Source organism: Gordonia jinhuaensis, from assembly GCF_014639795.1.
In the GTDB taxonomy this organism is placed as follows: domain Bacteria; phylum Actinomycetota; class Actinomycetes; order Mycobacteriales; family Mycobacteriaceae; genus Gordonia_B; species Gordonia_B jinhuaensis.
Genome location: NZ_BMGC01000027.1, coordinates 1 through 53,591, shown reverse-complemented (window position 1 = coordinate 53,591; position 53,591 = coordinate 1). Strand labels below are relative to the sequence as shown.

Annotated in this window: 53 protein-coding genes and 1 pseudogene; 31 read left to right on the top strand and 23 right to left on the bottom strand. The window is 65.9% G+C overall.

Features of this window, described 5'->3' with window-relative positions:
* Nucleotides 1–362: 362 nt before the first annotated feature.
* The 5 genes from IEW22_RS15300 to IEW22_RS15280 form a co-directional block, all read right to left on the bottom strand.
* Complete coding sequence (locus IEW22_RS15300) at nucleotides 363–1,046, bottom strand: GntR family transcriptional regulator (protein ID WP_188587483.1); 684 nt, start codon at nucleotides 1,044–1,046, stop codon at nucleotides 363–365.
* 70 nt (nucleotides 1,047–1,116) lie between these two features.
* Nucleotides 1,117–3,117 (bottom strand): alpha/beta hydrolase family protein, encoded by a 2,001-nt coding sequence (locus IEW22_RS15295; protein ID WP_373284207.1) that lies wholly within the window; start codon nucleotides 3,115–3,117, stop codon nucleotides 1,117–1,119.
* On the bottom strand, nucleotides 3,084–4,874 hold the full coding sequence (locus tag IEW22_RS15290; protein ID WP_188587482.1) for an N-acetylglutaminylglutamine amidotransferase: 1,791 nt from the start codon (nucleotides 4,872–4,874) through the stop codon (nucleotides 3,084–3,086). Before IEW22_RS15290 ends, IEW22_RS15295 begins: the two co-directional genes overlap by 34 nt.
* 47 nt (nucleotides 4,875–4,921) lie before the next feature.
* Nucleotides 4,922–7,546, bottom strand: a complete 2,625-nt coding sequence (locus tag IEW22_RS15285) for a carboxylate--amine ligase/circularly permuted type 2 ATP-grasp protein (protein WP_188587481.1) — start codon at nucleotides 7,544–7,546, stop codon at nucleotides 4,922–4,924.
* Between the two features lie 179 nt (nucleotides 7,547–7,725).
* On the bottom strand, nucleotides 7,726–8,235 hold the full coding sequence (locus IEW22_RS15280) for a hotdog fold domain-containing protein (RefSeq protein ID WP_188587480.1): 510 nt from the start codon (nucleotides 8,233–8,235) through the stop codon (nucleotides 7,726–7,728).
* 611 nt (nucleotides 8,236–8,846) lie between these two features.
* Between IEW22_RS15280 and rpsJ the strand changes: the two genes are divergently transcribed.
* From rpsJ to rpsQ, 11 genes are read left to right on the top strand one after another with little or no spacing between them, the layout of a single operon-like run.
* Nucleotides 8,847–9,152, top strand: a complete 306-nt coding sequence (rpsJ, locus tag IEW22_RS15275) for a 30S ribosomal protein S10 (RefSeq protein WP_003938093.1) — start codon at nucleotides 8,847–8,849, stop codon at nucleotides 9,150–9,152.
* A gap of 21 nt (nucleotides 9,153–9,173) precedes the next feature.
* A complete protein-coding gene (gene rplC / locus IEW22_RS15270) occupies nucleotides 9,174–9,827 on the top strand; it encodes a 50S ribosomal protein L3 (protein ID WP_188587479.1) in 654 nt (217 codons plus the stop codon).
* Nucleotides 9,827–10,495, top strand: coding sequence for a 50S ribosomal protein L4 (gene rplD, locus IEW22_RS15265; RefSeq protein ID WP_188587478.1), 669 nt, complete (start codon nucleotides 9,827–9,829; stop codon nucleotides 10,493–10,495). The genes rplC and rplD overlap by 1 nt, the downstream gene beginning before the upstream one ends.
* A 2-nt stretch (nucleotides 10,496–10,497) precedes the next feature.
* Entirely contained in the window at nucleotides 10,498–10,803 is a 306-nt protein-coding gene (gene rplW, locus IEW22_RS15260; protein ID WP_188587477.1) for a 50S ribosomal protein L23, read from the top strand.
* Between the two features lie 43 nt (nucleotides 10,804–10,846).
* A complete protein-coding gene (rplB, locus tag IEW22_RS15255) occupies nucleotides 10,847–11,683 on the top strand; it encodes a 50S ribosomal protein L2 (RefSeq protein ID WP_188587476.1) in 837 nt (278 codons plus the stop codon).
* A gap of 18 nt (nucleotides 11,684–11,701) precedes the next feature.
* Nucleotides 11,702–11,983 (top strand): 30S ribosomal protein S19, encoded by a 282-nt coding sequence (gene rpsS / locus IEW22_RS15250; protein ID WP_188587475.1) that lies wholly within the window; start codon nucleotides 11,702–11,704, stop codon nucleotides 11,981–11,983.
* A gap of 2 nt (nucleotides 11,984–11,985) precedes the next feature.
* A complete protein-coding gene (rplV, locus tag IEW22_RS15245) occupies nucleotides 11,986–12,387 on the top strand; it encodes a 50S ribosomal protein L22 (protein WP_188587474.1) in 402 nt (133 codons plus the stop codon).
* Nucleotides 12,387–13,199 carry a 30S ribosomal protein S3 gene (gene rpsC, locus IEW22_RS15240; protein WP_188587473.1) on the top strand — a complete coding sequence of 271 codons (813 nt, stop codon included), beginning with the start codon at nucleotides 12,387–12,389 and terminating at the stop codon, nucleotides 13,197–13,199. Before rplV ends, rpsC begins: the two co-directional genes overlap by 1 nt.
* A gap of 3 nt (nucleotides 13,200–13,202) precedes the next feature.
* Nucleotides 13,203–13,619 carry a 50S ribosomal protein L16 gene (rplP, locus tag IEW22_RS15235; protein ID WP_188587472.1) on the top strand — a complete coding sequence of 139 codons (417 nt, stop codon included), beginning with the start codon at nucleotides 13,203–13,205 and terminating at the stop codon, nucleotides 13,617–13,619.
* A complete protein-coding gene (gene rpmC, locus IEW22_RS15230) occupies nucleotides 13,619–13,852 on the top strand; it encodes a 50S ribosomal protein L29 (protein ID WP_188587471.1) in 234 nt (77 codons plus the stop codon). The genes rplP and rpmC overlap by 1 nt, the downstream gene beginning before the upstream one ends.
* The gene (gene rpsQ / locus IEW22_RS15225) at nucleotides 13,849–14,130 is read left to right on the top strand and encodes a 30S ribosomal protein S17 (RefSeq protein WP_188587470.1); all 282 of its coding nucleotides are present in this window, start codon (nucleotides 13,849–13,851) and stop codon (nucleotides 14,128–14,130) included. The genes rpmC and rpsQ overlap by 4 nt, the downstream gene beginning before the upstream one ends.
* A 156-nt stretch (nucleotides 14,131–14,286) precedes the next feature.
* Here rpsQ and IEW22_RS15220 read toward each other — a convergent pair whose 3' ends face one another.
* The 7 genes from IEW22_RS15220 to IEW22_RS15190 all read right to left on the bottom strand — a co-directional run bounded on the left by IEW22_RS15220 (nucleotide 14,287) and on the right by IEW22_RS15190 (nucleotide 21,702).
* The gene (locus IEW22_RS15220) at nucleotides 14,287–14,781 is read right to left on the bottom strand and encodes a hypothetical protein (protein WP_188587469.1); all 495 of its coding nucleotides are present in this window, start codon (nucleotides 14,779–14,781) and stop codon (nucleotides 14,287–14,289) included.
* Nucleotides 14,782–14,850: 69 nt separating this feature from the next.
* Nucleotides 14,851–16,218 carry a hypothetical protein gene (locus IEW22_RS15215; protein ID WP_188587468.1) on the bottom strand — a complete coding sequence of 456 codons (1,368 nt, stop codon included), beginning with the start codon at nucleotides 16,216–16,218 and terminating at the stop codon, nucleotides 14,851–14,853.
* Between the two features lie 242 nt (nucleotides 16,219–16,460).
* On the bottom strand, nucleotides 16,461–17,474 hold the full coding sequence (locus IEW22_RS15210; RefSeq protein WP_188587467.1) for a hypothetical protein: 1,014 nt from the start codon (nucleotides 17,472–17,474) through the stop codon (nucleotides 16,461–16,463).
* Nucleotides 17,475–17,741: 267 nt separating this feature from the next.
* The gene (locus IEW22_RS20520) at nucleotides 17,742–19,301 is read right to left on the bottom strand and encodes an ABC transporter permease (protein ID WP_188587466.1); all 1,560 of its coding nucleotides are present in this window, start codon (nucleotides 19,299–19,301) and stop codon (nucleotides 17,742–17,744) included.
* 46 nt (nucleotides 19,302–19,347) lie between these two features.
* Nucleotides 19,348–20,139 carry an ABC transporter ATP-binding protein gene (locus tag IEW22_RS15200; protein ID WP_229742750.1) on the bottom strand — a complete coding sequence of 264 codons (792 nt, stop codon included), beginning with the start codon at nucleotides 20,137–20,139 and terminating at the stop codon, nucleotides 19,348–19,350.
* A gap of 103 nt (nucleotides 20,140–20,242) precedes the next feature.
* Nucleotides 20,243–21,307: an ABC transporter substrate-binding protein gene (locus IEW22_RS15195; RefSeq protein WP_188587464.1), complete on the bottom strand. Its 1,065-nt coding sequence runs from the start codon at nucleotides 21,305–21,307 to the stop codon at nucleotides 20,243–20,245.
* An 8-nt stretch (nucleotides 21,308–21,315) separates the two neighbouring features.
* Nucleotides 21,316–21,702, bottom strand: coding sequence for a hypothetical protein (locus tag IEW22_RS15190; protein ID WP_188587463.1), 387 nt, complete (start codon nucleotides 21,700–21,702; stop codon nucleotides 21,316–21,318).
* A gap of 49 nt (nucleotides 21,703–21,751) precedes the next feature.
* On the opposite strand from IEW22_RS15190, the gene IEW22_RS15185 reads away from it, so the two are divergent.
* The gene (locus tag IEW22_RS15185) at nucleotides 21,752–22,708 is read left to right on the top strand and encodes a LacI family DNA-binding transcriptional regulator (RefSeq protein WP_188587462.1); all 957 of its coding nucleotides are present in this window, start codon (nucleotides 21,752–21,754) and stop codon (nucleotides 22,706–22,708) included.
* 37 nt (nucleotides 22,709–22,745) lie between these two features.
* Here the strand turns inward: IEW22_RS15185 and IEW22_RS15180 are convergent, their stop codons facing one another.
* Both IEW22_RS15180 and IEW22_RS15175 read right to left on the bottom strand, forming a co-directional pair.
* Nucleotides 22,746–24,842, bottom strand: coding sequence for a neutral/alkaline non-lysosomal ceramidase N-terminal domain-containing protein (locus IEW22_RS15180; RefSeq protein ID WP_188587461.1), 2,097 nt, complete (start codon nucleotides 24,840–24,842; stop codon nucleotides 22,746–22,748).
* A gap of 173 nt (nucleotides 24,843–25,015) precedes the next feature.
* Nucleotides 25,016–26,539, bottom strand: a complete 1,524-nt coding sequence (locus IEW22_RS15175; protein WP_188587460.1) for a sulfatase-like hydrolase/transferase — start codon at nucleotides 26,537–26,539, stop codon at nucleotides 25,016–25,018.
* Between the two features lie 167 nt (nucleotides 26,540–26,706).
* Here IEW22_RS15175 and IEW22_RS15170 point away from each other — a divergent pair, with 167 nt between their 5' ends.
* The 3 genes from IEW22_RS15170 (at nucleotide 26,707) to IEW22_RS15160 (ending at nucleotide 29,953) form a co-directional block, all read left to right on the top strand.
* A complete protein-coding gene (locus IEW22_RS15170) occupies nucleotides 26,707–27,993 on the top strand; it encodes a hypothetical protein (RefSeq protein WP_229742749.1) in 1,287 nt (428 codons plus the stop codon).
* Between the two features lie 183 nt (nucleotides 27,994–28,176).
* Complete coding sequence (locus IEW22_RS15165) at nucleotides 28,177–29,364, top strand: LLM class flavin-dependent oxidoreductase (protein ID WP_188587458.1); 1,188 nt, start codon at nucleotides 28,177–28,179, stop codon at nucleotides 29,362–29,364.
* Nucleotides 29,300–29,953 (top strand): FMN reductase, encoded by a 654-nt coding sequence (locus IEW22_RS15160; RefSeq protein WP_188587457.1) that lies wholly within the window; start codon nucleotides 29,300–29,302, stop codon nucleotides 29,951–29,953. Before IEW22_RS15165 ends, IEW22_RS15160 begins: the two co-directional genes overlap by 65 nt.
* Nucleotides 29,954–30,070: 117 nt before the next feature.
* Here the strand turns inward: IEW22_RS15160 and IEW22_RS15155 are convergent, their stop codons facing one another.
* Both IEW22_RS15155 and IEW22_RS15150 read right to left on the bottom strand, forming a co-directional pair.
* Nucleotides 30,071–30,412, bottom strand: coding sequence for a GNAT family N-acetyltransferase (locus IEW22_RS15155; protein WP_188587456.1), 342 nt, complete (start codon nucleotides 30,410–30,412; stop codon nucleotides 30,071–30,073).
* A 104-nt stretch (nucleotides 30,413–30,516) separates the two neighbouring features.
* Nucleotides 30,517–31,520 (bottom strand): annotated as a pseudogene (locus IEW22_RS15150) (pirin family protein).
* 275 nt (nucleotides 31,521–31,795) lie between these two features.
* On the opposite strand from IEW22_RS15150, the gene IEW22_RS20410 reads away from it, so the two are divergent.
* Both IEW22_RS20410 and IEW22_RS20405 read left to right on the top strand, forming a co-directional pair.
* On the top strand, nucleotides 31,796–31,930 hold the full coding sequence (locus tag IEW22_RS20410) for a hypothetical protein (protein WP_268235488.1): 135 nt from the start codon (nucleotides 31,796–31,798) through the stop codon (nucleotides 31,928–31,930).
* A 39-nt stretch (nucleotides 31,931–31,969) separates the two neighbouring features.
* A complete protein-coding gene (locus tag IEW22_RS20405) occupies nucleotides 31,970–32,095 on the top strand; it encodes a hypothetical protein (RefSeq protein WP_268235487.1) in 126 nt (41 codons plus the stop codon).
* A 253-nt stretch (nucleotides 32,096–32,348) separates the two neighbouring features.
* Here IEW22_RS20405 and IEW22_RS15145 read toward each other — a convergent pair whose 3' ends face one another.
* From IEW22_RS15145 to IEW22_RS15125, 5 genes are all read right to left on the bottom strand, one after another.
* Nucleotides 32,349–33,140, bottom strand: coding sequence for a heme ABC transporter ATP-binding protein (locus IEW22_RS15145; RefSeq protein ID WP_229742748.1), 792 nt, complete (start codon nucleotides 33,138–33,140; stop codon nucleotides 32,349–32,351).
* Nucleotides 33,131–34,171, bottom strand: coding sequence for a FecCD family ABC transporter permease (locus IEW22_RS15140; RefSeq protein WP_188587488.1), 1,041 nt, complete (start codon nucleotides 34,169–34,171; stop codon nucleotides 33,131–33,133). Before IEW22_RS15140 ends, IEW22_RS15145 begins: the two co-directional genes overlap by 10 nt.
* A 29-nt stretch (nucleotides 34,172–34,200) precedes the next feature.
* Entirely contained in the window at nucleotides 34,201–35,322 is a 1,122-nt protein-coding gene (locus IEW22_RS15135; protein WP_188587455.1) for a heme/hemin ABC transporter substrate-binding protein, read from the bottom strand.
* A gap of 5 nt (nucleotides 35,323–35,327) precedes the next feature.
* A complete protein-coding gene (locus IEW22_RS15130) occupies nucleotides 35,328–35,963 on the bottom strand; it encodes a biliverdin-producing heme oxygenase (protein WP_188587454.1) in 636 nt (211 codons plus the stop codon).
* Between the two features lie 93 nt (nucleotides 35,964–36,056).
* Entirely contained in the window at nucleotides 36,057–36,596 is a 540-nt protein-coding gene (locus IEW22_RS15125) for a DUF4878 domain-containing protein (protein WP_188587453.1), read from the bottom strand.
* A gap of 153 nt (nucleotides 36,597–36,749) precedes the next feature.
* On the opposite strand from IEW22_RS15125, the gene IEW22_RS15120 reads away from it, so the two are divergent.
* From IEW22_RS15120 to IEW22_RS15080, 9 genes are all read left to right on the top strand, one after another.
* Nucleotides 36,750–37,421, top strand: coding sequence for a DNA-binding response regulator (locus tag IEW22_RS15120; RefSeq protein ID WP_188587452.1), 672 nt, complete (start codon nucleotides 36,750–36,752; stop codon nucleotides 37,419–37,421).
* Entirely contained in the window at nucleotides 37,376–38,656 is a 1,281-nt protein-coding gene (locus IEW22_RS15115; protein WP_188587451.1) for a sensor histidine kinase, read from the top strand. Before IEW22_RS15120 ends, IEW22_RS15115 begins: the two co-directional genes overlap by 46 nt.
* Complete coding sequence (locus IEW22_RS15110) at nucleotides 38,653–39,684, top strand: hypothetical protein (protein WP_188587450.1); 1,032 nt, start codon at nucleotides 38,653–38,655, stop codon at nucleotides 39,682–39,684. Before IEW22_RS15115 ends, IEW22_RS15110 begins: the two co-directional genes overlap by 4 nt.
* A gap of 311 nt (nucleotides 39,685–39,995) precedes the next feature.
* Nucleotides 39,996–40,577 carry a helix-turn-helix transcriptional regulator gene (locus IEW22_RS20515; protein ID WP_308421406.1) on the top strand — a complete coding sequence of 194 codons (582 nt, stop codon included), beginning with the start codon at nucleotides 39,996–39,998 and terminating at the stop codon, nucleotides 40,575–40,577.
* Between the two features lie 241 nt (nucleotides 40,578–40,818).
* A complete protein-coding gene (rplN, locus tag IEW22_RS15100) occupies nucleotides 40,819–41,187 on the top strand; it encodes a 50S ribosomal protein L14 (RefSeq protein WP_188587449.1) in 369 nt (122 codons plus the stop codon).
* 1 nt (nucleotide 41,188) lies between these two features.
* A complete protein-coding gene (gene rplX, locus IEW22_RS15095) occupies nucleotides 41,189–41,506 on the top strand; it encodes a 50S ribosomal protein L24 (protein ID WP_188587448.1) in 318 nt (105 codons plus the stop codon).
* Between the two features lie 2 nt (nucleotides 41,507–41,508).
* The gene (rplE, locus tag IEW22_RS15090; RefSeq protein WP_188587447.1) at nucleotides 41,509–42,090 is read left to right on the top strand and encodes a 50S ribosomal protein L5; all 582 of its coding nucleotides are present in this window, start codon (nucleotides 41,509–41,511) and stop codon (nucleotides 42,088–42,090) included.
* 1 nt (nucleotide 42,091) lies between these two features.
* Nucleotides 42,092–42,277: a type Z 30S ribosomal protein S14 gene (locus tag IEW22_RS15085; protein ID WP_188587446.1), complete on the top strand. Its 186-nt coding sequence runs from the start codon at nucleotides 42,092–42,094 to the stop codon at nucleotides 42,275–42,277.
* A 256-nt stretch (nucleotides 42,278–42,533) separates the two neighbouring features.
* A complete protein-coding gene (locus IEW22_RS15080) occupies nucleotides 42,534–44,291 on the top strand; it encodes an alpha-keto acid decarboxylase family protein (protein WP_188587445.1) in 1,758 nt (585 codons plus the stop codon).
* Nucleotides 44,292–44,464: 173 nt separating this feature from the next.
* On the opposite strand, the gene IEW22_RS15075 is transcribed toward IEW22_RS15080, so the two are convergent.
* Together IEW22_RS15075 and IEW22_RS15070 are read right to left on the bottom strand one after the other, a co-directional pair.
* Entirely contained in the window at nucleotides 44,465–44,767 is a 303-nt protein-coding gene (locus IEW22_RS15075) for an amidohydrolase family protein (protein ID WP_229742746.1), read from the bottom strand.
* Nucleotides 44,768–44,786: 19 nt separating this feature from the next.
* Entirely contained in the window at nucleotides 44,787–45,419 is a 633-nt protein-coding gene (locus IEW22_RS15070; RefSeq protein WP_188587444.1) for a DUF4262 domain-containing protein, read from the bottom strand.
* A gap of 190 nt (nucleotides 45,420–45,609) precedes the next feature.
* On the opposite strand from IEW22_RS15070, the gene IEW22_RS15065 reads away from it, so the two are divergent.
* From IEW22_RS15065 to IEW22_RS15045, 5 genes are all read left to right on the top strand, one after another.
* A complete protein-coding gene (locus IEW22_RS15065; RefSeq protein ID WP_188587443.1) occupies nucleotides 45,610–47,601 on the top strand; it encodes a hypothetical protein in 1,992 nt (663 codons plus the stop codon).
* Nucleotides 47,598–49,073, top strand: coding sequence for an ATP-binding protein (locus IEW22_RS15060; protein WP_188587442.1), 1,476 nt, complete (start codon nucleotides 47,598–47,600; stop codon nucleotides 49,071–49,073). Before IEW22_RS15065 ends, IEW22_RS15060 begins: the two co-directional genes overlap by 4 nt.
* Nucleotides 49,066–51,999 carry a Z1 domain-containing protein gene (locus IEW22_RS15055; protein WP_188587485.1) on the top strand — a complete coding sequence of 978 codons (2,934 nt, stop codon included), beginning with the start codon at nucleotides 49,066–49,068 and terminating at the stop codon, nucleotides 51,997–51,999. Before IEW22_RS15060 ends, IEW22_RS15055 begins: the two co-directional genes overlap by 8 nt.
* 14 nt (nucleotides 52,000–52,013) lie before the next feature.
* On the top strand, nucleotides 52,014–52,862 hold the full coding sequence (locus IEW22_RS15050) for a ParA family protein (RefSeq protein ID WP_188587441.1): 849 nt from the start codon (nucleotides 52,014–52,016) through the stop codon (nucleotides 52,860–52,862).
* A 78-nt stretch (nucleotides 52,863–52,940) separates the two neighbouring features.
* Entirely contained in the window at nucleotides 52,941–53,444 is a 504-nt protein-coding gene (locus tag IEW22_RS15045) for a hypothetical protein (RefSeq protein ID WP_188587484.1), read from the top strand.
* Nucleotides 53,445–53,591 lie beyond the last annotated feature (147 nt).

The window sequence follows — 53,591 nt, the reverse complement described above, 5'->3', positions numbered from 1 at the left end:
TCGCGGAACTCCTGGGGATAGGGCTTGGGCACAGCTGGCATCCTTCCAGGCCGCCCGGCAGGGCAAGCCAGATCAGATGTCACCTACTCGTGCACCAGCCCCTTGTTCTTGTCTGTGGGTATTTCCTGCTGATCGCTGACTGCCTCGGTCATGGCGTTCCTCACTGTTGCCTTATCTGCCAGCGTGACCGGCGACGGTGCCTGCGCATGCTGCGGATTCCAACTGAGAACAGCGTAGGAAGCGGGTATTACCCGACAATTACGTGAACGCTATATTCCACGCGAGTGAACGGGGTGGCCGTCCGCGTGACCCGCGACCGTGGTGTGCGCGCGTGTGGTGCGCGTGAACTGGTGCGGGAACTGCTATCCGCCGGTGGCCAGGATCGCCGATTCGAGCCGGCCGTGGTGTACGCGTGCGAGTTCGACCAGTGCGTCGGCGTCGCGGGCCTGCGCGGCGGAGATCATCCGCTCGTGGTCGGCGTGCATCGTCAACTGGAAGTTCGCGTCGACGGTGCGCATGATCTGGAACGGTTCGGTCATGTTCCAGGTGGTCTCGAACATGGTGAGCAGTCGCGGCATGCCGCACGGGTCCACCAGCGCCTGATGGAATCGCCGCGAATGCCGGTGATAGCCGCGGCGGTCGTCGCTGATGGTCGACTCCTGCAGTGCCTGATGTTCGGCGCGGGCCAGCGCGAGGTCGTCGTCGGTCATCTTCTCCACCGCCTGGGCGAGTGCGGCGCGTTCGAGAACGCCACGGACGAAATAGATCTCGCGCAGTTCATCGCTGGTGAGGCGGGCGACGAAGTATCCGCTGTTGGTGCGGTGATCCACCAGGCCCTCGCCGATGAGCGTCTTGAGCGCCTCGCGCACGGGGATGGGGGACACACCGAACACCTTGGCGACCTCGTTGACCGGGATCGGCGTACCAGGTGCGACCCCGCCGGCCAGGATGGCCCGCCGAAGCTCGGCGAGGACACCGGTCTGGGCGCTGCCGGATTCGATGGGACTCAGCTGTGCGATCAGGCCGACCGCGGACGAACGTGACACTGCCACTGGTCCACCTCCGGGGTCTGCTGGTCCTGACGGTCTGGTTCGTGTGCGTGACGATCTGGTCGAATTATCCCGCCTGTGATCGGGCGGCGCAGGATCCCCCTCCGATCCGGGATTCCAGCCATCCGACGATATGGGAGTTCATCTTCTGCTGGTTGACGTCCTTGACGATCTCATGGCCCTCGTCGGCGAAGAGCAGTAGTTCGGCGTCGCCGCCGCGGTCGGCGACGCTCGCCACGATCTGTTCGGATTCGCTGACCGGCACGTTGGTGTCGTGGGCGCCGTGGATCACCAGCAGCGGCGCGCGCAGCTCGTCGATCCGGTTGATCGGCGACAGGTCGGCGAGCAGCTCGCGATCGGAGTCCGGGTGGCCGTATTTGGTGTAGGCGGCCGCGGCGATCCACGGCTCGGTGTTGCGGTAGAACGATTCGAGGTCGCTCATCCCGCAGATCGCCACTCCGCCGGCGAAGCGGTCGGGGTGAAAGGTCAGGCAGGCCAGGGTGAGGTAGCCGCCGTAGGAGCGGCCCGAACACACCACCCGGTCGGGGTCGGCGATGAGTTCGTCGACGAGGAAGTCCACGCAGTCGGCCGCGTCGTTGATCCCCGCGTAGCGGCCGTAGCGGTCGTCGGCATGGGAGAACAATCGCCCGTAACCGGTCGATCCGCGCACATTCGGCGCGAACACCGTGTAGCCCGCGCCGACGAGCGCCGGGAACAGGAAGCTGTAGTCGGGACGTGACTGCGCCTCGGGTCCACCGTGGAAGTACACGACGGTGGGTGAGGGTCCGGACACACCCGGTGGGCGGTAGAGCCACCCCGACAGCGGCATGCCGTCACGGGCGGAGAACCGCAGCAGTTCCGGTGTCACCGCACCGTGCGGACAACCACCCGGAAGGGGATCGACCTCGATCACGCTTCGCCGATGGGTGTCGACGAGCATCACTCGCGGCGGCATCCTCGGCGCCTGCACGGTCACCGTCACCAGCCGTCCGGCGGCGCTGATCGACAGCTGTGAGGCCACCTCACCGGGCAACCGGATCGGTGGCAGCGTGCTCTGGTCGGGCAGCGACATGATCTCCAGCTCGCTGTATCCGTCCACATTCCAGAGCATGGCCACCGTGCTCTGGTCGTTGGACACCACGAACTCGTCGAGTCCGGCGCCGGCGCGCTCGGCGAGCACCTGGAATCGCACGCCGTAACGCGAGGCCTCCACACCGAGCAGGCGCGGGAACTTCGCATCGAAATCGCTGCGGAGGAGGGCCTGCACACTGTCGCGGTCGATGTCGGGACGCATGTGGGGAGGTGCGGTGAACACCCGCGACGGGTGCACGAAACCCTGGTCGAGGATGACGCCGTGTTCGGTGGTCGCGCCGGGGTCGTTGGGCAGCAGCGCGGTGATGTCGCCGCCGCGCAACAGCAGCATGTCGCGATAGCCACGGGGCCCGACGCGCAGCAGCGCCGCACCCTTCCAGGCGTCCACCAGGTGTCCGCCCACCCGCGCATCGAGGTCGGTGGCGTGCCCGGTCGCCGGATGCACCTGCAGCGCATGTGCGGTCCCGTCGTGTTCGGTCGCGGTGATCAGCACGTGCTCGGCATTCCAGCCCACCAGCTCGACCGTCGCATAGGCCGACCCGTCGGGGAGTTTCGCGGCGATCCGGAAGGATGTCGCATCCTCGGGATCGGTGGTCACCGCCCACACCTGCGATCGCTCGCCGCCGCCCGGGGCGATCTCCACGGCCAGCCATTCGCCGTCGGCGGAGTGTTCGATCTTGTGCGCCGGACCCGAGGCGGGCAGTCGCACCCAGCGCAGCTCACCCACCCCTGACGACGCCGACAACGTCCGCTGGGCCGCCCGCGGATAGCCGGTGCCGTCGTCGACGATGTAGGCGAAGGCCGAGCCGCTGGGCGCCAGGGACGAGCCGTAGGCACGCCAGTGCCGGACGTCGGGACCGGTCGAGGATTCGGCGGTGTCGTGGACAGCCGCGACCCCGGCGGCATCGGACGCCGTAGTCGAGTCGTCGTCCGATGTCGCCGTCACCGTGAGATCGACTCCATCGTTTGTAGCCACATCTCCAGCATGGCAACTTGCCAGAGCGCATTCGAGCCGAGGGTCGTGCGGATGCCGTTGGGGTCACCGAACAGCCTCGCGAGCGCGTCGGGGCGGTACAGTCCGCGATCGAGGGCGGCCTGGGACCTGAGCGTGTCGGTCACCAGGTCGAGCACCCCGCCCTCGAGGTGGCGGATGCCGGGCACCGGGAAGTACCCCTTGGTGCGGTCGATGACCGCGGCGGGCAGCATCGAGCGGGCCGCCTCCTTCATGACGCCCTTGCCGCCGTGGGCCAGCTTCAGCTCGGGCGGGCAGGTGGCGGCGAGCTCCACGAACTCGTGGTCGAGGAAGGGCACCCGCGCCTCCAGGCCCCAGGCCATCGTCATGTTGTCGACGCGTTTGACCGGGTCGTCGACGAGCATCACGGTGGTGTCGAGGCGCAGTGCGGCGTCCACGGCCGAACCTGCCCCGGGCGCCGACTGATGGGCGAGGGCGAAATCCCAGCTCGGATCGTGTTCGAGGGTGTACTCCGGTGACAGCAGCATGTCGATGTCGTGGTGACTGCGATCGAAGAAGACCGACGCATAGGCCTTGGTGGTGTCCTCGCGCGGGGTGTCGGCCAGCGGCGGGTACCAGTCGTAGCCGCCAAGGATCTCGTCGGCGCCCTGGCCGGACTGCACCACCTTGATCGACTTGCTCACCTCCTGCGACAGGAGATAGAAGGCCACGCAATCGTGGCTGACCATCGGTTCGGCCATCGCGGCGATCGTGTCGGGGACCGCGGGCAGCAGCCGGTCGGTGCCGATGTGGATCTTGTGATGATCGGTGCCGAACTCGTCGGCGATCAGATCGGAGTAGGCGTATTCGTCGCCGGATTCACCTGCCGCGGAATCGAATCCGATGCTGAAGGTGGCCAGGTCGTGTTGTCCCTGTTCGGCGAGCATCGCCACCACCAGTGACGAGTCGACGCCGCCGGACAGCAGCACGCCCACCGGAACGTCGGCGACCATGCGCCGGCGCACCGCGGTGCGCAACGAGTCGAGGATCTCGTGTTGCCAGCGCTTCTCATCCCAGTCCGCACGCGCGGCCTCGGGAGCGAATCGCGGTTCCCAGTACCGGTGTTCGGTGCTCGAGCCGTCGGGTGCGATCACCTTCACCGTCGCCGGGGGCAGCTTGCGTACACCGTTGTAGATCGTATGCGGCGCCGGCACCACCGAATGGAAGCTCATGTAGTGATGCAGCGCGATGAGATCGATCGAGGTGTCCACGCCGCCGCCGGCGAGCAGCGCCTGGATGGAGGAGGCGAACCGCAGCCGGGACGGGGTCTGCGACAGGTAGAGCGGTTTGATACCCAGCCGGTCGCGAGCCATCGTCACCTCACCGGTGTCGGTGTTGAGGATGACGAAGGCGAACATTCCCATCAGGTGGTCGACACAGGAGGTGCCCCAGGCGTGGTACGCCTTGAGGATCACCTCGCTGTCGGCATGGGAGAAGAATCGATACCCCTTGCCTTCCAGCTCTTCTCGGAGCTCTTTGTAGTTGTAGATGCAGCCGTTGAACACCATCGCCAGCCCCAGCGCCGCATCGACCATCGGCTGCGAACCGCGTTCGGAGAGGTCGATGATCTTGAGCCGCCGGTGACCCAGCGCCACCGCTGCGTGCACGTACACACCCGAGCCGTCCGGACCGCGCCGGGCCATCCCGGCGTTCATCGCGGCCACCGCCCCCACCTCCGGTTGTGCCGAATCGAACCGGATCTCGCCGCAGATGCCACACATGGTGTCCGTTCACTCCCTCGTTGGGTGGTCGCTTGTCCTCGGGTCCATCAGTTCTCGGATACGTCGGTGGCCAGGATCCAGGTGTCCTTGCCGCCCCCCCCGCGTGAGGAGTTGACGATCAGGCTCCCGCTCGGAGCGACCCGCGTCAGTGCCGCCGGTGCCACCACCGCGTCGATGTCGTCGCCGTCGGCGCGCAGATGCACGAACGCGCGCAGATCCACGTGATGGGGCCAGAAGCCGTTGCCGTCGAAGGTGGGATGGGTCGACAACGACACCACCTCCTGGGCGACGAAGCGTTCGGGCTGGGTTTTCAGTTCGAGTTCACGCTCGGCCAGCTGACGATCGGTGCATTCGGGGCCGATGGTGATGCCGCTGCCGCCGAGTCCGTCGATGGGTTTGACCACCAGTTCCGAGAGTCGTGACAGCACGTAGTCGCGCTGGTCGCGTTCGGAACACAGCCAGGTGGGCACCTGGTCGATCAGCGGTTGTGCGCCCAGGTAATAGCGGATCATCTGCGGCACATAGGCGTAGATGGCCTTGTCGTCGGCCACGCCGTTCCCCAGTGCGTTGGCGATCGCGAGGGTCCCCGACCGCATCGCCTCGATGAGACCGGCACGCAGCGCGACGTCGTCGACCCCGGTCGACGACAGCAGCATGTCCTCGTCCATACGCAGATAGATGGTGTTGACCACGTCGATGTCGCGGCCGTGATGCAGGTGCACCCGACCGTTGCGGACGGAGAGATCCTCGGGTGTGGCCACCGGGATACCGGCACCCTCGGCGATGAGCCGGTGTTCGAACCAGGCCGAATCGGTCCACCCGGAGCTGAGCACGATGTCGATGCCGTCGTCGTGTGCCCGCGGCGGGCGGGCCGCCGCGATCGTCTGCGCGATCATCTCCGGCACCGCGTCGACGTCGAGGATCTCGGCCGGTGGGGTGATCTCGGGGAGGAACTGCTGCATCAGTCGGCGGTTGGTCAGGGCGAAGGCGACACCCGAGGGGACCCGGAGATTGTCTTCGAGGACCACGAAATGGCCGGGGCCGTCGGAGATCAGATCGGTGCCGCAGATATGTGTGCGAACGTGTTGCCATGACGGCAGCCGACCCGACCGGCGATACCCGGGGGCGCGGTCGAGCGCCTCGGCGGGGATGATGCCGTCGGCGACGATCGCCTGGTCGCCGTAGATGTCGCAGAGGAAGGCGTTGAGCGCGAGTGCACGCTGTTCGATGCCGTCGCTCACCCGCTGCCAGTCGGCCGCGCCGACGATGCGGGGGATCACGTCGAGGGGGAAGATCTGGGCACGATCCTGACCGCTGACCTTGAAGGTCACGTCGTCGACGCTCTGCTCGCGCTCGATCTGGTATTCCCGGTTGCGTAGCGATACGTTGCCCAGTTGTGTTGCCGCGGCGATGATCTCGGCATATCCGGGTCGCATCGACAGGTCGGCGGCGATAGCCTCGTCGAAGGGGTCCGGCGGGATCGTGGGGTCCTCGCAGTCGGCGGGCTGATAGCCGTAGAGCAGGTTGCCGTCGCGGCGCGCGGCGGGTGCGGGCGCCGGAGCGGTGCCGGCCGTCTCGGCCGCCAGACGATCCACCACGTCGGTGAGCCGTCCCCGCCGTCGCAGCACGCGTCGCTGCCGCGAGGCCGAGCTGCCGCGTTCGATGGCGCGGGTGGTGAGTTCGTCGACGATCTCCCAGTCGCCGATGGCGGTGAGTTCGTCGCGCAAGGAATCCGTCAGCGCCCGGACCACCTCACCGGCCGGCCGAGGCGTGGCGGTCGAGACGTCGATGAGATCGCCTTCCAGACCGGAACGCGCGGCCTGCCAGATCGCCGCACGGTAGAGCGTGGGTGCGGTGGGGGCGATGTCGGCGTGCAGGCGGGCCGCCTCCCTGTCGACCAGTGCACGGGTCAGGCCGGCGATCAGCGTGATGGTGTCCACCGACGGGCAGCTGTCACAGACGCGCAGTTCGAGGGTCTTGACCCCGGCGGAGGGACGTACGTCGAAATAGACCATTCCCGGATCGCTGATGACCCCGCTGGCCACCAGCATCGCGATCTCGGCGTCGTAGTGTGCGGCGTTGTCGACCACCGGGAACGGGCCGCTGGTCGGCCAGCGCTGCCAGATCAGGGTGCGCGCCGAGGCGTAGCCGGTGTCGCTGCCGTCACTCCAGAAGGGTGAACTGGCCGACAGCGCCAGCAGCGTCGGAATGTAGGGGGCCAGGCGCGCCGCGATCGCCACCGCCTCGTCGCGGTCGACGACGTCGACATGGACCTGAGTTCCGCAGATGAGTTGTTCTCGGGCGAGCAATTGATAATCGGCGAGCATCCGTCGATAACGCGGCGTCTCGGTGACGCGGAGTTCGGTGGGCACAGACAGGGGAACCGATCCCGCCGCGACCACACCCATTCCCAGGGAACTCGCCGCCTGCACGAGGCGTTCGCGGCTGGTCTGCAGATCCTTGCGCAGTGAGTCGAGATCGCTGAAGACCGCGGAATTGGACTCGACCACACATCGCTGCAGCTCGGCGACGTAACCGTCGTCGGGCAGCGCCTCGAGGAGCTCAGGGGCGCGGGCGGTGAGTCGGCGGGTGCGCAGGTCGATCAGGTGGAACTCTTCTTCCACCCCGAGTCTGCGTGGCTTTGCCGTGAACGTCGAATCCGGCCCCGTCATCGTCCGAGCGTATCGGCGCGCAAGAGTACCGGCACGCCGAAACACGCGGATGGATAAATCAGATGGTGAAAATCGTCCCCCTGGTGAGCGCCGAGGGAACTATGCCCTCGGCGCCGTTCACGGGGACGATTTTCGCCATGGGGGTGCCGCCTACTATGCCCAGCCCAGCTCTGCTCTGCTCAGCGCGGTGTCACCCAGCAGGTGATGTCGCAGTGCACCACCTCGACCCCGGCGTGATCGGTGATGGCGATCGGGACCACGAGGTCGCGTCCGGTGGCGAAGTGGGCCGGGTCGAAGGGCTGCGGCAGTGTCGCCACCGCGCGCAGACCGGTGGTCGCCGGCTTGAGGTAGGCACTGGTCATCCCCTTCGGGATCCAGCGGTGACTGGTCGGGATGGTGGCCTCCATCAACATCCCCATCGCCGTCTCGGCGAGATTGCAGGCGGCGATCGCGTGGAAGGTGCCCAGATGGTTGCGGATGCCGTACCACTTGGGTGCGTACACCTCGCAATACCCGGGCTCCATCGTCTTCACATAGGGGAGAATCGTCCCGAAGTAGGGCACCCGGGCGACCATGCCGATCGAGAAGAGCGCGGCACCCAATGCGTTGTGTGGGAGCTTGCGGCGAAGGGCATAGGTGGCACTGGATCGGGCCGCACTGGGTCGGGTCGAGCTGGGATCACCGGACATGGGTGGAGTCTAGAAAGGTGTCCGGGACCGGTCGTCGTCGGGCGGTGACATCGCCGTCATCTCCGGGCCGGTGTGATCGCGGTCATCGGCGAATCGGGCGCATCGGGTGCGGCCTGGTGGTTCGTGGGGGCGGGATTTGAATCTCGGGCCCGCGATCGTGCATACTGGTCGGGTTGCCTTGAGAGGGTGCGCGGTTTTCTGCGGCCACGATCAGGAGCGAATCGCCACGGCGGGTCAAGCGGAGACGAACTGGCCCGATCACCGTAAGGCGAGGACGAAGCAGCATGGCTGGACCAGGGTATCGCCACCGATACCCCGGGGTGAGCGTGTGACGAGCGCATTCGTATGAGTGCGAAGCCGACACGCCCGACCGCGGGTGCCGGAGCAGCGGGCCCATGGACAGCAGTGACCGTGCGGGTAACCGCGCGAGTCAGCGCACAACGACAGATGAACAGCGTCGACGCCCTGGGTAGGGGTCTGAGAATGTGGCCGGATACGGCTGCACGTGTTCGTCCGGCCACATGGAGCCGGCGGTGTTCATCTGCGAACCGAGTCAAGTGGATTCGGGCGACGGGCAATTCGTCGTCCGACCAGACGGAAGAGGACACAGCGTGGCGGGACAGAAGATCCGCATCAGGCTCAAGGCCTACGACCACGAGGCGATCGACGCTTCGGCGCGCAAGATCGTGGAGACCGTGACCCGCACCGGGGCACGTGTCGTCGGCCCGGTGCCGTTGCCCACCGAAAAGAACGTGTACTGCGTCATCCGCTCGCCGCACAAGTACAAGGACAGCCGCGAGCACTTCGAGATGCGTACACACAAGCGACTCATCGACATCCTCGACCCGACGCCGAAGACCGTCGACGCGCTCATGCGCATCGACCTTCCGGCCAGCGTCGACGTCAACATCCAGTAGGCGAGTCGGAGTAGATAAGAGATGACACAGAGCAACGTGAAGGGAATCCTGGGCACCAAGCTCGGGATGACCCAGGTCTTCGACGAGAACAACCGGGTTGTCCCGGTGACCGTGGTGAAGGCCGCACCCAACGTGATCACCCAGATCCGCACCGCCGAGCGTGACGGTTACACCGCACTGCAGCTCGCCGCGGGTGCGATCGATCCCCGCAAGGTGACCAAGCCGGTCGCCGGGCAGTTCGCCAAGGCCGGAGTGACCCCGCGTCGCCACGTCACCGAGATCCGTCTCGACGACGTCGCCGAGTACGAGGTCGGCCAGGAACTGTCGGTGGAGATCTTCGCCGACGGCGCGCTGGTCGACGTGACCGGTACGTCCAAGGGCAAGGGCTACGCCGGCGTCATGAAGCGTCACGGCTTCGCCGGCCTGGGCGCCTCCCACGGCGCGCACCGCGTGCACCGCGCACCGGGCTCGATCGGTGGCTGCGCCACCCCGGGCCGCGTGTTCAAGGGCATGCGCATGTCGGGCCGCATGGGCAACGACCGGGTGACCACCCAGAACCTGACCGTGCACAAGGTCGATGCAGAGAACGGCCTGCTGCTGATCAAGGGAGCGATCCCGGGTCGTAAGGGCGGCGTCGTGATCGTGCGCGAGGCCGTGAAAGGTGGTGCGAAGTAATGACTGACACCGCAACCAATCTGACGCTCGACGTCACCAACCCGGACGGCTCCAAGGCCGGCACCGTGGATCTGCCCGCCGAGCTGTTCGACGCGACCGCCAACATCGCACTGATGCACCAGGTCGTCGTCGCACAGCAGGCCGCTGCCCGTCAGGGCACGCATTCGGCCAAGACGCGTGGCGAGGTTCGTGGCGGCGGCGCCAAGCCGTACCGCCAGAAGGGAACCGGCCGTGCCCGTCAGGGTTCGACCCGCGCTCCGCAGTTCAACGGCGGTGGAACCGTTCACGGTCCGCAGCCGCGTGACTACAGCCAGCGCGTCCCCAAGAAGATGAAGGCCGCTGCCCTGCGCGGCGCCCTGTCCGACCGCGCTCGTAACGAGCGGATCCGCGTGATCAGTGAGCTCGTCTCCGGTCAGACCCCGTCGACGAAGTCGGCGCGCACCTTCCTGGAGACCCTGAGCGACAAGCGCAAGCTCCTGCTGGTGATCGGCCGTGAGGACGTCACCGCGCGCAAGAGCGTGGCGAACCTGCAGAACGTGCGGACCCTGTCCGCCGATCAGCTCAACACCTATGACGTGCTCGATTCCGACGTGGTGGTGTTCAGCCTCGAGTCGCTGAACTCCTACATCGAGCGGGCGAGCAACGACACGACCGCGAAGGAGGCGTGATCATGGCGACGATCGCAGATCCGCGCGACATCATCCTCGCCCCGGTGATCTCGGAGAAGTCCTACGGACTGATCGAGGACAACGTGTACACGTTCTACGTGCACCCGGACTCCAACAAGACCCAGATCAAGATCGCGGTCGAGGAGATCTTCGACGTGAAGGTCGCCGGTGTGAACACGATCAACCGCCAGGGCAAGCGCAAGCGCACGCGTTTCGGCTATGGCAAGCGCAAGGACACCAAGCGCGCCATCGTCACCCTGACGCCGGACAGCAAGCCCATCGAGATCTTCGGAGGCCCGGTCGGCTGAGGCCGGCTGGACTAACCGAGATAAGTAGAGGACCGAAAGACTCATGGCTATTCGTAGATACAAGCCGACGACCCCGGGTCGTCGCGGCGCCTCGGGCGCCGACTTCGCCGAGGTCACCCGTGACTTCCCGGAGAAGTCGCTGGTTCGTCCGCTGCACGGCAAGGGTGGACGAAATGCGCACGGTCGTATCACCACTCGTCACAAGGGTGGCGGCCACAAGCGTGCCTACCGCGTCATCGACTTCCGTCGCAACGACAAGGACGGCATCAACGCCAAGGTCGCTCACATCGAGTACGACCCGAACCGCACCGCGCGTATCGCGCTGCTCCACTACGTGGACGGCGAGAAGCGTTACATCATCGCGCCGAAGGGGCTGAACCAGGGCGACATCGTCGAGTCGGGATCGACCGCCGATATCAAGCCGGGTAACAACCTCCCGCTGCGCAACATCCCCACCGGTACCCAGATCCACAACGTGGAGCTGCGTCCGGGTGGTGGCGCCAAGATGGCCCGCTCGGCCGGCGCCTCGATCCAGCTCCTGGGCAAGGAGAGCGGCCACGCCACTCTGCGTATGCCCTCGGGTGAGATCCGCCGTGTCGACGTGCGCTGCCGCGCCACCGTCGGCGAGGTGGGCAACGCCGAGCAGTCCAACATCAACTGGGGCAAGGCCGGCCGTATGCGCTGGAAGGGCAAGCGCCCGACCGTCCGCGGCGTCGTGATGAACCCGGTCGACCACCCGCATGGTGGCGGCGAGGGCAAGACCTCGGGTGGTCGCCACCCGGTCAGCCCGTGGGGTAAGCCCGAAGGCCGTACCCGCAAGAACAAGGACAGCGACAAGCTCATCGTTCGTCGTCGTCGCACCGGTAAGAACAAGCGATAAGCAGGGAGGAGTAGAAGAATGCCACGCAGCCTGAAGAAGGGCCCGTTCGTCGACGACCACCTGCTTGCCAAGGTGGACGCACAGAACGAAAAAGGCACCAAGCAGGTCATCAAGACCTGGTCGCGTCGGTCGACCATCATCCCCGACTTCATCGGACACACCTTCGCCGTCCACGACGGTCGTAAGCACGTCCCGGTGTTCGTCTCGGAATCGATGGTCGGGCACAAGCTGGGCGAGTTCGCCCCCACCCGTACCTTCAAGGGTCACATCAAGGACGACCGGAAAGCGAAGCGCCGGTAATCATGAGTACTGACACACAGAACCCGACCGCGAAGGCGACCGCGAAGTTCGTTCGCGTCACGCCGATGAAGGCACGTCGTGTGCTGGATCTGATCCGCGGCAAGAACGTCGACGAAGCACTGGACATCCTGTACTTCGCGCCGCAGACGGCTTCCGAGCCGGTGGCCAAGGTGCTCGCGAGCGCCGCAGCCAACGCGGAGAACAACCTCGGTCTCGACCGCCGCACGCTGTTCGTGCAGACGGCGTTCGCCGACGAGGGTCCGACGATGAAGCGTTTCCAGCCGCGTGCCCAGGGCCGTGCGTTCCGGATCCGCAAGCGCACCAGCCACATCACCGTCGTGGTGGAGAGCAGGGCCGATGCGGCCGTCGCCGGCCGTGGCCGCAACAGGAAGGGAGCTCGGTAGTGGGCCAGAAAATCAACCCGCACGGCTTCCGTCTGGGCATCACCACCGACTGGAACAGCCGGTGGTACGCAGACAAGCAGTATGCGGACTACGTGAAAGAGGATGTCGCCATCCGCAAGCTCCTCTCCACGGGGCTTGAGCGGGCCGGCATCGCCAAGGTCGAGATCGAACGCACCCGCGACCGTGTGCGTGTGGACATCCACACCGCTCGTCCGGGCATCGTGATCGGCCGTCGTGGCGCCGAGGCCGACCGCATCCGCGGCGACCTCGAGAAGCTCACGGGCAAGCAGGTTCAGCTGAACATCCTCGAGGTGAAGAACCCCGAATCGGAGGCACAGCTGGTGGCGCAGGGCGTCGCCGAGCAGCTCTCCAACCGTGTGGCTTTCCGCCGGGCGATGCGCAAGGCCATTCAGTCGGCCATGCGTCAGCCCAACGTCAAGGGAATCCGGGTCCAGTGCTCGGGTCGCCTCGGCGGTGCGGAGATGAGCCGCAGTGAGTTCTACCGCGAAGGTCGCGTGCCGCTGCACACGCTGCGCGCCGACATCGACTACGGACTCTATGAAGCCAAGACCACCTTCGGCCGCATCGGCGTGAAGGTGTGGATCTACAAGGGCGACATCGTGGGCGGCAAGCGTGAGCTCGCAGCCGCATCGGCTCCGGCCGGTGACGATCGTCGTTCGCGTCGGCCGAGCCGTCCGCGCCGCAGCGGTGCGTCCGGCACGACCGCCACGAGCACCGACGCCGGTCGCGCTGCGACCGCGACCGTCGAGGCTCCGGCAGCCGGCGCACCTACTGAAAAGCAGGAGGGCTGAGGCATGTTGATCCCTCGTCGGGTCAAGCACCGCAAGCAGCACCACCCCAGCCTCAAGGGGCAGGCGTCGGGCGGCACCAAGGTGACGTTCGGTGACTACGGCATCCAGGCTCTGGAGAGCGCCTACATCACCAACCGTCAGATCGAGTCCGCTCGTATCGCCATCAACCGGCACATCAAGCGTGGCGGCAAGGTCTGGATCAACATCTTCCCGGACCGCCCGCTGACCAAGAAGCCTGCCGAGACTCGCATGGGTTCCGGTAAGGGTTCGCCGGAATGGTGGGTCGCCCCGGTCAAGCCGGGTCGTGTGCTGTTCGAGATGACCTACCCCAATGAGGAGACTGCTCGCGAGGCCCTGCGCCGCGCGCAGCACAAGCTCCCGATCAAGACCCGTATCGTGACCAGAGAGGAGCAGTTCTGATGGGACTCGGAGTTGCTGCGTCTGAGCTGCGTGAGCTCAACGACACTGATCTGGTCGCCCGCCTGCGTGAGTCGAAGGAAGAGCTGTTCAACCTTCGGTTCCAGATGGCCACCGGTCAGCTCGACAACAACCGTCGTCTGCGGACGGTGCGCCGGGAGATCGCGCGCATCTACACCGTGATGCGCGAGCGTGAGCTGGGTCTGGCTGCTGGTCCGGATGGTGATGACGCATGAGTGAGGACCAGAAAGTGACCGAGAAAGTTCGTGGCTCCCGCAAGGAGCGCATCGGCTACGTGGTCAGCGACAAGATGGAGAAGACCATCGTCGTTGAGCTCGAAGACCGTGTGAAGCATCCGCTGTACGGCAAGATCATCCGCACCACCTCCAAGGTGAAGGCGCATGACGAGAAGGGCATCGCCGGTATCGGCGACCGTGTCCGTCTCATGGAGACCCGTCCGCTCAGTGCCACCAAGCACTGGCGTCTGGTCGAGGTGCTGGAGAAGGCCAAGTAATTCTGCACTGCGCAGTATCGGCCGGCTTTCCGCCCCGTCGTACGTGACCTGTGGCCCGTTCCCCGTCAGGGGAGCGGGCCACAGTCGTGTCTGAGGCCCGTCGTGTTCGGGGGAGGGTTTCGTCGGCGGTCGGTGTTTGCGGGGCCGCTGGCGATGTCAGCCGAACAGCAACTGTCCTATCTCGGCCCGTGCTCGTTGTGCCTCGGCGAGTTCGGATCTCCCCGACGACGCGACCAGAACACCGCCGCCGGTGTTACGGAAGAAGATCCCGGTCGTGGTCGCCGACAGCACGGCCACGATGGTGCCGACCAGCAACACGAGAAATGCGAGCAGGTAACGGACATCTCCGTCCGCGACGGCTTGCCACAGCGCGCTCAGAGCGCAGAGTCCCAGCACGACTCCCAGCACCAGTCGACGTCCCGAGGTGTGGTGGCCCACCGACAACTGACTGATGTGTCGCAGTGGCGATTCGGCCTCGAGATATCCGTGCGGGATCAACCCGAACAGCATGTGTGGCTTGTTCACCACCACCCGCCGATCGGTGATCGTGACGGTGGTCTTCATATGTGCGCGGATCATGTGCGGTGTGAACTGCCCCTGATAGCGGACCATCTCGCCCGCTGCCAGTGCGGTCTGCGAACCGTGGGTCATGTGCGTGTGCTCCTCGGTGGTGTGAACGGTGAATGATGCTGGGGGACTGGGCAAGTGGCGTGGCTGATCTCAGCCCGGCAGATACATCGTCGAACCCTGCACGGGCGCGGTGTCGCTGATGAGTTTGCCCAGACAGTGATCGCGGTCGAATCCCTGTTGCTGACACCAGTTCACCGCCGCCTGACCAGACGGGAATGTCTGTGCGGTGATACTCACCCACCATCCCGGTTCGCTGAACACCGACCAGTCGTCGCTCCACAGCAGCCGGGCACCGCCGAAGCGCTGATAGAACGACATGAACTCGGCGAGGATGTCGGTGTTGGTCCAGGTCTTGCCGTCGGCGGTGAGGCCGGGTTGTTTGGAGCTGAGCTGGGCGACCCACTGGTTGTTGCTGTCGGCCAGCACGCGCTGTCTGTCGGCCGTGGCCTGCCGGCGTAACGCATCTCCGGTGTCGGAGTCGGTGTCATATCCCGACGGCGTGTACTGGCTCGACACCGATCCCGACACCGATCCCGACGCCTCCGAAACCGGCATCGAGTTCGTACTCTGCGCCCCGGCCCCCTGTGCGGCCACCGAGAGATCGGATACGCGTTCGTTCTGCAGCGCGGCGGGGGAGGAGAAGTAGTTTCCGTCGGGGAAGGTGAGCGTCAGGGTGCGACCGCCCTGCTTACCCGGCGGCAGTGCGATCGGGTTGTCGGAGAAGTCGAATGAGCCGGCGGCGATCAATCCCTGCGGCGATGTGACCGCCACGCGGGTGTCGGAGTTGGAGAGCACGTCGCCGCCTGAGCACGGACTGGTCGCGGTGGTCTCGACGGAAAGTCCACGCGAATCGATGTGCAACGCGGTGGGGGTGATCGTCGGGGCGTCGGCGCAGACAGTGACCACACCTCCGGCGGCGGTCACCGTCGTATTGCCGGTGGCTGCGGCGGTGGTGGTGCCCTTCGTCGACCCGCCGTCGCGGGTCACCGCCCACACACTCACGCCGGCGACCACGGCCGCCACCGCCACGATCGAGCCGACGACGGTGGCGACCCGTCCGCCGCTCCAGCTCGACGGGCGACCGGCTCGTGACCGGTTGGCGAATTCGCGACCGGACGGGGCGGTGTTCAGATACCTCGGCGGCTCCGAGGCGGTCGGCGGATAGGGCTGACCGACGTTGTCCGGTGGTGGGTACTGTCCGCCGGGATCTGCCGGTGGTGGGTAGGAGACGCTCGAACCCGCCTGAGGTGGTGGTGCCGCCCCGAACGGGGTTGTCCGGTCGCCGCGGAAGGGCGTCACGGGCGGCGGATTCCAGTCCTGCCAGTCCATCGCGCCGGCGCCGCGGCCGTACTGGCTGTCGGCGGGCGGCCCGTCATCGCGGTACTTGCGCCCCTCGCCGGGGTTCGGACCCTCGGCGGGGTTCGAGTCGCGGTCCGGCGGACTCTCCGATGGCGCCACTGTTCGACCTCCGTAGATCATCGACCGCCGGTGGCCCGTCGCGGCACGCACGGCGGCGTCGCCCGGTGGGAGTGATTATCACCGCGATCTCGTCGATGAGGAGCGAATTCGTGACAGAACGAGAATTTCGCAAGCGAATATTTCACGACAGGCAACATCGGATCGGGCGAATTGCCGATTGTTCCCGCCATGGAATGAACGATGCGCAGAATTCACCCGCAGAGAATTCGGTCGTCAGAGATTCATCCGCCCTGCACGACGGCGCTTCCCTGCGGTGGCGCACGGTGGCTGAGGAGTTGTGCCCAGCAGCGGTCGGCGTCCAGGTGGTGATTCCGGCACCAGTCGAGTGCATCGTGTGCGGAGTCGAAAGGCCTCGCCGACAGTGTGATCCAGCGATCAGCATCGTCGAACACGCTCCAGTCACGACTGTGGACCACCGCGATATCGGGATAGCGCTGCATGTCCTCGACTGTCTCGTCGAGGATGTCGAGATGATCCCACCTGCCTTGCGGCGACGTCTCACCGGCTCGTCGGGTGCTCAATTCGGCGAACCAGTGATCGGCGACCAGTCGCGATCGATCGGCGTCTGCCTGCACATCCAATGACCTTGCGGCGACGGCGTCGGCGTGATCGTCGGGCGATGGGTGCGGCGTCGTCGCGGTGAGTGTGACCGGGCCGGCCGCCCGCGCGGTCTCGGCATGTTCGTCGGCGCTCACGCCGTCGCGACGCGTTGTGATGGTGAGGGTCGATTCGGGTTCCTGATCGATCTCGGCGGGCAACTGATAGAACGATCCGTCGGGGAAGTTCAGGGTGATGGTGCGCTGGGGCCGCTGGATGGCCGGGATCACCACGGGCGCACCGGACAGGTCGAAGTCCGCCGCTGCGATCACCACGGACGGGGAGCGCAGTGTCACGTGTGCGTGGCTGTTGGACAGGACATCGCCGCCGGAACAGGCGCTCGACGCGGCGGTCAGAACCGACAGGCCGCGGTCGGTGAACGTCACGCGCACCGGGATGATGGCCGGTGGGGCCGGGCACGCCTGCACGGTCGAGGTGACGGGGGCGGGCGCCGGATCGCCGGGGTCCTGACTGCCGACGATCAGTGGTGACACGTGGTCGCCGTCGCGACCGTCGGCGTGGCCACCGGCGCCGGTGGGTCGGTCGGTGATCCACAGCGCAGCCGTGACGATCATCGCGATGGTGAGCAGCGCGACCACGAGTGCCACCGCGAGGTGGGTGCGTCGGTCATGCGGCATGTGCGGGCCGACCTCCTGGCAGATCAACCCCCCGTGCGGCCGCGGTGGCCGCAGACTTCGATGGTGTCGCGGATCGGCCCCGTATGCAACGAGACGGTATGCAACGAGACGGCGGGTCTGTCGCAATTGAGCCGATCGCAACGGACAGAAAGGGAACGGGACACCGACTGGCGCGTGGAATGCCGGTGCCCCGTTCACATCTGGATCGGGCCCTCGATGGGCCCGAGGTCTGGTGCGGCCCGCGGATTCGGGCAGGCCGCGTGATGGTCAGCCGGCCATACGTCGCACCACGAACTGCTCGAGTGCGCCGACGATCGCGTAGGCGAGGACACTGGCCGCGATGATCGCCGCGATCGACGCCCACAGCTGGTCGTAGTCGAATGCGGGGATCGCCTTGATCATCGACGAACCCAGACCCTGCCCGGTCCCCAGCCATTCGGCGATGAGGGCGCCGACCAGCGACGCGGGCACCGACATCCGGGCGGCGACCATCACCGACGGCACCGCGCTGGGCAGCGACACCATCCGCAGGCGTGTGAAGCGTCCGGCGCCATAGGCGGTGGCCACGTCCAGCGCTGATGCCGGTGCCGAGGCCAGTCCGGTGGCGATCACCACGAGTGCGGGGAAGAACACCACCATGCCGCCGAGTACGGCGACAGTGGCGACCCCGCGACCGAAGACGAGCACGATCAGCGGGGCGAGTGCGACCAGCGGTACCGCTCGCAGCAGGGTGGCAACCGGCATGATCGTCCCGCGCAGTGCGGGCAGCACCAGGAAGGCCGAGGCGACCACGACAGCGGCGATCATGCCCGCGGCGAAGCCGATCGCCGAATCAATCGCTGTGACACGGAGATTGGTGAGCACCGCGGAGAGGTTGGCCGACTCCGACAGATACTGTGCGACATCGGCGGGTGTGCGACCGACCCGGCCGCTGACCTGGGGGAACAGGGCCAAGAAGCTCATCCACATCACCACGACGATGATCGCCGCAGCGACGATCTGGGTGACGAAGGCGAGCACCGGCCGGGTACCCGAGGTGACCGCCGCCGCGTTCGGCGACGAGGTGGACGGAGTCACGCCACCGAACAGCGCACGTGCCACGAGTTTCTCGACACCGGCGAATACCGCGTAACCGAGGCCGGCGAGCAACCCGGCTGCCACCGCCATACCCCAGGCGCGGGCGACCTCGAAGGAACTCTGCGCCGCGGTCAGCGAGACGCCGATACCGGTGTCCACACCGCCGAGATATTCGCCCAGGATCGCACCCAGTACCGCGGCGGGCGCCGCGATCTTCAAGGCTGCGAACAGATGTGGCAGCGAGGAGATGAGCTGGATGCGATAGAGCTTGGCGAACCGTCCGCCGCCGTAGACGCTGACCAGTTCCAGCGACTGCGGGTCGGCCGATTTCAGGCCGTTGAGCGTGCCAATCATCGTGGTGAAATAGACCGAGATCGCGGCGAGGAACACCGACGGCGTGGATCCGCCGAACACCACCAGGATCAGCGGACCCAGTGCGAGCAGAGGTGTGCAGTAGCTGATGATCGACACCTGGGTGGCTATGACCTCCAGTGCCGGGATGATCGTCACCACCAGCGCGGTGATGACCGCGAGCACTGTCCCCCAGAGGAATCCGGTCAGCGCGGTCTGCGCGGTGATGCTGACATTCGGTCCGTAGAGGCCCCATCCGTCGTCGACCATCTTCGACACCACCGCACCCGGGCTGGGCACCGTTCCGGCGTCGGCGAATACGGTGGTCGAGGCGAGCCACCACAGGCCGATCACCGTGACAAGTCCGGCCAGGCCGCTGATGCGTGCGGGGAACCGCATACGCGGGGCAGTCGCGGCATCCGACGCTCGGTGAGGGTCATCGCGGTCATGATCGTGTTCCCGTGTTCGACATCTCGCCGGCATCCGGCGCCGTCGGCGCCTCGCGGCCCGGTGCCGGGGTGAAGAGCAGCTCCGAGATGTGATCGCAGTAGGCGTGGAAGGCGCTGGTGCGCATCATCTCCGGCGTGCGCGGGCGCGGCAGGTCGATGTCGACCACCTCGAGCACCCGTCCGGGACGTGCACTCATGACGACCACGGAATCCGACAGGAACACCGCCTCGCTGATCCCGTGGGTGACCATCAGCGTGGTGGTGGGCCGTTGGGTCCAGATCCGCTGCAGCTCGGTGTTGAGTCGCTGGCGGGTCATGTCGTCGAGCGCGCCGAACGGCTCGTCGAGCAGGAGCACCTCGGGCCGGTTCACCAGTGCGCGCGCAATCGAGACACGCTGGCGCATACCGCCGGACAGATGTGCCGGTTTGGCGTCGGCGAAATCCGACAACCCGACGAGGTCGATGAGATCGCTCACCGCGGTGTCACCGACGTCGGCGCGTGAAATCTGCAGCGGCATGGCGATGTTGGAGGCGACGCTGCGCCACGGCAGCAGGGCCGAGTCCTGAAAAGCGATGCCGAGTCGGCCCGATGCCCGGATCTCGTCGGTGGTCTTGCCGTGGACGGCGACGGTGCCCTCCGACGGGTTCTGCAATCCGGCGAGGATACGCAGGATCGTCGACTTGCCGCAGCCCGACGGCCCTACCAGTGAGGTGAACGATCCGGCGGGAGTGTGGATGTCGACATCGTCGAGTGCAACCACCGAACCTCGCCGGCCGCCGAAGGTCATCGACAGTCCGCTGATGTCGATGCCGTCTGTGCCGTCTGTGCCGTCTGTGTCGTCGAGGGCGAGTGTGGCGCTGCGTGCGTCTGTAGCAGTCACGGTAGTCATCTCAGATCAGTGTCTTGTCGTCGGAATAGAGTTCTTTGAGCACCGACATGTCGAACAGCTTGGCGGCGTCGACGTCGATGCCGGCACCGCGCAGCGAGGTGATGTTCTGATCGATCTGATCGTCGGTGAGCAGGAACAAGCCGTTGGCCTTGGTCTGCGGTGTGGCGATCAGCGGAATCGATGCCTGCAACAGTTTGGTCTGGGTGTTGATGTCGAGCTTCTGATCGGCGCCGTAGGTGTTGACGGCGTATGAGGCGCCCTTGGCGGGGTCGGCCACCGCGTCTCGCCACCCTTTCGCCTCCGCCGACAAGAACGCCTTGACCATGTCGCGTTGTTTCTGCACCGCCGAGGTGGGGACCACGAAGACCTGCGCGGCCATGCTCAGCCCGTGGTCACCGTACATGAACGAGTGGGTTTGGAAACCCTTGGCCGCCAGTGTGATCGGCTCATTGGTGATGAACGCCGACATCGCGTCGACCTCACCGTTGGCCAGGGGTGACGGGTCGTACTGCATCGGCACGATCTTCACATCCGAGGCGCTCATGCCGTTGGCCTTGAGCAGCGCGGTGAACACCGGCACGTTGTGGTCGGAGACCCCCACCTTGAGGCCCTTGAGTTCGGCGGGGGAGTTCAGGGGTTTGGACGCCGGTGACAGGATGCAATTGGGGCTCTCCTGCATCGTCGCGCCCACGATCGTCACCGGAACCCCCTTGGCCACAGCCGAACCGGTGTTCTGCGGGGTCGACGTACCGACCCACACCTTGCCGGTGTCGATGCCGGCCTCCACGCCCGTCGCTGCGGCGCCGCCGGCGATGAGGTTCACCGTCATGCCGGCCTGCTTGTAGTAGCCGCGCTGATCGGCGAAGTACTCACCGGCGAACTGTGCATTCTTGATCCAGCCGAGCTGCATCGGCACCGTGCCGAATCGGCTGCCGTCCTTGGTGACCCCGTAGGCGGAGCCGGATTTCGAGGATGTGCCGCAGGCGGCGAGGGTTGCGCCGCCTGCCACGATCAGGCCGGAGGCGCCCACCGCGCGCAGAAAACCACGGCGATTCATGGCGGTCATGGTCGTGTTCACTGCTGTTCTCCTGAGGTAGTGAGGCGGGAGGTGTCGGTGAGTCGGTAGTTCCAGCCGCTGCTGGGCAGCACTGTCGAGTTGTGGACGTCGTCTTCGAGTTCGTCGTCGGACTTGCCCTGTGCGAGAAGGCCGTACGGGTCCACTTCGCGCTTGAAGCGGGATTCGTTGTCGGTCCACGGCTTCATCCCCGAGGACTTGAGTGTGGGAGTGTGGGTGTTGGCGATCGCGAGTCCGGCGGCCTCCAGGCGGCGGGTCATCGCTGCCATCTGTTCCTGATCCTCGAATTCGAAGACCGGCGACCCCTGTGCCGAGAGCCCGCCGTCGATCCGCTTCATCTCCAGGTGGATCGGACCGACATCGGCGAAGTCTTCGGCCACCGCCATGATCGTCTCGTATAAGGTCGGCGGCAATGTGTGTAGAGAAAGGTTCGGTGTGCGTCGACCCACGATCAAGGATGTGGCCTCTGCGGCAGGGGTGTCGGTGACGACGGTCTCGCATGCGCTCAACGACAAGGGGCGTGTCGATGACGGGACCCGTCGGCGCATCAAGGACATCGCCGTCGAGCTCGGGTATGCGGCCAACCCGCGCGCCCGCGCCCTGCGCACCGGCAGCGGCAGGACCATCGGCCTGGTCACCGGTCTGGAGGCCGATCAGACTCCCGACCGCGACAGTCGGTTCGACTGGTATATGCGCACCGCCTTCGCGGGCGCCTCGCAGGCGCTGCGGCGAGGGTATGCGCTGGTGCTGATGCCGCCGTCGGATCAGGCGAGCTGGATACGTGATCTGGCGGTCGACGGCGTACTGCTCATCGACCCCGAACCCGACGGCGATCTGCTCGTGCAGCTGCTCGAACGCAAGCTGCCTGTGGTGGTGATCGGCGGGTCGGCCGGATCACGCGGGGTCGCGTCGGTGTCCCTGGACCGGTCGAGTGCGGTGACCGCGGTGCTCGATCACTTCGTACGCACCGGTAGACGCCACACCGCGCTGATCGCCGACGATGGTCAGCGACAGATGACGGTGGGCACCATCGATGCCTTCCGTCGGCTCTCGGCCGACGCGCCGATCGAGATCGCCGACACGTCCGCTGGTCGCTCCGTCGGTGGCGCCGACGCCGCGCGGCGGCTCATGGCCCGTCACCCCGAAGTCGATTCCGTCTACGTTCCACTGGATTCGATTGCGGTGGGGTGTATTTCGGCCATCGCGGCGGTGGGGGCCGACATCGAGGTGGTGACTGCCGACGGGATGGTGGCGCAGGCCTATGGCATCACCGGGGTCGACACCCGGCGCGAAGACCAGGCTGCGGCCGCCGCGGAGCTGCTCGTCGAACAGATCGAGACCGGTGAGATCCCGCAGTCGCGAGTGTTCTCGGCTGGGCTGGTCGAGCGCTGAGATCCTGCGTTGCGTGGCGTGGCTCGGGTGATCCGCCTCAGACGATGTCGAAGGCGTTGGAGATGCCGGTGTAGGGGTGGATTCGGCCGCCGGCGTCCTTCCAATCCCCGTGATGGACAACGCGATACGTTCCGGCCATGGCATTGGTCGGCGTCAGGGCCCACAGCACCCGGTTGATCGACTGCGTGCTCGAACCATTGGGGCGTTCCCAGTGCAGAGTGGTCTCATAGGTCACGTCGTCGGCCACCCGAACCCAGGACCCGCGTTCCTTGCGCTGCACCTCCAGATAGGTGTGATTGCGGTGCAGGTTGTTGTTGGGATGGCCGCCACAGAAATCCACCACCACCGTCGAACCCGCGCGATACGACTTCTTCGGTTGCACCATCACGTCACCGAATCTCTTGCCGGGCAACGGGGTGTCCGCCGGGATCGGTGGCAGCAGGTCGGGTTGCAGCGCCGAGTTGTCGGGGGAACGCAGTGCCGGATTCAGCGACGACCGCTTGCCGGTGAACTCGAGAGCCAGCTGGTGGAGGTTCTGCAGGAAGGCGGGCAGTTCGTACTTGCCGAACTGGGTTTCGCCGCCCTCGTACTCCTGGGCCTCGTACTCCTCGGGGGTGGTGACGTACTGGCAGTAGCTGTTCGCATATCCCTGGCAGATCACGTTCTCCAGTGGCACTTTCAGATCCGCGGCGATGAGTCGGCGGATGCGCAGTCCGGCGACGATCGTCACCTCCACCGGCATCCCGACCAGGACCAGCGGTCCGATCTGGACGAGCTGGATCGGCAAGATCTGCGGATTCCAGGGTGCGGGTGGGAAGAATCCCAGCGGGAGCAGATCGACCTTGGGGGCCTGCGCCGACAGGTACTTCTGCGGGATCGTGGGGAGCCGGGAGATGTCGACGCCGTAGAGCTTGGCGGCGGCATCCTTCATGCCCTCCTGAAGGAACGGCGTCTGCGTGGACACCTGATCCTCCGAGGACGTCGCCGCGGCTGAGGCGCCCATGATCGTCGGGGTGGTGATCCCCGGCTTGCCGTCGGGGGTCCACTTCCCGTCGACGAACTGATGGGCCATGTCGATGTAGCGCAGGATCGACTTCACCCCCGAACCCGGCAGCGGCGTGGCGGCGGCGTAGGCGTCCTTCACCGCGCCGAGCTGACGTTCGGCGATGATCGCGGCATTGCGGGTGTGGTCGGCGGTGGGACCACCCGCGTGGAACTGGCGCACCCACAGATTCGGCGTCATGTCACCGGAGTTGGACTGTGCGAATGCCGCCACGAACTCCGGCGGTCCGTCGAGGTAGCGCCAGCCCTTCTCGTCGTGTTCCCAGCGATAGGACGCGATGCCCTTGTTGTCGGGGGACAGGTAGCGGTTGCCGTTGGTCAACGAGGTGCCGTGCGTGGCGAACCACGACAGACAGCCGACCTCGGTGCCGCCCTGGGTGAACTTCAGCACGGTCACCCGCGGATCGATGGCGCCGGGGAAGTACTTCTTGTCCGAGGCGGGGTTGAGATTGAACGCCGTGATCGAGCGGTTGGCGCTGGCGTTGTGCAGTTCGGAGCGGCCGATGGACACCGATCCGGGTGCCAGTCGCCCGTGGGCCATGGCGACCGCTTCGACGATCCCCGACACCTCGGCCTCGAAACTGTTGCGTTTGAAGCCGTATGCGGCCAGAGAGTACGCGTAGTCGTGTGCGGTGCCGCCGCAGGAGTTGTGGTTGTGGCTCGCGGTGATCATCGTGTTCTGCGCGGTGTAGGCGTCGCCGAACTGCGCGCGCAGCCGTTTCAGTGTCTCGGTGTAGATCGAGTCGAACAGGCACGCGATGTCGGCGAGCACGTAGAGGAAACGCGACCCGCTCGAGCGGTCCACCATCACGAAAGCCCGCGCGAAATAGCGCTGCCGCAATCCCTCGGCCACCTGGTCGAGTTCGGAGTAGCCCATCATGCCCTGACCGGCCACGGCGCCGGTCATGTCGGAGGCGCCGCAGCCGATCAGGAACGGCTCGCTTCCGGTATCCCCGGTGGATGGCGCCGCGGCGGCCTGTCCTGCGAGACCTGAGTCGAGAACTGTTGCGGCAGTGAGCGCAGCGCCACCGACGGCCGCTGCTGAAAGAACCTGACGTCGTGTGGCCTGCACCCGAATCCTTCCCCCTGCGACCGGTGAACGGTTCAACCGGTCGTATGTACGACAAGAAGAAAAACACGAGATCCGCGACTGCGCCTGCAGTAAACGAAACTGTTACGAGTGCGAAATCTTCAGACGTCCGTGCACATTTTCTGGCCGGTGTGGTCAGCAAAGGCGCCGGGGAATCACTGCAGAGGTTTCAACTCGGCCGACTCCAACTCGTCGACGAGAGCATTCATGTCGGCGACCAGCGAGCGCGCACCACCCCGATAGGCGAGGTTGTCGAGCTCCCAGGGGTCGCGCTGACGGTCGTAGAGTTCGTACTCCCACTCCGATGCGGGGCCGGTGATGTGGTCGGCGGTGGAGTACCGACCGAAGCTGTACTGCTCGGTGATGGCGCCGCGAATGCAGTACTTGACGCCCGGGAGCGCTCCGGAGGATTTCGCGTCTGACGTCACCAGGACCGACTCTCGCAGCCGCAGTGCGGGATCGCGCAGCAATCCGGTGAGGTCCTTGCCGACCGTGGGAGTCACGGTCGACGCGTCGGTGCCGGCGAGAGCCGCGATGGTGGGAACGAGGTCGACATGGGTGGTCGGCGTGGCGGTCACGGTGGCACCGTGTGCGGCAGGCAGACGCGGATCGCTGATCACCAGCGGCACCCTCAGGTTCTCGCGGTAGATCATCGCGCCCTTCTGGCGCAGGCCGTGTGCGCCGCCGAGCTCCCCGTGGTCGGCGACCTGAACGATCACGGTATCCGCGGACTGGGCCGGTGACATTGCATCCAGCACTCTCGTCATCAGCGTGTCGGTCGCATCGAGTAGATGAAGGTACCAATTACCCCATTGTCGCCATTGATCTTTCGCGAGCGACGAGTTGAGATTCTCGGGCATGAAGCCCCCGACCGCCTGGTTCTCGACCCGCCACACCGACTGCACATGGGGTTTGGTCGCCAGCGACTGTTCGAAGTTCACCGGAAGCCCGGCACCGTAGTCGTTGACGTCGGAGAGCCGGTAGAAGCGCGGGCAGAACATCATGTCGTGCGGATTGATCATGCTGACCACGCACAGCCAGGGTTCGGTGTCGTCGCGATGTTGCTGCAGCCACGAGATCGCATGCTGGGCGACACCGGGGTCGTGTTCGAGGCCCTCGTCGGGCGAACCGCCGCCGAGGATGTCGATCGCCTCGTCGAACCCGTATCCGGAGAGAGCGGTGACGTCGGTTCCCACCGGATCGCTCAGATGCCATTTGCCGATGTAGGCGGTGTGGTAGCCGGCCTTCTTCATGACGGTGCCAAGGGTCGGAATGGACGTGCTCATACTCGCATTCGCCTGTGCGTTAGCACCTTTCAGGTTGAAGTTGCCCGACATGTATTCGCTGTTGCCGACGTTGTCGAGAACCCCGTTGACGGGCGCCTGCAGCCCGGTGAACATCGTCGACCGCGCGGGCGAGCACGGTGCAGTCGGGGTGTGGTGCATGCCGAATCGCACGCCGTGGGCGGCGAGCCGTTCGCGCGCGGGAAGTGCGAAGCCATGCGGCAACGCGACGTCTGCCCGTTCCTGATCGGTCATCAAAATCATGATGTTGGGTCGCGTCGGTGAAGCATCGGCCGCCGGTGCACCGGCGAATGCACCGACCAGCGGTACGGCGCTGCCGACGGCGGCCATCATTCCCAGGACCTGCCGACGATTGGGTTCGGGTAGCGGTGACATATGTGCTCCTTGGGGATCCTGCGACTGGACAACGAACTGAATGATCTGACAATATCGTTAGCACATGATCGTGCACTCGCACCGCTAGTGCAGTGCTATCCGGTGATCTTGCCAATAGTTGGGATGAACACTCCATGAAATCTGTTAGCACTGTGTCACGCCCGTGGATGACCCTGATGGTCGCCGCGTTGGCCGTGGTGCTCGCAATGGTCGGATCCGCCGGTGTCGCGTCAGGTGCCCCCGTGCGCAGTGGCCCGACATTCCTGCCTGGTGCGCAGGCAACGTCGTCGGGCTGCGGCTGGAAGGCGGTCCCCAATGCGCTGTACCCCGACCTGAATGCGCGCTACTGGCAGGTGTCGGTGCCGCTGAAGCAGGGCCAGCAGATCCGGCTCGACGGACGCTTCCCGCACGCGCGGTACATGGCTGTCGCGCTACAGGGGGCCGGATCGGGAAGTGGCGACGCGATACACGACTCGCTGATCTCGCCGGCCGCGGGCTCGACGAACCCATTCGTCGTCGGCGCCGACCGCAACGCCACGGCGCGCTCGTATCAGTTGTCGGTGGTGCCCGCCGCCGTACCCGCGACTTGCGTGCCGAACACCCTGTACACGGGATCGGCGAAGGGCGGGCAGATAAGCATCCTCTATCGCATCTATCAGGTTGACCACGACGTCGATGAGGCCTCCGGCGGTGCCGGGTTCCCGTCGGTGACCGTGGTCGACTCGAACGAGACCACGGTCAGTACATGTTCGGCGAACAATCCGACCCTTGTCGCACCCGCGACCTTCGCCTCGTTGCCGCCGGTGGCGGCGGCCGGAATCGGGGCGTTCGGAACGAACCCGCCGACGTGGCAGAAGTTCATCAACGCCCAGACCTCCTACGCGCAACTCCTGCGCAGCGACCTGCTGGGTGACAGTGCCTATAGCGCTGTCACCGGAGTCACGGCAAAGGGGGCGGCAGGGGGACTCGGCGCAAACGTCGACAACCAGTACGTCACAACGCTGCTGAACCCGCACTACGGCAAGGTGCTCGTGGTCACCGCGACCATGCCCACCTTCCCGGCGACAGGGTCCGGCCAATCACCGATGGGGTCGGGGCAGGTGCGGTACTGGTCGATGTGCAGCGAGAAGTTCGCGACCACACAGGCCGTCGCATGTCTGGCCGACGAGTCCATTCCGCTGGATGCGCAGCGCCATTTCACCGTGGTGGTGTCCGCGCCTGCCGACCGGCCCCGATACGCAACACCGGCCTGCGGTGTCGCGTGGCTGCCTGCGAGCACGTCGCCGGGAACGGCGCTGGTCATGCGCAACCTCCTCGCGGACGCGTCCTTCACGCAGTCGATCGCGCACGCGACGCTCAATCACGAGAGCGACACGATGGGTGCCTACTATCCGTCGGGCCGCTACCTGGCCGACGCTGCCGAATTCGACGCCGGCGGTTGTCACCCGGCCTGATCGTGTCGCGGAGCTGGTCTGGCTTTCTCGACTGGCTGGTGTTTCGCGACTGGCTGGTGTTGTGGCGGCAGAGTCTGGACCTGTGCCGGTTGTGTGGATGCTTGTCGCCGATGCCCCGTCTACACTCGGAATATCTGGACCGTGGTCCGGTTATACAGGGTGATTCTCACTAGGAGGCATGAAATGCAGATCGGACTCTTCTCCGTCAGCGACGTCACCACCGACCCGACCACCGGTGTGACGCCTTCCGAGTACGAGCGCATCAAGGTGCAGGTCGCGATCGCGATGAAGGCCGAGGAGATCGGCCTGGACGTGTACGCGATCGGTGAGCACCACAATCCGCCGTTCTTCTCGTCGTCGCCGACCACCACGCTCGGCTACATCGCAGGTAAGACCAGCACCCTCAACCTGTCCACCGCCACCACGCTGATCACCACGAACGACCCGGTGAAGATCGCCGAGGACTTCGCGATGCTGCAGCATCTGGCCGACGGCCGCGTCGACCTCATGCTCGGTCGCGGCAACACCGGCCCCGTGTACCCGTGGTTCGGCAAGGACATCCGTCAGGGCATCCCGCTGGCGATCGAGAACTACCACCTGCTGCATCGTCTGTGGACCGAGGACGTGGTCGACTGGGAGGGCAAGTTCCGCACCCCGCTGCAGTCGTTCACTGCCACGCCCCGCCCGCTCGACGACGTCGCGCCCTTCGTGTGGCACGGCTCGATCCGCAGCCCGGAGATCGCCGAACAGGCGGCCTACTACGGCGACGGCTTCTTCGCCAACAACATCTTCTGGCCGAAGTCGCACTTCCAGCAGCTCATCCGCTTCTACCGTCAGCGCTACGAGCACTACGGACACGGCAAGGCCCATCAGGCGATCGTCGGACTCGGCGGACAGTTCTTCATGCGCAAGAATTCCCAGGACGCCGTCAACGAGTTCCGTCCGTATTTCGACAATGCGCCGGTCTACGGTCACGGTCCGTCGCTGGAGGATTTCACCGCCCAGACCCCGTTGACCGTGGGCAGCCCGCAGCAGTTCCTCGAGCGCACGTTGCAGTTCCGCGACGACTTCGGCGACTATCAGCGGCAGCTGTTCCTCGTCGATCACGCCGGTCTGCCGCTCAAGACGGTGCTCGAGCAGCTCGACCTGCTCGGTGAGGTGCTGCCGGATCTGCGTGCCGGCTTCGCGCAGGGACGCCCTGCCGACGTGCCCGAGGCCCCCACGCATCAGTCGCTGGTCGCGGCGAAGAAGGCCGCCGCTGAGTCGCTGCGACCGAATCGGGCACCGCGAAGGCCGAGGTGGCGTGATGACACGACTGGTAGTGGTCAACGCCGGCATGAGCAATCCGTCGTCGACGAGGCTGCTGGCTGATCGACTCACCGAATCGGTTGCTGCACAGTATCATTCGGCAACCGGTGCGGATCTGGAGATCACCTCGGTGGACTTGCGGGATCGCGCCGTCGACCTCGCCACCAGTCTGGTGTCGGGATACGGAGTCGGCGGTGCGAAGGAGATCATCGAGGCCACTGAGGACGCCGATGCCGTGATCGCGGTGACTCCGGTGTTCAATGCCTCCTACAGCGGACTGTTCAAGGTGTTCTTCGACATCGTCGACAAGGACAGCTTCGCGGGAAAGCCTGTGCTGATCGCCGCGACCGGTGGCAGTCCGAGACATTCGATGGTGCTCGACCACGCTCTGCGCCCGATGTTCAGCTACCTGCGCGCGATCGTGCTGCCGACCGGCGTGTACGCCGCATCGGAGGACTGGGCGGGCAACACCGGTGACACGGCCACCCTGGGCGACCGGATCGACCGTGCCGCAGGCGAACTGGCCGACATTCTCTCCGGCAGCGGGCGTAGTGTGCGCCGCCGCCCGGCGGAGAGTGCAGCGCAGCGGACCGAAGATGAGGAGGAGGCCGGGATCGGCAACTTCGCCCGCCTCATGGGGCTCGAGAACTGACGTCTCGCGCCCTGAATACGACACCGCACTGAACGCGACAGCGCCCTGAACACGACACAGCCGCGTCGGGTACGCCCGGCGCGGCTGTGCGGCGTCGATGCACTCTCTCGCCAGACCTCAGGCCTTCAGGTAAGCAAGGATCTCCGGGGTCACCGGATCGGTGATGTCGTCGAAATCGTGATGTTTGGTGAGGTAGGCCGCGACCATCGGGCACACGCCCACGACGCGCTTGCCTTGTGCGCGTACGTCGGTGAGCGCCTGCTCGATGAGGATGGTGCCCAGGCCGCGTCCGCCGAACTCCGGTGAGACCTCGGTGTGATAGAAGATCCGCTGATCGCCACGGTCGGCGTAGGCGGTGAAACCGGCCATGGTGCCCTCGGTGCTCACCTCGTAGCGCGACTTGTCTGCGTTCTCCGACACCGTCACTGCGGCGCCGGTCTTGTCGGTCAGAGTCGACATGACCCCACCTCTCCTGGTCGTCACCCACCCGCGGGGATGATGTGTGCGGCCGTCTGCTTCGCCCGCGCGGGTCCTGCCCCGTCCGAGGGTAGTTGCCGTGACAATCAGTCGTCGACGCGCGGAGGGGGATTCACGCGCGTGCGCAGCCGGGTATGCGGCAATGGGGGAGCGGGCAGATGTTGTACCGGACCCTCGTAGCCCTGCACCTGTCCGAAACGTTCGCTGTGGTTCTCCCATTCGGTGCGATAGCCGACGATCTCCTCATGGGTGCGCCCGACGAAGTTCCACCACATGAGGATCTCCTCGCCGAAGGGTTGCCCACCCAGCAGCATGATCCGAGCCGGCTCGTCACCGGGATTGCTCAGCGGGATGACGTCTGTGCCGATGCCGACGTAGGCGAGTTCGCGCCGCGGCACCGGTGTCGTGTCGACCACCACCTCACCCAGATCCACCAGGATGCCGTGTTCGTAGGCCGGATCGACATCGAGATCGATGCGGGAGCCCGGTGCGAGCGTGATCTCGGCGCCGACCAGTGGCGTGAAAGTGGTGACCGGAGAGGTGCTACCGAGCAGTGTCCCCAGAAAAACCCTGGCGCTCAAGCCCTCTCGCACGATCTCAGGGGGTGCGTAATGTGCGAAGTCGCGGGGCGTTTCGCGGGCGTTGTCGGGTACGCGATCCACAACTGCACGCCGTGCAGCACGGTTGTGTCGGGGGTGGACACCTCGGTGTGTGCGATGCCGTGGCCCGCGGTCATCAGATTGAGCTCACCGGGCAGGACCATCGCGTGGTTGCCCTTGGTGTCACGGTGTTCGATGGTGCCGGTGAACAACCAGCTCGCCGTCTGCAGTCCGGTGTGCGGATGCGGCGGCACATCCATGCCGCCGGTGACCGACACGTCGTCGGGACCGTAGTGGTCGAGGAAGCACCAGGCGCCGATCAGAGATCGCTGCCGCTGCGGCAATGTGCGATGCACCGTCATGGCGCGCGGACCGCCCAGCGGTACGTCTCGTGCGGTCAGGATCTCCACGGCCAGTCCGTCGGGCCGTGAATGCGCAGGCGGAGTCGGGACGCAGTCGGTTTCGACCGGATCGATCTCGAGGTTGCTCACGTGCAATACCACTTCCTGATGTTCGACTGGTTCATCCGTAGCCTACGGCGACCGCCGGGCGTGACCGTGCGGTGCTGTGTTCCCCCGGTACCGCCGGTGCGTGCCCTCCCGGTGTGTGCGCTGCCGATGAGGCACAGCTGATTGCCAGCTCGCACAACGGAAAACACCAGTTCCGGTTCCTAACGTCTGTGTGGTCGGCAGGCGGGTGACACACCGGCCGCGCCGCAGGTCCACGGCATTCGCGGGACCGACGAGCAACGAGAGAGGTTGAGGACATGAGGTTGAGGAAGATCGCCATCGGCACCGTGGCCGCGGGCAGCGTCGCAGCAGCAGGCCTCGGGGTCGGCGCGGGGCTCGCTTCGGCAGCACCGGCACCGCACTCCGGCGGTGGCACACAGCAGGTCCACTAGCAGCAGGCGCCGACGCCTCGGCCGCAGTCGCATGCCCCGGTGGTGCGCCCGAACGCCCACCCGTTCAACTACCAGGGTCAGCCGGTGGTGCCCTACCGCGACCAGCACCGCGGATGGGGATTCTGGTTGTTCGGCAACTGGATCCCGCTGGCCTTCGGCTCCTGACCCCGCCCAGGCCAACCACGTCGGCCGACCCGCGTCGGCCGACCCAAGACCCAGGTGCCCCGCCCGCACGGCGGTGCACCTGTGCCCGCAGCGGCGGCATCCGGTATCCCTCTGCCGGTGCCGCCGCTGCTCTGCGTGGCGCGCCTGCAGACGGGCTCGCCAGAACCTGTTCTTCCGGCGCCTGATTCGTCAGCGCCGTTTTTCGTCACCGCCGTTTTTCGTCACCGCCGCGAGTGATCGACGCCCTGATCTGTCAGTTCCGACGGCGCCGCGGCACGATGACCGGTTGTCCGTCGAGCACTCCGGCGACGACGTCTACGCCGTACACCTGTTCCACGCGCTGGGCGGTCAGCGTCGTCGCGGGCGGGCCGGCCGCGGCGACCCGTCCGTGGTCGAGCATCACCGTGGTGTCGGCGAAGCTCGCTGCCAATGACAAGTCGTGCACGATGACCAGTGCCGCGGCGCCGGCATCGACACGCGCCCGTACGAGTTCCATCACCGACTCCTGATACTGCAGGTCGAGTGCGGCGGTGGGTTCGTCGAGTACCAGAACGGTTGTCTCCTGAGCGAACACGCGCGCCAGCGCCACGCGTGCCCGCTCGCCGCCCGACAGTGTGGAGAACGGCCGATCGGAGAACTCGCTGACTCCGCATTCGGTCATCGCCGCAGCCACGGCTGCGTCGTCATCGCTGTTGCGGCGCGTGCGGTTCCACGGGAAGCGGCCCATCTGCACCACCTCACGGCAGGTGAACGAGAAGCCGACCACGTGCTCCTGAGGCAGTACCGCCCGGCGTCGGGCCTGCTGCACCGGTGACAGCCCGGCGATGTCGTCACCGGAGAGTTCCACGGATCCGGCGCCGAGTGCGATCGTGCCCGACAACGCGCCCACCAGGGTGGATTTGCCCGCGCCGTTGGGGCCGAGAACCGCGCACAGTTGGCCGGGCTCCACGCGCAGACTCACCTCGCTCAGCACCCTCCGGTCGCCGCGGTCGACGCTGACGTCGCGCATCTGCACGGCCGCGGTGGTGTCCGGCCTCATGCCCATCCGCCCAGTTTCGTGCGTTCGCGGCGCATGAGGAGCAAGAACACCGGTCCGCCGACGAGCGAGGTCATCATGCCCAGCGGCAGATCGGCGTAGTCGACGAGGGTGCGCGCGCCGAGATCGGTGAGCACCAGCAGGATCGCTCCGGCCAGCACCGAGGCGGGGATCAGTATCCGATGCGCCGGACCGACGATGATCCGCATGATGTGCGGGATCACCAGTCCGACGAACAGGATGATGCCGCAGAAGCAGACGGCTGCCGCGGTGAGCAGAGCGACGATCGCGACGCTGATCTTGCGCGTGCGTTCGACGTCGACCCCGAGGTGGCGGGCCGAGTATTCGCCCAGCGACAGCAGGTCGACGCGTCGTGCCAGTGCCAGCGCACCGAGGATCCCGACGATCGCGACCGGCCCCACGATCGCGACCTGATCCCAGGTGGCGCGGTTGAGACTGCCCAACTGCCAGAACACGATCTGGTCGCGCGCCGAGGGCGTGGCGCGAAATGTGAACAGCGCGATGAGGCCGCCGGCGAAGGCGTTGATCGCGATCCCGGTGAGGACCAGCGTGAGCACTTCGGTACGTCCACCCGACCGGGAGAGCAGATACACCACCGCCGTGGTGCCCAGGCCGGCGAGGAAGGCGCCCCCGGCGACGGCATACCCGGCGACGCCGAGCCCGCCGATCGCGATGACACCCGCCGCACCGGCCGCCGAGCCCGACGAGACGCCGATGATGCCGGGTTCGGCCAGGGGGTTGGCGAACACCCCCTGCAGCAGCGCCCCCGCGCAGGCCAGCGCGGCGCCGACGATGATCGCCAGTGCCACACGTGGCAGGCGGACGTTCCACAGGGTGTCCTCACCGGTCTGATCGGGCAGGGTGCCCAGCGGGATCCCGATGTGGTGCATCAGGGATGCGGTGACCGCGCCGGGGGAGATGTGCACCTGTCCGATCGCCGCGGCCAGTACCACCACGGCGAGCAGGATGATCACGAGTGCGACCATGACGACGACATTCGTGCCGACCCTGCCGCGCATCCGTGCGAGGACGTGTTGCCCAGACCTCGTCATGACTGCTGACGGTAGAGCGCGCGCGCGAGCGCGATCGCGACCTCCCCGGTGCGCGGGCCGAACGACAGCAGTTGTCCGTCGTCGGCGTCGATCACCCGGTGGTGCGCCCCTGCGGGTGTCTGTACCACGCCGGGGATCTTCTCCAGCCCGTCGACACCGCCGACGGATTTCAGTCCGTCCGTCATCATCAGCAGGGCATCGGGTTTCGCGGCGATGAGCCCTTCGGAGGTCAGCGAGGTGAACGCATCGTGCAGGCCCGCCGCAGTACCGGCGTCCTCCGCGCCGATCGCCTCGATCAGCGAGTCGGCACCAGAGCCCGGGCCGCCGAGGATGAGCAGCCCGGTGCCGCGGGCGTAGATGAAGGCGACGCGCGGTCGGTTGTGGTCGTCGGTATGCCCCTCCGACAGCGATCTCGCCTGGGCGAGTTCGCTCTGTGTACGCGCCGCAAGTGCCTGTCCGGCCTCGGGCACGCCGAGTGCGTCGGCCACGAACTCGATCTCCGAGCTGGACGAGGCCACCGTGCGAGCCGGGTCGCCCACCACGACGGGGATGCCCGAACGCTCCAGCTGCTGTCTGGCGCCGTAGACCGACGGAAGTGAGGCATCGGTGAGCACCACGGTGGGATGCACTGCGATCACCGACTCGATGTTCACCGACGTCCCGTCGGCAACCAGATTCGGGATCGATTGGGCGGCAGGGAATTTGGTGGCGATGTCACGTCCAACGAGATGTGAGCCGAGGCCCAGCGCGAAAACCGTGGTCCCGTAGGTGCCGTACTGGTCGAGTGCGACGATGCGGCTGGTGTCGGTGATCGTCACCCGCCTGCCGTCGTGGTCGGTGACGGTCACCGGCAGATGGACAGACGGAGCAGAGTTGATCGGCACCGGGTCGGCCGAGGGCAGCGTCGCGGTGGCCGGCCCTTCAGCCAGATGCGCACCCGAGTCCGACCGTGCCATCCCCGATGACGTGGTCGATGAGGTGCGGTCGATCGGCGAGGTCGAACAGCCCGCCAGGATCGCGATCCCGGTGAGCAGTGCGCAGATCGCCGCGAGCGTGGTCCGCGGTGAGGTCCCCGGTGACTTCGGTGTCCTCAGTGTCCTCGGTGTCCTCTGTGGCATCGACGTCACCGCGACGACGTCGGTCGGACGGCCAGCGCGTCGAACAGCTCGCGGTTGAGCCGGTAGGCCACGATGCACTCGTCGATGAAGTGCGTGCGCTGCGGCTCGGTCCATGCCGCAGACTCGAGCAACTGGTGATAGTGATCGCGGTAGACCTTGGGCTTGCCGATCGAGTCGAATCGGTAGAAGGCCAGGTGTTCGGGGTCGATGTCGTAGTGGCGTCCCACCAGCGTGGCGATGATCTGACCACCGGACAGATCGCCGAGATACCGCGTGTAGTGATGGGCCAGGAAGGCCACCGGGTCGTGGCGGGTCGCCGCGATCCGCTCGGCCAGCGCGGTCGAGGCGGGCAGCGGGGTCAGCGCCTCGCGCCATCGATCACCCCGGCGCGCAGCGAGATCGGCCTCCAGCGACGGGAGTCGCCGCAGATCCTCCGACAGAAAGGGGACGACCATCGGATCGTCGGCGAGGCCGTCACCGACCTCCTCGAGGGCCCGGTACACCGGGTGATACTGCGCGAGGAGGTCGGTGAGTGCGTCGGCGTCGAGTTCCCCCCGTAGCAGCGCCCCGATGAACTCCGACTGTTCGGCGTCGGTGTGCGCCTGCTGGGTCTCGCTGCGCAGCCGTGTCACAAACGACATGTTCTTCTCCGGGTCACGTTCGCGGGCAGGGGAATTCAGTTGTGTGAAGTAGTCGGGATCTCGATCGGGTCCGCGACGGTCACGCGCCGGTGGTCAGTGCGGGCCGCCGGCCATCGACAGCAGCGACTTGGCTGCGTCCTCGGAGAGCTTCCAGTCGCCGTCGACCTTGGTGTAGCCGTACTGGACGGTCACCGGCTGCGGAGCATGGGGGCTCTTCACCGACACGTCGGCGGTGGCCTTGTCGGTGCCGTTGGCGGTCACCTTGGTCACAGTGAAGGCCTCGGGGGTGTATCCGCCCTGGCTGGCGCCCTGGGCGAATCCGTGCAGCTGCTGACCCATCGACGCGTCGGAGGAGTCGACCTGCTTGGCGGCGTCCTCGGCGGAGGTGTTCGGGTCGACGACGGTGCGCAGGATCTTCTGCGCGTCGCCGGTGCTCAACGTGGTTGCCTGCACGACCGCGGACGAGGCCCGGTCGTAGCCGTTGGACACGGCACTCGACGCGGCATTGACGGCCTTGGACGCACTCGCGCCGAGGTCGGACGCCGACGAGTTGTCGTCGTCGCCACAGGCGGCGATGCCGCATGCCAGTGCTCCGGTCAGCGCTGCCGCTGCGACCACCTTGCGAACCTGCATTGTGCACTCTCCTTCGGATAGGTAAGGCAATGCTAAGGCAGCGATCGGCGAGGGTGGGCTCGGGGGCTGCGGTGAGGTGCGCATGTCGAGTGTTCGCGCGATTGGGACGGCTCGGCAGGCGCAGTCGTCCGCGTGGTGTCACCATGTCGGAGTATGAAGGCAGACCCGGTGTGCCGGGTGGCGATGATCGATGATCATCAGTCGCCCGTCTGGGGAATCAAGGCGCTGCTGAGCCGCCACGACGATCTGGTGTTCGCCGGTCACAGCGACACCGTGAGCGGGTTGCTCTCCGGTGTCGACGGCGTCGACGTTGTCCTGCTCGATCTGCGTCTCACCGACGGGACCACGCCGCGCGAGAACGTCCTCCGGCTCACCGACGCCGGGATCACCACCGTGGTCTACACCTCCGGGGAATGGCCCGAACTCCTGCGATCGGCCGCGCGTGCCGGTGTACTCGGTGTGGTCCTCAAATCCGCTCCCGAGGCTGAGGTGGTCTCGGCGATCCGTCGCGCCTTCTCCGGCGACGCCGTACTCACCACCGAATGGGCCGCGGCGGTCGACTCCGATCCCGCACTCGCCGGCGTCGACCTGAGCCCGCAGCTCTCGCGCGTGCTGACTCTCTACGCCTCGGGTGAGACGTCGGCGCGAGTGGCCGAACTGATGGGCATCCACCCCGACACGGTCAACGACTACCTCAAACGCATCCGCCAGAAATACATCGACGCCGGGCGGCCGGCGAAGACCAAACTCGACCTGTTCAAACGAGCAGTGGAGGACGGATGGTTGCCGACACCCCGGCGCCTCGGCGAACACGACGCGCACTGAACATCCCGACGGTCCCGATGCGCCGGCGTGGTCGGTTGGGCGGGCCGACGCACGCGCCGTCCGGCCGTGTCTCCACCGCTCGTGCACCCTCGGACCGGCTGCAGCGGGTGCTGGCGATGTTCGTCGGTGCCGGCTTCGGGGCTTATCTGCTCGTCGCGATCCCCGATCTCGCTCCGACGGCCCGGATCCTGGCGTGGTGGTGGACCCCACTGGCACTGGCGACATCGATCGCGCCGGGGATCGTTCTGTTCGCGGTCAGTCTGCGCGGCAGCCGCGCCGCGATCGACCGGGCCTGTGCGGTGTGCGCGATCGGCTATCTCGTGGCCGCAGCATCCTGGTTCCTCGCGTGGAACGGCGAACTCGCCACCGGGGTGCGGTCGACATGGCTGGTGAACTTCCCAGGTCTGGCGGCGCTGGCCGCCGCGCTGACCTTCTCGGCCCGCTGGACGCTGATCCACATGGCACTGGCCACCGGATTGTCAACCGCCACCAACGATCTGGGGCGGGTGGGCCGGCTGGTGATGGCCGACTTCATCCCCGAGTACCTCTACGCCCTCGTCTTCTGCCTGCTGTGGGTTGCGGCGACCCTGGGAGCCCGGCGAACCGGTGTGCTTCTCGATGCCTCACAGGATCAGGCGGTGGCGGCCACCCGCTCGGCGGCAACCGTGCAGGCGCGAGACAGTGAACGGTTGCGCTTCGACGGTGTCATCCACGATCGCGTCATCGCCACCCTGGCTGCAGCCGGACGTGACGGGGGTGGCGATGGCCTCGCTGAACAGGCGAGCAGTGCCCTGAGCGCCCTCGACGGTCTCGACGCCGAGGCCGACCCGGATGCGGTCATCGACACCGTCGGCGTCGACATCCGCATTCGCGACACACTCGCGGCGGTCTCCGACCGGATCGATTACTCGGCTGTGGTCCGCTGCGAGCCCGGGGTCTGCTTCCCGGCGATCGCCGTGGACACACTCTGCGCGTCGCTGGGTGAGGCCGCGCGCAACAGTGTCCGCCACGCCGGCGTCGCCGATCGGGAGGTGCGCGCGCTGATCGACACCGACGGACTGCGAGTGGTCATGGCCGACAACGGGTCTGGATTCGATCCGGCTGCCGTTGCGCCGGAACGTCTCGGCATCGCGGTCAGTATCGACAGGCGCATGCACGATCTCGACGGTGGGAACGCACACGTGCTCTCCGAACCCGGGGCGGGTACGACCGTGGTCCTCGAGTGGGTCCGATGAGTCAGCTCATGTGGTGGCAGCGGCCCCGCGAGGACGCGGCGGCGATCATCGGCATGCAACGTCGCGGTGCGGTCCTGGTTGCCGCGGCGTTCGTCATCGCCTGTTTCGTCATCCTGCTGATGACGATGCCCAGTGCGGCGGGTAAGGCGTGGTCGGTGGTGTTCCTGGTGGCCTGTGCGCTCCAGGTGGCCATCCTGCTGTTGGCGCCGGGTGACCCGCTCCCGAGGGGGTGGGCGTGTGCACTGCTCACCCTCGGCGGCGTGCAGGCCGCGGTGACCCTGCCGTTCATCCCCATCACCCTGCCGCAACCGGTGATCCTCGGACCGCTGACCGGTGCGGCGGCAGCCGCCGGCGCATTGGCCGGTGTGCGCGGACGCTTCGGTATCGGCTGCGCGCTGGTAGTGATGTCGCTGTGCGCGATGGGGGTGTGGTCGGCGGTCAACGGTGAGACGTTTCTCCACGGAGCGTCCTACGGCGTGGCCAACATCGCGGTCATGGTGATGGCCGGGTTCTTTGCTCGCGTTCTGCGTCCGGCGGCGGCACTGATCTTCCGGCTGCGCAAGCAGGCGGCGCGCCAGACCGCCATCGAGGCAGCGGTGTCGGCCACCGCGGCAGAGCGTCGGCGCCAGCTCGAGCGGGTCGACACGCTGGCCCGACCGATGCTCGAGACGATCGAGCAAGCCGGTGAACTGACGCCGGCGCAACGCCAGGAGGCGGTGCTGACCGCCGCCCGGCTGCGCGATGGGATCCGGGCCCGCGGACTCGACAGCGAGAAGGTGGCCACTGCCGCATGGGAGGCTCGTCGGCGCGGCGTGACGGTACGACTCCTCGACGATCACGGTCTGACACCCGACGAGGTGGCGCCGGTTTTCCTCGACGCCTGTGTCGCCGCTCTGGAGGCCGCCGAGTCCGGCGAGGTGGTGATCCGGCTGAACCCCGCCGACCGGCCGGTGTTCGCCAGCATCGTCGCCGTCTCGCCCGCGGGTGCGCATCGGCGGGAGTACGACTCCTGCGGTGCGATCATCTGAGCCCTGAGTCTCGTAAGTGCTGAGCCCCGAGTCTCGTGAGCCCTGAGCCCCTGAACCCTCAGTCTCCTGAGTGACGTCTGCGCCAGATGGGGCGGGCCAATACGGGTGTAAACGAATACTGAGACAGACGTACGACCGGCAGCTGGATGGCGACGGCAACTCGGTGCACATCCCCCCAAAATGGGGGCTAACGTGCCCGAATTGGACTCTTTAAACTCTGATCACTCAACTGCGATCGCGTCTTAGGAGCTGTCGGAGGCGGGTTGTAGAAATTGAGACGATCTCTCCCCCGGACAGGAGGCCGCGTGACCATGTCAGACGTTGCGGTGAACGACGCCGTCGACGAGAACCACCTCGTCGACCAGCATGAGACCGCACAGCGCGAACTCGCTTCCGTGGCACCGTTGATCCTCGCCGCGCAGAGGGGTGTCGTCGGCCAGATGGTTGCCGATGCAGTCTCCGACGCCGAGTCCGCGGTCGGCATCGGTGACGTCGTCATCACGGGGAACGCGATGCTCGAGGACTCCGCAATCGAAGACCCTGTCATCGAGGAACCTGTCATCGAGGATGTGGATGTCGCCGTCGAGGATGTTGTCGTCGGGGATCCCCTCGAGGCCCGCGGTGAGGGGGATCAGGAGAGTGGGGAGCAGCCTGCGGATACGGTCATCAGGCCGCATCTGTCGGCCCGCGAACTCGAGGTGCTGCTCGCCTGGCTCGACACCGACTCCAAGGCCGAGGCCGCGGACAAACTGTTCATCACCGCGGCCACGGTCAACACCCATCTGGCACGTATCCGTCGCAAATACCAGCTCGCCGGACGCCCCGCGCGCACCAAGGCGCAGCTGCTCGCGCGCGTGGTGCAGGACGGACATGCCAGTCTCGACGACTGGTGACCGGTGCCGGTCATGGCCGACTGGTCGGCTGACCTGCGGCGATTTGGATCCCAGTCGTGGGTTGGCCTACACTGGACCGGTTGCCTGCGGCGCCCTGTGTGCCGCGAATCGGCTCACGAACCCATCGGGTAGGTCACTTCGGTGCTCTGACCTGGGCAGGCGTGTGTCCGGTGGCGACGTGACCGTGCGCGTCGGGTCGGTAATCCGGCGGGCAGAAGAATCCAGGTCTTAGGAGAAGACTGTGATCCAGCAGGAGTCACGCCTGCGGGTTGCCGACAACACCGGTGCCAAGGAAATCTTGTGCATCCGCGTGCTGGGCGGTTCCTCGCGGCGCTACGCCGGCATCGGCGACGTCATCGTCGCCACCGTCAAGGATGCGATCCCTGGCGGCAATGTGAAGAAGGGCGAGGTCGTCAAGGCCGTCGTCGTGCGCACCACCAAGGAGCGCCGCCGCCCGGACGGCTCGTACATCCGTTTCGACGAGAACGCGGCCGTCATCATCAAGAACGACAGCGATCCGCGCGGTACCCGCATCTTCGGCCCCGTCGGCCGTGAGCTGCGCGAGAAGCGCTTCATGAAGATCGTCTCGCTGGCACCGGAGGTCGTGTGACATGAAGGTTCACAAGGGCGACACCGTCATCGTCATCGCAGGCAAGGACAAGGGCGCGAAGGGCAAGGTCATTGAGGCCTACCCGCGCGACGAGCGTGTTCTGGTCGAGGGCGTCAACCGCATCAAGAAGCACACCGCTGCTTCGCAGAATGAGCGCGGCGCCTCCTCGGGCGGAATCGTGACCCAGGAGGCTCCCATCCACGTGTCGAACGTGATGGTGGTCGACTCCGAGGGCAACCCGACCCGCATCGGCTACCGGATCGATGAGGAGACCGGCAAGAAGGTGCGGATTTCCCGTAAGACCGGGAAGGACATCTGATCATGACCTCCACAGAAACCAAGATCCAGCCGCGTCTGAAGACTCGCTACCGCGAGGAGATCAAGGACGCGCTCAACAACGAGTTCAACTACGCCAACGTGATGCAGATCCCGGGCGTGGTGAAGGTCGTCGTCAACATGGGTGTCGGCGACGCAGCCCGTGACTCCAAGCTGATCAACGGCGCGGTCAACGACCTCGCCCTGATCACCGGTCAGAAGCCGGAGATCCGCCGCGCTCGCAAGTCCATCGCGCAGTTCAAGCTGCGTGAGGGTATGCCGATCGGTGCGCGCGTGACCCTTCGCGGTGACCGCATGTGGGAGTTCCTCGACCGCCTGACCTCGATCGCTCTTCCGCGAATCAGGGACTTCCGTGGTCTGAGCGACCGTCAGTTCGACGGCAACGGCAACTACACCTTCGGTCTGAGCGAGCAGTCGATGTTCCACGAGATCAACATCGACTCCATCGATCGGCCGCGCGGTATGGACATCACGGTCGTCACCACGGCGACCAACGATGACGAGGGCCGGGCGCTGCTGCGTCATCTCGGCTTCCCGTTCAAAGACAACTCCGTGAAGGAGAACTGACATGGCCAAGAAGGCTCTGATCAACAAGGCCAACAAGAAGCCGAAGTTCGCCGTCCGCGGCTACACCCGCTGCAACAAGTGCGGTCGCCCGCACTCGGTGTACCGCAAGTTCGGCCTGTGCCGTGTGTGCCTGCGCGAGATGGCACACGCCGGCGAGCTGCCGGGCGTGCAGAAGTCCAGCTGGTGAGCTGAGACTCTCGACGTACTGACCAACACCCCCGATCGTTCGACGGTCGGGGGTGTTGTCGTGTCCGCAGCACGTCACGCTTCCTGGGCCTGTCGTGTTCTGCGACGCCGTGTTCCCCCCGATCGGATGACACACGCTCCACCGCACGACCAACCGGTCGGTGGCTGGGGCACACGCAGATTTCGCAGGATTCTCGTCTCATCGCACAAGTGCGGTCGCGACCGGACGGTCGCCGACGATGACGAGAGGAACTGGCATGACCTTCGACCCACACGACCCCAGCGCCCAGCTCCGCGAGGACGACGCGTGCGCCCTCACGGACCACCCCGCCGGCACGCGAGCCGACGAGTACGCCGTCGATCTGTACACCGTGGCCGATTACCTGCTCGACCGGCTGGTCGAACTCGGTGTCGACTCGATGTTCGGGGTTCCTGGAGACGTCACTCTCGGCTTCCTCGACCACGTCGAGGCTCACCCGGACATCGATTGGGTGGGTACGGCAACCGAACTCGGCGCGGGTTATGCCGCCGACGGATACGCCCGCCTGCGTGGTGTCGGCGTGGTGTGCACGACGTTCGGGGTGGGGGAGCTGAGCGCGGTCAACGCGATCGCCGGAGCGTACGCAGAACTCGTGCCGGTTCTCCATGTGGTCGGCGCACCGACGATGTCGGTTCAGGCGCAAGGACGCGCCGTGCACCACTCTCTCGGTGACGGCGACTTCGAGCACACCGCGCGGATGAGTGCAGAGGTGAGCGCGGCGTGCGCGATCCTCAACGGAACCGACGATGCCGGCGAGATCGATCGTGTGCTCGCCACGATGATCGCCCAGAGCCGACCGGGTTATCTCTCGATTCCTGCTGACGTCGCGAGTTCTCCGTGCACTCCGCCGCGTGGACCGTTGGCCATCGGCCGGCCGGTAAGCGATCGGACGGCGTTGCGCCGCTTTGCCTGCGCCGCCCGCACGCTCCTCGCTGACCGATCTCCCGTGGTGCTCGCCGACATCGTGGTTCATCGAGCTGGTGCACAGCGTGAACTGGACAGGCTGATCCAGATGCGCGGCCTTCGGTATGCTTCGCTGCTCTGGGGGCGGCGGGTGGTCGACGAGTCGGGCGCGGGCTACCTCGGGGTGTATCTCGGTGAGCCGAGCGAGCCAAGTGTGCGCGTGGCGGTGGAGGGGGCACCAGTACTGGTCACCGTCGGGGTGCAGATCACGGATCTGATATCGGGGGGCTTCTCGGACCGACTCGACGCGAATCCGCGCATCGACATCCGCCCGCACACTGCGGTCGTTGATGGCGAGGTGTTCGACTACATCGAGATGCGCGATGCCCTGGTGGCACTCACCGACCTGCTCGCGCACGTCACGCCGACCGAGGCGTCGAGCGTCGAGCACTTGACGCCCGCTGTGCTCAGCAGCGACGCACCGTTGACCCAGGGCGAGCTGTGGGCACTGGTGACCGAATCGCTGACCCTTGCCGACACGGTGTTCGCGGAGCAGGGGACCAGCTTCTACGGGATGGCCGCGCAGCGGCTGCCACACGGGGCGACAATCGTCGGCCAGCCCCTGTGGGCGTCGATCGGGTACACCCTTCCGGCGATGATGGGGGCGGCGCTCGCCGCCCCGGATCGACGGCCGGTCCTCCTCATCGGCGACGGGGCCGCCCAGATGACCGCGGCCGAACTGGGGACGATCATCAGGCTCGGTATCCCCGCTGTGATCGTCGTGGTCAACAACAACGGGTACACCGTCGAACGTGCGATACATGGTCCGACAAAGGCCTACAACGACATTGCGCGATGGCAGTGGACGCAGCTTCCCTACGTGCTCGGCGCGACGTCAGCGACCGTCGCCACCCACTTCGTGACGTCATCGGGCCAACTGGCGGATGCACTCGACGACGCTGCCGAACACCCAGGGCGGCTGACGCTCATCGAGGCGGTCACCGCGGCACTCGACGTACCGCCCACGCTCGAGGCGGTCGCTGCGGCCGCGGCGGCAGCGACCGCGCGCTGACCCCCTATTCCCCTCTGTCGTTCGTTGCCGGTCGGACGCTGCCACGCCGTCGGATGCACATTGCCGAGAAACAACACCTCGGCGCACGGTGCTGACCGTGAGTCAGCCAATGGATTGTCAATCGGTCAAATGTGTGGCGATGAGTCTTCGCGTGCGGAACCGAGGATCCGGGCTCAGGGTCGCCGATAGGCGCATACTCCTTCGACGTAGGTGGCCTCGACGAGGGTGTCGGCGATGTCGCTCGTCGGATGACCGAATGGATCACGGTCGAGCACAACGAGATCGGCGAGCATGCCGGGGCGGATCGATCCGGTGTCGTCAAGATGATTCACGTGCGCAGAGCCCGTGGTGTACGCCGCGATCGCCGACATCAGGACGAGGCGATGATCGGGATCGACGGTGACCGCGCAACGCGGTGATGCACTGCCCCCGAATCGGTTCGCCAGGAATCCGCCGGGCGTGCCCCGTTCCAGCACGGACCCACAGGCCCAGTGATCAGCGCCGCTTGCGCGTTCGACCGGCCTGCCGACGTTGCCCTCGATTGAGTCCGACGCACTGATTCATGACCCGCCGGCCGCGGGCGGGCGGGATGTCTGAGTCGAGGATCCCCTTGATCGGTTGGTCGTGATCGTTCAGCGTGTAGTCGTCGTCGCCGGGGAAGTGCCCCCACTCGTCGCTCCAGATGACCTGCAGGAGATCGGCATCGGGGAAGAGCTCATTGGTGATGAGCAGATCGGAGTTGTCGAGCAGCTCGACCAGCCGAACCGGAGCGTCGATGCAGCGCAGGTGAATGGTCGCCTCCTCGGCGACCAGTTCGCGCCAGTCCGCGTCGTGGAGCAGCACAGCCACCTCGTTGAGCACGCGAACGCTCGTCGATCCGTCGAGTCCGTAGACCGCGAGTTCGGGGATCGCATGCAGGCCCAGGCCCGTGGTGTAGCCCAGCGAGAACTCTGATCCGCATTCGGTCGCCGCACACCGCTGGCATGTATCGCTGACTGCGGTGACCGACCAGCCGTATTCGCGGATCCGCGCCATCGTCTCCAGGATGATCGGGTCGCTGCTCCACCTCGGCAGCCCGTGGCCGGTGAACGAGGTTCGGTGGGGCGAGGCTGCTTTCTCGCGGGACATGGCGACTCCTTTGATCGAATGTGTGTTCGATATGATCACGGGGGTCTGACACTGGTGACCCGGTGCTGGTGGGAGTGTCCAAGCGACCGCGCGGGTGTACCGCGAGCGTCGATGTCCGGTCTTGGCGAGTCGTCGGACTGGACCGTTGTATAGGCTCATCGCGACGCAGTCATGACCGAGAGCGGTACCGATGAGCCTGAGCAGTGTTGAGCAGCATGAGGAGGGCATCGGACCACGTGCGCTGCGTGGCGAGACATGGGTGGAGCTGTTCCCGTGGCTCGACACCTATGAGTCCGCCACAGCTGCTGAACTGGAGGCCCTCGTCGAGGGTGTGCCCGACTGGTGGATCGCCGACAGCCCGGCTGCCACGCCCGGTAACGATCCACATGATCTCGCCGTCGCTCTCGCCGCAGTCTTCGTCCGAGACCACCGCCGCATGACGCTGGCGGATGCGGCACCGCACCTCGACGTGGCCATTCCGATCGCGGCGTTGCGTCTGGACCCGCGCGCGGAGACCGTGGTGCGGCGTGTCGACCAGTCGGGGAGCGTGCGACGCCTGTCGGAGGTGACCGCTGCCGACCTGTTCGCCATCCGCGGTACCAGCACCGAGACCGTGTGCGCGATCGTCGCCGCGGTGTTCATCGCGTCGATGACGGTGGATGCCGCCGACGGCGTTGCCACCGAGGACGACGAGAATCCTGCGCTGGTTCAACTCATCGACGATCTGAGATCGCTGGCGCGGTGGCGTTCGGTCCGTGGCCGGGCCGGTGAGCCGCTGCTGGGCGTCGAGATCGATGACGATGCACCCGAGACCATCCAGCAGGTCGCCGATCGGGTCGTGGCGCTCACCGCTGCAGATGTCGGCATCCGGGCCGAAGGCGATCCCGTCGACGAGATCGAGAATCTCGTGGAGCAACTCGATGAGCGTGAGAGCATCGTCCTGCACAAGTGGATGATGGCCACCGAACAGATCTCCATCGGTGAGCTCAGTTCCCTGCTTCACGTCTCCAAGAGCAGGGCGGGCACGATCAGTGCAGCCCTGAAGGAGCGGCTGGTCACCGCCTGCGACTTCCAGACGGCGGTCGGTGGGCTGCTCGCGAGCATACGAATCGAGATTCAGCCGGTGACCACGGTCGACAGGCTGGTCGCTCTGCACCCGGTGCTGGCCACGGTTGTTCCCTCCCTGCACATCCCGCTGTGGCTGGCGCTCGACCGCATTGACGATTACTTCGAGGTGACCGGTCAGTGGGCCGCGGCCCCTGACGTCACCACCGCAGGTGCCAGGACCCGAGTAATGCTCGAAGAGCTCGAATCGGAGAATGGAACAGTCGCGGTTTCCGACGCGGCGCGGATGCTCGGACTGACCGAGTCGGAGACGAGCGCGTGGTTGCAGGTGTGCGCAATTCCTGTCGTCGACGGCTTCGCGCTGCTGGCCACCGCCGCTTTTGCCGATCATGTGGTGGCGATCCTCGAAGCGACTAGTGTCCCGCAGGATTTCGGTGAACTCCTCGATCGCGTCGACGTCGACCGAGTGACACCGGCCCACCGGCGCGCGCTCGAGGAGGACGGTCGACTCCGCGTGACCGCCAACGGCCGGTGGGAGTTGACCACCACTGCGTCTGACACAGTCGACACTCGCGGTAGCGGAGCTGTCGACAGTGGGCGTCAGCCTCGGCGGCTCTACAGGTGCGGCGACGAGTGGGTGTTCCGTGTGACTGTGACCGCCGACGCGCTGCGCGGCTCGAGTCTCAGCATCCCGGCCGGCGTGGCACACGTATTCGGCTGTGCACGTGGTGGTATCCGCGAGATCCCGAGCGAGCTGGGGGTTCAGACGTTGCGGTGGACTGGCTCTCATCCCACGTGCGGGACGATCCGTCGGTTCCTGATCCAATTGCGGCTCGATGTTGGTGAGGACGCATTCCTTGTGTGTTCGCCGGACTCGGGCTTCGCCGTTCGGGCCGTTGCAGGCGCCGATCTCGCCGGCGACCCGATTGGTCAGGCGCTGGCGATGGTCGGCCATCGCGATCCTGCTGATCTCTCCGGGCAGGCCGCTGAGGAAATCCTCGCCACCGCGATCGGGCTACCACCCCGCACGAAGCGTCGCCGAATTCTCAGTGCTTTCCAGAGCCGTGACGCCCGGGTTGCGCAACTGCTCGAAGCGGGTTGGGTGGGTACGCGATGACCGAGGCGGTATCCGGTGATGTGTTGCGCGCGTTGGGGCTTCACCACACGCTCATGACGGCGGTGGCCGATCTGATCGACAACAGTATCGACGCGGGCGCACAGCATGTGGTGGTGCGTTTCAGGGTTGCCGGCCATCAGATCACTGCGTTGCGCATCATCGATGACGGATCGGGGATGGATACTGCGACACTTGACGCGGCGATGCGTTACGGTGCAGGTCGCTCGTACACCGGACGCGATCAGGGCCATTTCGGCGTCGGGCTCAAGGCCGCGTCACTGAGCCAGGCCAACGTCGTCACGGTGTACTCACGCGCTTCGGGCTCTTCGGGGCAAGGTGTGCGGATGTCGGTGGAGCGGGCCACCGACGCACCGACCGTCTCGCGTATCGACAATGCCGCTGCGGCCACCGAGATTGCCTCCGAGACACCGCGATTCCCATTCCCAACGGGGACAATAGTTGAATGGCAGGGCATTCGGACCTTTCCTGTCGCTGCCGACCCGGATGATCAGGATGCATGGCTCGAAGCGACGATCGGCAACCTCCGGGATCATCTCGGGCTGGTGTTCCATCGACTCATCGCGCAGGGATTGACGCTCTCGATCGACGTCTTCGACGTGATCTCCGGCAGGGCGGGAGCGCCACGGTCGGTCCGTGCGATCGACCCGTTCGGCTATCGGCGATCCGGGTCCACCCGATACCCGAGGGAATTGGAGGTCGACGTGCCCGGCGTGCATGCCATCGCGCACGTCTGGCCGCACGGTGTCAGCAACCCCGAATTCGCACTCGGCGGTGTACCCGGACGTGAGCACCAAGGGTTTTTCGTATACCGCAACGATCGGTTGTTGCAGGCCGGTGGCTGGCTCGGCGTGCTCCGATCACATCCGGACTTCGCGCAGGCTCGCGTCGCCGTGGACATCCGACGCATCGGTGAAGCCGAGTGTGACATCACGCAACACGCGATCATCAACCCGGAGAAGTCGGGTGTGAGGATCGACGCGACGCTCGCGCACTCGCTGCGCACAGCGCTGCACGCGTCCGGGTATCTCGACGATGTGCGGGCCGCGGCGAGGGCCGGTCGCGCCATCGAGCGCAGGCCGGTCAGCGTGATCGAACCCGCGTCTGGTCTGCCCGAGTCCGTGATGGCCGAATTCGCCGATGCGTTCACGTTGTCCGACGACTCTGATCCGGTCGGAATCGGCTGGCGGGTGTTGTCGAGCGGGACATTCTTCGAGGTCGACATCCTCTCGCGGCAAGTGTGGATCAACGCTCGCTTCCGCCGGGCGCTCGGCGGTGATCGTGCCGACGCCACCGACCTTCCGGTGGTGCGTACCTTGCTGTTCCTGCTCGCCGAACACATGTTCACCGGTATTCGACTGGGCTCCAAACAGATTGAGCAACTTCAGGCGTGGCAGCGCGTGCTGATCGCCGCGATGAGAGCAGAGGAGAACGCCGATGCCGTCGATGACTGAGGCATTGATCGGCGCGGTCGCACGCGAGTTCACGACGCTGCTGCCGCCAGCGAAGATCTTCGGGTCGATCTCTGGGCGCCTCGCCGACGAGGGATATGGACCGATCGACATTGCCGACATCGTGGCGGTGATGGTTGACGAGCGTGTGGGCACAGTACGTTCTGCGGTGCGCTCGGCACTGCACTTGTGGGATGCCGAAACCTCGGCTGAGTGGACCGGTGCCACGCAGCCGAACACCGACGAGCGCAGGACGCTGATCTTGACTCGACTCGGTATCCCGGTCGACGCCCACAGGTTCATCGCCGAGGCATACCCACATGCCGGCGGAGAAGTGGTGATCGCGGCCCCCCAGCCGTGGGAACCCTGGTACACACCGGAACGCCGTGTTCGTCGGCAGTTCTACTGGCAGGCATACCGACATGTGCTGCGCTCCAAAGGCTGGTCGGATGACACGGTCGACGCGCTGGACGCAGCGACCACCCATGTGGTCGAACGCCTGGCCGACCCCACGCGTGACGAGCCGTATCAGTCCAAAGGATTGGTGGTCGGTTACGTGCAGAGCGGCAAGACCGCGAACTTCACCGGGGTGGTCGCCAAGGCGGTTGACGCGGGTTACCGACTGATCATCGTGCTGACCGGGACCATCGAGCTCCTCCGTGGCCAGACGCAGCGGCGCCTGGATGCCGAACTCGTGGGTGTGCAGAACATCGACGCTGCGGAGTACGAGAACGATGGCGATTGGCTCGATGGGAAGTTCCTCGTCCACGCCGTGGACCCCAACCACACCAACGACATTCCGGCGATACGCCGATTGACCGGTGTGACAGATGATTACAAGGCGCTGGCGAAGGGAATCGGCGCTCTGCACTATGAGTACGCAGACCACTCCAAACCGCTGTTCGACCCGGTGAATCTCTACGCCAGCAATACTCGTCTCGCAGTGGTGAAGAAGAACTCCACTGTGCTGAAGAAGCTGGTGGCCGACGTTCAGAAGATTCCCACCGGACTCGATCAGATTCCGGTGCTCATCATCGACGACGAAGCGGATCAGGCATCGGTCAACACGCAGAACCCGAAGAGCTTCGCGGACGGGAGGGTGGAACGGACGGCGATCAACGAACAGATCTCCAAACTGCTCGGCCTCATGACGCGCAGCCAGTACATCGGCTACACGGCAACGCCATTCGCCAATGTCTTTGTCGACCCCGACGATTCGGTGAACATCTTCCCGACTGATTTCATCATCAGCCTGCAGCGCCCAGCAGATTACATGGGCGGCCCGGACTTCCACGACCGTGAGGGAGATCTGGGTGCCGGAGTGGAGCGAACCGCCGCCAATTCCAACGAGATGGCGTTCGTGCGAAGCCTCGTCGCGCAGAGCGATGAGGAGCGAGACGCCGAGAGGCTGGCTGCGCTCGACGCTTTCGTGCTCGCGGGAGCCATCAAGCTCTTCCGACTCGACAATGGGGTTTCGGGAGACTTCCGTCATCACACGATGCTGGTCCACGAGTCGGTGAAGACGGCTGAACACAAGGCACTCGCCGAGGATTTCGCGCAGCTGTGGAACAGAGCTTGTTACAGCCAGCCGAGCGGGCTGGACAGGCTGCAGGAGTTGTGGGACAGCGACTTCCGTGTGGTCTCGTACCACCGTGCTGCTGAGGGAGTGGTCAGTCCGTCGAGTTTCGCAGAGCTCGCGAGCTACGTGGGACAGGCGTGCGATCGGATCTGTGAGGGTGTCAGCCCGATCATCGTGGTCAACGGCGAGTCCGAGAAAGACTACGTACAGGAGCCGTTGAATTTCCAGGAGCATCCGGTGTGGAAGATCTTGGTGGGCGGAACGAAGCTCAGTCGTGGGTTCACAGTCGAGGGACTGACCACCACCTATTACACCCGGCGTACGGCGCAGGCGGACACGTTGATGCAGATGGGTCGATGGTTCGGCTTCCGGCCGGGCTATCGGGATCTGGTTCGGCTCTACATCGGACGGGAGGTTCCCGGTGCTGGGGGCAAGACCTTCGACATGTACAAGGCCTTCGAGGCGATTGTGGAGGATGAAGAGGACTTCCGCGACGAGTTGAGTCGGTTCCACGGGCTCAACGCCAACGGCGAGCCGATGGTGACGCCCAGAGATGTGCCGCCGATGGTGTTCCAGCGCCTTCCGTGGCTCCGGCCGACAGCTACCAACAAGATGTACAACGCCGAATTGAGCTATCGCAGCGCCGGCGGCCAGAGTTTCAGCTTCACGATGCAGGGACCGCGAGGCAACGGTGATGCGAACCTCAAGCACTTCGATGCCATGCGACCGATCCTCGACCAGCTCACAAGCGAGGGTGAATTCAGATTCCTTGACAAAGATGGCACCAGTCGGACATTCGATGCGCGGTACGGCATCGTCTCTGCACCTGCACTGTTCGACGTGGTGACGAGTTTCGTCTGGGATGCGAACTGGGACTTCACTCCACATCGCGAGGCGTTCGCCGAGGCGATCGAGCAGGGGACTGCCTCCGACGTTGCTGTCCTGCTTCCGATGCCGAAGAAGCGATCGCCTGTCGTGATCGGTGGGTACCCTACGGCGTTGCCCATCGTCAATCGCAAGCGACAGGAGACGTCCTACCGCACAGGGTTCACCGGGACCGCGGTGCGTGAGCGTGACGCGATCGAACACATTGCGGGAAACCCGGACAAGAGAGTCGGTGGCGCACTCGCCGAGCAGTTGCGCACCCCGACACGGGCGGGGATGATTCTGCTCTTCGCGAGTGATCCCAAGAGCCCCCGCCATCTGAGGGATCCGGAGCGGGGGAAGGTCGATCCACGCGACGTGGCGACGCTGTTCTCGTATGCGTTGCCGTATGCAGCGTGCCCCCAGCCACGCATCGGGTTCCGGGTCCACGCAGCAGACGCCGGCGCGATCGTCGACGCACAGTGAAGGGAAAGTGACTGATGGCCAAGGTGATTGCCACGATCAGCCTCAAAGGCGGCGTGGGTAAGACGACCATCACCGCAGGACTCGCAGAGTTCATGTCTGCGGAGTTCGGGCAGCGCGTACTGCTCATCGATCTCGACTCGCAGATCAACCTGACGACGATGATGATCAGCGAGGAGCGCTGGTTCACATTGAACGATCACGGTGACACTCTTGCTGCGCTCTTCGCCGACGGCATTCACGGTGAGAACCACTTCTGTCTGGAATCTGCTGTGCAACGCGGGGTGTCGCCGGTGAAGCGAGTCACCACCGTCGACCTGTTGCCCTCCTCGCTCGATCTCATCGAGATACAAGAGGAGCTGTCGGTCCTGCGCGCGACGGATCCAGGACGGGCGTTGACGATCTTGCGCGATGCGGTGAAACCCGTGATCGATTACTACGACTACGTTCTCATCGACTGCCCGCCCAACATCGGTCCGGTGACGCTGAACGGTTTGGCGATGGCTGATGCCTACATCATCCCGACTATTCCGGATCACTTGTCGACATACGGGATTCCGCAGATCCAGAAACGTGTCCGCAGGTTCGGTGATGAGATCGGCCGGACCATCGTCGAACTGGGGGTGGTGATCTCGAAGTTCAAATCGAACTCCAGGGTCCACGGTTCCACCGTCAAACGATTGCGGCGCGACCCCACCATCCAGAACGTGTTGCCGAACTACATCAACGAGGCGAATTCGGTTGCGGCGTCGGCAGAGTTCACGCCGTATGGAACTCTCAAGGGCAAATACGGAAACCAGGGTCAGTTCGACCAGTTCCGTGGCCTCACCAGCGACGTACTGACCGAAGCGCAGTCGAAGCTGTGACGGTGATGGCAGGAGCGACTGGCGCGCCAGTTCGCCGTGTGAACATTTTCGAACAGACAGGGTGACACCATGACCGGGATCGACTCCGACACCGCGCGCAGGCGCGTTGAATACCAGGCTGTTGGCGGGGCGTTGGCCCAACTCGATGCGGCTAATCCGCAAGCGGCGCTGATCATCGCAGGGCTGACGCGGGCCGTTGTCGCCGAAGCGCAGCGATCGTCGCGGTTCGCGGCATCGCTGACCGACGCCGTCATTGCAGCACTCCCAGCTGGCGACTTCGCGCGCACACCAGCGGCCGCCCCCGTCACGCGTGCTCCTGTCACGCGTGCTGCCACCACACGGAAGCGGGCTGTTCGTCAACCAGCCGCGTTCGACCCGTTCATGGTCTATCGCGACACCGGTGCCGATGGACTGACCTCGAAACTGACAGGCCTCGACGTCGACGGACTGCGCGACATCATCGCCGAACAGGAGCTCGATACGCGCAAGGAGACTGGCCGCAAACGCAAACCTGAGGTACTCGTGGCATGGATTGTCGAACGCGTGGAGGCGTCGGAGCGCAAGGGGAGTGTGTTCCGGTAGGGGTATGTGCCAAGCAGTGGTAGCCCAGGTGTACAGATCGCCCAAGGGGCTGGTGCACGAGTAGGTGACATCTGATCTGGCTTGCCCTGCCGGGCGGCCTGGAAGGATGCCAGCTGTGCCCAAGCCCTATCCCCAGGAGTTCCGCGA

Bases quoted from the DNA above. Each gene is read 5' to 3' on its own strand.
- rplP (WP_188587472.1), top strand. From the start codon at position 13,203: ATGTTGATCCCTCGTCGGGTCAAGCACCGCAAGCAGCACCACCCCAGC.
- IEW22_RS15110 (WP_188587450.1), top strand. From the start codon at position 38,653: ATGAGTCAGCTCATGTGGTGGCAGCGGCCCCGCGAGGACGCGGCGGCG.
- IEW22_RS15135 (WP_188587455.1), bottom strand. From the start codon at position 35,322: ATGCCACAGAGGACACCGAGGACACTGAGGACACCGAAGTCACCGGGG.
- IEW22_RS15175 (WP_188587460.1), bottom strand. From the start codon at position 26,539: ATGTCACCGCTACCCGAACCCAATCGTCGGCAGGTCCTGGGAATGATG.
- IEW22_RS15080 (WP_188587445.1), top strand. From the start codon at position 42,534: ATGACCTTCGACCCACACGACCCCAGCGCCCAGCTCCGCGAGGACGAC.
- IEW22_RS20515 (WP_308421406.1), top strand. From the start codon at position 39,996: ATGTCAGACGTTGCGGTGAACGACGCCGTCGACGAGAACCACCTCGTC.
- rplV (WP_188587474.1), top strand. From the start codon at position 11,986: ATGAGTACTGACACACAGAACCCGACCGCGAAGGCGACCGCGAAGTTC.
- IEW22_RS15285 (WP_188587481.1), bottom strand. From the start codon at position 7,546: ATGACGGGGCCGGATTCGACGTTCACGGCAAAGCCACGCAGACTCGGG.
- IEW22_RS15195 (WP_188587464.1), bottom strand. From the start codon at position 21,307: ATGACCGCCATGAATCGCCGTGGTTTTCTGCGCGCGGTGGGCGCCTCC.
- IEW22_RS15065 (WP_188587443.1), top strand. From the start codon at position 45,610: ATGAGCCTGAGCAGTGTTGAGCAGCATGAGGAGGGCATCGGACCACGT.
- IEW22_RS15290 (WP_188587482.1), bottom strand. From the start codon at position 4,874: ATGTGTGGCATCTGCGGCGAGATCCGGTTCGATTCGGCACAACCGGAG.
- IEW22_RS15220 (WP_188587469.1), bottom strand. From the start codon at position 14,781: ATGACCCACGGTTCGCAGACCGCACTGGCAGCGGGCGAGATGGTCCGC.
- IEW22_RS20520 (WP_188587466.1), bottom strand. From the start codon at position 19,301: ATGCGGTTCCCCGCACGCATCAGCGGCCTGGCCGGACTTGTCACGGTG.
- IEW22_RS15155 (WP_188587456.1), bottom strand. From the start codon at position 30,412: ATGTCGACTCTGACCGACAAGACCGGCGCCGCAGTGACGGTGTCGGAG.
- IEW22_RS15070 (WP_188587444.1), bottom strand. From the start codon at position 45,419: ATGTCCCGCGAGAAAGCAGCCTCGCCCCACCGAACCTCGTTCACCGGC.
- IEW22_RS20410 (WP_268235488.1), top strand. From the start codon at position 31,796: ATGAGGTTGAGGAAGATCGCCATCGGCACCGTGGCCGCGGGCAGCGTC.
- rplW (WP_188587477.1), top strand. From the start codon at position 10,498: ATGGCGACGATCGCAGATCCGCGCGACATCATCCTCGCCCCGGTGATC.
- IEW22_RS15120 (WP_188587452.1), top strand. From the start codon at position 36,750: ATGAAGGCAGACCCGGTGTGCCGGGTGGCGATGATCGATGATCATCAG.
- IEW22_RS15050 (WP_188587441.1), top strand. From the start codon at position 52,014: ATGGCCAAGGTGATTGCCACGATCAGCCTCAAAGGCGGCGTGGGTAAG.
- IEW22_RS15055 (WP_188587485.1), top strand. From the start codon at position 49,066: ATGACTGAGGCATTGATCGGCGCGGTCGCACGCGAGTTCACGACGCTG.
- rplD (WP_188587478.1), top strand. From the start codon at position 9,827: ATGACTGACACCGCAACCAATCTGACGCTCGACGTCACCAACCCGGAC.
- IEW22_RS15130 (WP_188587454.1), bottom strand. From the start codon at position 35,963: ATGTCGTTTGTGACACGGCTGCGCAGCGAGACCCAGCAGGCGCACACC.
- rpmC (WP_188587471.1), top strand. From the start codon at position 13,619: ATGGGACTCGGAGTTGCTGCGTCTGAGCTGCGTGAGCTCAACGACACT.
- rplE (WP_188587447.1), top strand. From the start codon at position 41,509: ATGACCTCCACAGAAACCAAGATCCAGCCGCGTCTGAAGACTCGCTAC.
- rpsS (WP_188587475.1), top strand. From the start codon at position 11,702: ATGCCACGCAGCCTGAAGAAGGGCCCGTTCGTCGACGACCACCTGCTT.
- IEW22_RS15280 (WP_188587480.1), bottom strand. From the start codon at position 8,235: ATGTCCGGTGATCCCAGCTCGACCCGACCCAGTGCGGCCCGATCCAGT.
- rplB (WP_188587476.1), top strand. From the start codon at position 10,847: ATGGCTATTCGTAGATACAAGCCGACGACCCCGGGTCGTCGCGGCGCC.
- rpsQ (WP_188587470.1), top strand. From the start codon at position 13,849: ATGAGTGAGGACCAGAAAGTGACCGAGAAAGTTCGTGGCTCCCGCAAG.
- IEW22_RS15200 (WP_229742750.1), bottom strand. From the start codon at position 20,139: ATGACCTTCGGCGGCCGGCGAGGTTCGGTGGTTGCACTCGACGATGTC.
- IEW22_RS15060 (WP_188587442.1), top strand. From the start codon at position 47,598: ATGACCGAGGCGGTATCCGGTGATGTGTTGCGCGCGTTGGGGCTTCAC.
- rplX (WP_188587448.1), top strand. From the start codon at position 41,189: ATGAAGGTTCACAAGGGCGACACCGTCATCGTCATCGCAGGCAAGGAC.
- IEW22_RS15115 (WP_188587451.1), top strand. From the start codon at position 37,376: ATGGTTGCCGACACCCCGGCGCCTCGGCGAACACGACGCGCACTGAAC.
- IEW22_RS15210 (WP_188587467.1), bottom strand. From the start codon at position 17,474: ATGCCGCATGACCGACGCACCCACCTCGCGGTGGCACTCGTGGTCGCG.
- rplC (WP_188587479.1), top strand. From the start codon at position 9,174: ATGACACAGAGCAACGTGAAGGGAATCCTGGGCACCAAGCTCGGGATG.
- IEW22_RS15160 (WP_188587457.1), top strand. From the start codon at position 29,300: ATGACACGACTGGTAGTGGTCAACGCCGGCATGAGCAATCCGTCGTCG.
- IEW22_RS15165 (WP_188587458.1), top strand. From the start codon at position 28,177: ATGCAGATCGGACTCTTCTCCGTCAGCGACGTCACCACCGACCCGACC.
- IEW22_RS15190 (WP_188587463.1), bottom strand. From the start codon at position 21,702: ATGGCGGTGGCCGAAGACTTCGCCGATGTCGGTCCGATCCACCTGGAG.
- IEW22_RS15125 (WP_188587453.1), bottom strand. From the start codon at position 36,596: ATGCAGGTTCGCAAGGTGGTCGCAGCGGCAGCGCTGACCGGAGCACTG.
- IEW22_RS15140 (WP_188587488.1), bottom strand. From the start codon at position 34,171: ATGCGCGGCAGGGTCGGCACGAATGTCGTCGTCATGGTCGCACTCGTG.
- IEW22_RS15170 (WP_229742749.1), top strand. From the start codon at position 26,707: ATGACCCTGATGGTCGCCGCGTTGGCCGTGGTGCTCGCAATGGTCGGA.
- IEW22_RS15145 (WP_229742748.1), bottom strand. From the start codon at position 33,140: ATGGGCATGAGGCCGGACACCACCGCGGCCGTGCAGATGCGCGACGTC.
- IEW22_RS15085 (WP_188587446.1), top strand. From the start codon at position 42,092: ATGGCCAAGAAGGCTCTGATCAACAAGGCCAACAAGAAGCCGAAGTTC.